57 protein-coding genes (2 of these 57 only partly in view) are annotated in these 55,639 nt (G+C 59.8%); 31 read left to right on the top strand and 26 right to left on the bottom strand.

Annotated features, from left to right (window positions below):
- From BTN45_RS15200 to BTN45_RS15180, 5 genes are all read left to right on the top strand, one after another.
- Positions 1 to 740, top strand: partial view of a sugar ABC transporter permease gene (locus tag BTN45_RS15200; RefSeq protein ID WP_022562661.1) — the 3' portion only. 121 nt of this gene lie to the left of the window's left edge; only the last 740 of its 861 coding nucleotides appear in the window; its start codon lies off the left edge, out of view; it ends in the stop codon at positions 738 to 740.
- On the top strand, positions 737 to 1,573 hold the full coding sequence (locus BTN45_RS15195; RefSeq protein ID WP_035210329.1) for a carbohydrate ABC transporter permease: 837 nt from the start codon (positions 737 to 739) through the stop codon (positions 1,571 to 1,573). The genes BTN45_RS15200 and BTN45_RS15195 overlap by 4 nt, the downstream gene beginning before the upstream one ends.
- A gap of 11 nt (positions 1,574 to 1,584) precedes the next feature.
- Positions 1,585 to 2,670, top strand: a complete 1,086-nt coding sequence (gene ugpC, locus BTN45_RS15190) for a sn-glycerol-3-phosphate ABC transporter ATP-binding protein UgpC (protein WP_207589858.1) — start codon at positions 1,585 to 1,587, stop codon at positions 2,668 to 2,670.
- Positions 2,671 to 2,715: 45 nt separating this feature from the next.
- Entirely contained in the window at positions 2,716 to 4,719 is a 2,004-nt protein-coding gene (locus BTN45_RS15185) for an aldo/keto reductase (RefSeq protein WP_207589856.1), read from the top strand.
- 317 nt (positions 4,720 to 5,036) lie between these two features.
- Entirely contained in the window at positions 5,037 to 6,269 is a 1,233-nt protein-coding gene (locus BTN45_RS15180) for a Xaa-Pro peptidase family protein (RefSeq protein ID WP_207589847.1), read from the top strand.
- A gap of 8 nt (positions 6,270 to 6,277) precedes the next feature.
- Here BTN45_RS15180 and BTN45_RS15175 read toward each other — a convergent pair whose 3' ends face one another.
- From BTN45_RS15175 to BTN45_RS15165, 3 genes are all read right to left on the bottom strand, one after another.
- Positions 6,278 to 6,595, bottom strand: coding sequence for a cupin domain-containing protein (locus tag BTN45_RS15175; protein WP_006700391.1), 318 nt, complete (start codon positions 6,593 to 6,595; stop codon positions 6,278 to 6,280).
- 37 nt (positions 6,596 to 6,632) lie between these two features.
- Entirely contained in the window at positions 6,633 to 7,370 is a 738-nt protein-coding gene (locus BTN45_RS15170; RefSeq protein ID WP_107339605.1) for a FadR/GntR family transcriptional regulator, read from the bottom strand.
- Between the two features lie 107 nt (positions 7,371 to 7,477).
- Positions 7,478 to 8,275 (bottom strand): NAD(P)-dependent oxidoreductase, encoded by a 798-nt coding sequence (locus BTN45_RS15165; RefSeq protein WP_006700392.1) that lies wholly within the window; start codon positions 8,273 to 8,275, stop codon positions 7,478 to 7,480.
- 137 nt (positions 8,276 to 8,412) lie between these two features.
- Here BTN45_RS15165 and kduI point away from each other — a divergent pair, with 137 nt between their 5' ends.
- The 8 genes from kduI to BTN45_RS15125 all read left to right on the top strand — a co-directional run bounded on the left by kduI (position 8,413) and on the right by BTN45_RS15125 (position 16,031).
- Entirely contained in the window at positions 8,413 to 9,237 is an 825-nt protein-coding gene (gene kduI, locus BTN45_RS15160; RefSeq protein WP_006700393.1) for a 5-dehydro-4-deoxy-D-glucuronate isomerase, read from the top strand.
- Complete coding sequence (gene kduD, locus BTN45_RS15155; protein WP_022562653.1) at positions 9,234 to 9,977, top strand: 2-dehydro-3-deoxy-D-gluconate 5-dehydrogenase KduD; 744 nt, start codon at positions 9,234 to 9,236, stop codon at positions 9,975 to 9,977. The genes kduI and kduD overlap by 4 nt, the downstream gene beginning before the upstream one ends.
- Positions 9,978 to 10,089: 112 nt before the next feature.
- The gene (kdgD, locus tag BTN45_RS15150) at positions 10,090 to 11,001 is read left to right on the top strand and encodes a 5-dehydro-4-deoxyglucarate dehydratase (protein WP_035210321.1); all 912 of its coding nucleotides are present in this window, start codon (positions 10,090 to 10,092) and stop codon (positions 10,999 to 11,001) included.
- 24 nt (positions 11,002 to 11,025) lie between these two features.
- Positions 11,026 to 12,162, top strand: coding sequence for a mandelate racemase/muconate lactonizing enzyme family protein (locus BTN45_RS15145; RefSeq protein WP_207589845.1), 1,137 nt, complete (start codon positions 11,026 to 11,028; stop codon positions 12,160 to 12,162).
- Positions 12,159 to 13,037 (top strand): amidohydrolase family protein, encoded by an 879-nt coding sequence (locus tag BTN45_RS15140; RefSeq protein WP_207589842.1) that lies wholly within the window; start codon positions 12,159 to 12,161, stop codon positions 13,035 to 13,037. The genes BTN45_RS15145 and BTN45_RS15140 overlap by 4 nt, the downstream gene beginning before the upstream one ends.
- 144 nt (positions 13,038 to 13,181) lie before the next feature.
- Positions 13,182 to 14,159, top strand: a complete 978-nt coding sequence (locus tag BTN45_RS15135) for a TRAP transporter substrate-binding protein (protein ID WP_004444981.1) — start codon at positions 13,182 to 13,184, stop codon at positions 14,157 to 14,159.
- Between the two features lie 70 nt (positions 14,160 to 14,229).
- The gene (locus BTN45_RS15130) at positions 14,230 to 14,751 is read left to right on the top strand and encodes a TRAP transporter small permease (RefSeq protein WP_022562649.1); all 522 of its coding nucleotides are present in this window, start codon (positions 14,230 to 14,232) and stop codon (positions 14,749 to 14,751) included.
- Complete coding sequence (locus tag BTN45_RS15125; protein WP_006700399.1) at positions 14,751 to 16,031, top strand: TRAP transporter large permease; 1,281 nt, start codon at positions 14,751 to 14,753, stop codon at positions 16,029 to 16,031. The genes BTN45_RS15130 and BTN45_RS15125 overlap by 1 nt, the downstream gene beginning before the upstream one ends.
- 29 nt (positions 16,032 to 16,060) lie before the next feature.
- On the opposite strand, the gene BTN45_RS15120 is transcribed toward BTN45_RS15125, so the two are convergent.
- Complete coding sequence (locus tag BTN45_RS15120) at positions 16,061 to 16,987, bottom strand: AraC family transcriptional regulator (RefSeq protein ID WP_004444978.1); 927 nt, start codon at positions 16,985 to 16,987, stop codon at positions 16,061 to 16,063.
- 212 nt (positions 16,988 to 17,199) lie between these two features.
- Here BTN45_RS15120 and BTN45_RS15115 point away from each other — a divergent pair, with 212 nt between their 5' ends.
- From BTN45_RS15115 to BTN45_RS15090, 6 genes are all read left to right on the top strand, one after another.
- Positions 17,200 to 18,081, top strand: coding sequence for a sugar ABC transporter permease (locus tag BTN45_RS15115; RefSeq protein WP_207589837.1), 882 nt, complete (start codon positions 17,200 to 17,202; stop codon positions 18,079 to 18,081).
- A 4-nt stretch (positions 18,082 to 18,085) separates the two neighbouring features.
- Positions 18,086 to 18,970 (top strand): carbohydrate ABC transporter permease, encoded by an 885-nt coding sequence (locus tag BTN45_RS15110; protein ID WP_004444975.1) that lies wholly within the window; start codon positions 18,086 to 18,088, stop codon positions 18,968 to 18,970.
- Positions 18,971 to 18,972: 2 nt separating this feature from the next.
- On the top strand, positions 18,973 to 20,073 hold the full coding sequence (gene ugpC / locus BTN45_RS15105; protein WP_100911167.1) for a sn-glycerol-3-phosphate ABC transporter ATP-binding protein UgpC: 1,101 nt from the start codon (positions 18,973 to 18,975) through the stop codon (positions 20,071 to 20,073).
- Between the two features lie 43 nt (positions 20,074 to 20,116).
- Entirely contained in the window at positions 20,117 to 21,385 is a 1,269-nt protein-coding gene (locus BTN45_RS15100; protein ID WP_207589836.1) for an ABC transporter substrate-binding protein, read from the top strand.
- Between the two features lie 114 nt (positions 21,386 to 21,499).
- Positions 21,500 to 23,053, top strand: a complete 1,554-nt coding sequence (locus BTN45_RS15095; RefSeq protein WP_207589835.1) for a glycoside hydrolase family 28 protein — start codon at positions 21,500 to 21,502, stop codon at positions 23,051 to 23,053.
- A gap of 8 nt (positions 23,054 to 23,061) precedes the next feature.
- On the top strand, positions 23,062 to 24,156 hold the full coding sequence (locus tag BTN45_RS15090) for a glycoside hydrolase family 88 protein (protein ID WP_207589834.1): 1,095 nt from the start codon (positions 23,062 to 23,064) through the stop codon (positions 24,154 to 24,156).
- Positions 24,157 to 24,260: 104 nt separating this feature from the next.
- Here the strand turns inward: BTN45_RS15090 and BTN45_RS15085 are convergent, their stop codons facing one another.
- A complete protein-coding gene (locus BTN45_RS15085; protein WP_207589826.1) occupies positions 24,261 to 24,497 on the bottom strand; it encodes an acyl carrier protein in 237 nt (78 codons plus the stop codon).
- A gap of 301 nt (positions 24,498 to 24,798) precedes the next feature.
- Here BTN45_RS15085 and BTN45_RS15080 point away from each other — a divergent pair, with 301 nt between their 5' ends.
- Entirely contained in the window at positions 24,799 to 25,896 is a 1,098-nt protein-coding gene (locus tag BTN45_RS15080; protein WP_207589824.1) for an acyltransferase, read from the top strand.
- 22 nt (positions 25,897 to 25,918) lie between these two features.
- On the opposite strand, the gene BTN45_RS15075 is transcribed toward BTN45_RS15080, so the two are convergent.
- From BTN45_RS15075 to BTN45_RS15015, 13 genes are all read right to left on the bottom strand, one after another.
- The gene (locus BTN45_RS15075) at positions 25,919 to 26,161 is read right to left on the bottom strand and encodes a hypothetical protein (RefSeq protein ID WP_006700407.1); all 243 of its coding nucleotides are present in this window, start codon (positions 26,159 to 26,161) and stop codon (positions 25,919 to 25,921) included.
- Between the two features lie 97 nt (positions 26,162 to 26,258).
- Positions 26,259 to 26,546 (bottom strand): hypothetical protein, encoded by a 288-nt coding sequence (locus BTN45_RS15070; protein WP_022562642.1) that lies wholly within the window; start codon positions 26,544 to 26,546, stop codon positions 26,259 to 26,261.
- A 551-nt stretch (positions 26,547 to 27,097) separates the two neighbouring features.
- Positions 27,098 to 27,235, bottom strand: a complete 138-nt coding sequence (locus BTN45_RS15065; RefSeq protein ID WP_004444959.1) for a hypothetical protein — start codon at positions 27,233 to 27,235, stop codon at positions 27,098 to 27,100.
- A gap of 43 nt (positions 27,236 to 27,278) precedes the next feature.
- On the bottom strand, positions 27,279 to 27,494 hold the full coding sequence (locus tag BTN45_RS15060) for a hypothetical protein (RefSeq protein ID WP_004444958.1): 216 nt from the start codon (positions 27,492 to 27,494) through the stop codon (positions 27,279 to 27,281).
- Positions 27,495 to 27,529: 35 nt separating this feature from the next.
- A complete protein-coding gene (gene rpsU, locus BTN45_RS15055) occupies positions 27,530 to 27,766 on the bottom strand; it encodes a 30S ribosomal protein S21 (RefSeq protein WP_006700627.1) in 237 nt (78 codons plus the stop codon).
- Between the two features lie 28 nt (positions 27,767 to 27,794).
- Positions 27,795 to 28,085, bottom strand: coding sequence for a cold-shock protein (locus tag BTN45_RS15050; protein ID WP_207589823.1), 291 nt, complete (start codon positions 28,083 to 28,085; stop codon positions 27,795 to 27,797).
- 110 nt (positions 28,086 to 28,195) lie between these two features.
- Positions 28,196 to 28,405, bottom strand: coding sequence for a cold-shock protein (locus tag BTN45_RS15045; RefSeq protein WP_003508146.1), 210 nt, complete (start codon positions 28,403 to 28,405; stop codon positions 28,196 to 28,198).
- A 261-nt stretch (positions 28,406 to 28,666) separates the two neighbouring features.
- Complete coding sequence (locus tag BTN45_RS15040) at positions 28,667 to 28,837, bottom strand: hypothetical protein (protein ID WP_022562637.1); 171 nt, start codon at positions 28,835 to 28,837, stop codon at positions 28,667 to 28,669.
- A gap of 322 nt (positions 28,838 to 29,159) precedes the next feature.
- A complete protein-coding gene (locus tag BTN45_RS15035; RefSeq protein ID WP_006700545.1) occupies positions 29,160 to 30,395 on the bottom strand; it encodes a Gfo/Idh/MocA family oxidoreductase in 1,236 nt (411 codons plus the stop codon).
- Between the two features lie 19 nt (positions 30,396 to 30,414).
- Positions 30,415 to 31,236 (bottom strand): sugar phosphate isomerase/epimerase family protein, encoded by an 822-nt coding sequence (locus BTN45_RS15030; protein WP_034496596.1) that lies wholly within the window; start codon positions 31,234 to 31,236, stop codon positions 30,415 to 30,417.
- Between the two features lie 23 nt (positions 31,237 to 31,259).
- Positions 31,260 to 32,423: a dihydrodipicolinate synthase family protein gene (locus BTN45_RS15025; RefSeq protein ID WP_207589822.1), complete on the bottom strand. Its 1,164-nt coding sequence runs from the start codon at positions 32,421 to 32,423 to the stop codon at positions 31,260 to 31,262.
- Positions 32,424 to 32,433: 10 nt separating this feature from the next.
- Positions 32,434 to 33,576 carry a Gfo/Idh/MocA family oxidoreductase gene (locus BTN45_RS15020; protein ID WP_034496593.1) on the bottom strand — a complete coding sequence of 381 codons (1,143 nt, stop codon included), beginning with the start codon at positions 33,574 to 33,576 and terminating at the stop codon, positions 32,434 to 32,436.
- Between the two features lie 247 nt (positions 33,577 to 33,823).
- Complete coding sequence (locus tag BTN45_RS15015; RefSeq protein WP_034496591.1) at positions 33,824 to 34,534, bottom strand: TetR/AcrR family transcriptional regulator; 711 nt, start codon at positions 34,532 to 34,534, stop codon at positions 33,824 to 33,826.
- A 117-nt stretch (positions 34,535 to 34,651) separates the two neighbouring features.
- Between BTN45_RS15015 and BTN45_RS15010 the strand changes: the two genes are divergently transcribed.
- The 4 genes from BTN45_RS15010 (at position 34,652) to ugpC (BTN45_RS14995) (ending at position 38,929) form a co-directional block, all read left to right on the top strand.
- Positions 34,652 to 35,941, top strand: coding sequence for an ABC transporter substrate-binding protein (locus tag BTN45_RS15010; RefSeq protein ID WP_004444937.1), 1,290 nt, complete (start codon positions 34,652 to 34,654; stop codon positions 35,939 to 35,941).
- Positions 35,942 to 35,947: 6 nt separating this feature from the next.
- Positions 35,948 to 36,901 carry a sugar ABC transporter permease gene (locus BTN45_RS15005; RefSeq protein ID WP_004444936.1) on the top strand — a complete coding sequence of 318 codons (954 nt, stop codon included), beginning with the start codon at positions 35,948 to 35,950 and terminating at the stop codon, positions 36,899 to 36,901.
- Complete coding sequence (locus tag BTN45_RS15000; RefSeq protein ID WP_004444935.1) at positions 36,894 to 37,769, top strand: carbohydrate ABC transporter permease; 876 nt, start codon at positions 36,894 to 36,896, stop codon at positions 37,767 to 37,769. Before BTN45_RS15005 ends, BTN45_RS15000 begins: the two co-directional genes overlap by 8 nt.
- A gap of 86 nt (positions 37,770 to 37,855) precedes the next feature.
- On the top strand, positions 37,856 to 38,929 hold the full coding sequence (gene ugpC, locus BTN45_RS14995) for a sn-glycerol-3-phosphate ABC transporter ATP-binding protein UgpC (RefSeq protein ID WP_207589821.1): 1,074 nt from the start codon (positions 37,856 to 37,858) through the stop codon (positions 38,927 to 38,929).
- Positions 38,930 to 39,092: 163 nt separating this feature from the next.
- On the opposite strand, the gene BTN45_RS14990 is transcribed toward ugpC (BTN45_RS14995), so the two are convergent.
- The 4 genes from BTN45_RS14990 to BTN45_RS14975 are packed head-to-tail and all read right to left on the bottom strand — an operon-like array spanning position 39,093 to position 43,825.
- Positions 39,093 to 39,881 carry a TIM barrel protein gene (locus tag BTN45_RS14990; RefSeq protein ID WP_207589819.1) on the bottom strand — a complete coding sequence of 263 codons (789 nt, stop codon included), beginning with the start codon at positions 39,879 to 39,881 and terminating at the stop codon, positions 39,093 to 39,095.
- On the bottom strand, positions 39,878 to 40,894 hold the full coding sequence (locus BTN45_RS14985; protein ID WP_207589817.1) for a hydroxyacid dehydrogenase: 1,017 nt from the start codon (positions 40,892 to 40,894) through the stop codon (positions 39,878 to 39,880). Before BTN45_RS14985 ends, BTN45_RS14990 begins: the two co-directional genes overlap by 4 nt.
- Positions 40,891 to 42,768, bottom strand: a complete 1,878-nt coding sequence (locus BTN45_RS14980) for a DUF2264 domain-containing protein (protein ID WP_207589815.1) — start codon at positions 42,766 to 42,768, stop codon at positions 40,891 to 40,893. The genes BTN45_RS14985 and BTN45_RS14980 overlap by 4 nt, the downstream gene beginning before the upstream one ends.
- A complete protein-coding gene (locus BTN45_RS14975) occupies positions 42,761 to 43,825 on the bottom strand; it encodes a LacI family DNA-binding transcriptional regulator (protein ID WP_004444930.1) in 1,065 nt (354 codons plus the stop codon). Before BTN45_RS14975 ends, BTN45_RS14980 begins: the two co-directional genes overlap by 8 nt.
- A gap of 112 nt (positions 43,826 to 43,937) precedes the next feature.
- Between BTN45_RS14975 and BTN45_RS14970 the strand changes: the two genes are divergently transcribed.
- The 7 genes from BTN45_RS14970 to BTN45_RS14940 all read left to right on the top strand — a co-directional run bounded on the left by BTN45_RS14970 (position 43,938) and on the right by BTN45_RS14940 (position 52,181).
- Entirely contained in the window at positions 43,938 to 45,230 is a 1,293-nt protein-coding gene (locus tag BTN45_RS14970) for an ABC transporter substrate-binding protein (protein ID WP_022562627.1), read from the top strand.
- 181 nt (positions 45,231 to 45,411) lie between these two features.
- Positions 45,412 to 46,341 (top strand): transcriptional regulator, encoded by a 930-nt coding sequence (locus BTN45_RS14965; RefSeq protein ID WP_004444928.1) that lies wholly within the window; start codon positions 45,412 to 45,414, stop codon positions 46,339 to 46,341.
- A 122-nt stretch (positions 46,342 to 46,463) separates the two neighbouring features.
- Complete coding sequence (locus BTN45_RS14960; RefSeq protein ID WP_006700548.1) at positions 46,464 to 47,975, top strand: alpha-N-arabinofuranosidase; 1,512 nt, start codon at positions 46,464 to 46,466, stop codon at positions 47,973 to 47,975.
- Between the two features lie 7 nt (positions 47,976 to 47,982).
- Complete coding sequence (locus tag BTN45_RS14955) at positions 47,983 to 49,056, top strand: ABC transporter ATP-binding protein (protein ID WP_112636331.1); 1,074 nt, start codon at positions 47,983 to 47,985, stop codon at positions 49,054 to 49,056.
- Positions 49,057 to 49,131: 75 nt separating this feature from the next.
- Positions 49,132 to 50,406, top strand: a complete 1,275-nt coding sequence (locus BTN45_RS14950; RefSeq protein ID WP_207589813.1) for an extracellular solute-binding protein — start codon at positions 49,132 to 49,134, stop codon at positions 50,404 to 50,406.
- A 66-nt stretch (positions 50,407 to 50,472) separates the two neighbouring features.
- On the top strand, positions 50,473 to 51,357 hold the full coding sequence (locus BTN45_RS14945; protein ID WP_207589806.1) for a sugar ABC transporter permease: 885 nt from the start codon (positions 50,473 to 50,475) through the stop codon (positions 51,355 to 51,357).
- Positions 51,354 to 52,181 (top strand): carbohydrate ABC transporter permease, encoded by an 828-nt coding sequence (locus BTN45_RS14940; RefSeq protein WP_004444918.1) that lies wholly within the window; start codon positions 51,354 to 51,356, stop codon positions 52,179 to 52,181. The genes BTN45_RS14945 and BTN45_RS14940 overlap by 4 nt, the downstream gene beginning before the upstream one ends.
- A 12-nt stretch (positions 52,182 to 52,193) precedes the next feature.
- On the opposite strand, the gene BTN45_RS14935 is transcribed toward BTN45_RS14940, so the two are convergent.
- The 4 genes from BTN45_RS14935 to BTN45_RS14920 all read right to left on the bottom strand — a co-directional run.
- The gene (locus BTN45_RS14935; protein WP_207589804.1) at positions 52,194 to 52,928 is read right to left on the bottom strand and encodes an ABC transporter ATP-binding protein; all 735 of its coding nucleotides are present in this window, start codon (positions 52,926 to 52,928) and stop codon (positions 52,194 to 52,196) included.
- Positions 52,925 to 53,794 carry an ABC transporter permease gene (locus BTN45_RS14930; RefSeq protein ID WP_207589802.1) on the bottom strand — a complete coding sequence of 290 codons (870 nt, stop codon included), beginning with the start codon at positions 53,792 to 53,794 and terminating at the stop codon, positions 52,925 to 52,927. The genes BTN45_RS14935 and BTN45_RS14930 overlap by 4 nt, the downstream gene beginning before the upstream one ends.
- Entirely contained in the window at positions 53,791 to 54,786 is a 996-nt protein-coding gene (locus BTN45_RS14925; protein WP_207589800.1) for an aliphatic sulfonate ABC transporter substrate-binding protein, read from the bottom strand. Before BTN45_RS14925 ends, BTN45_RS14930 begins: the two co-directional genes overlap by 4 nt.
- Positions 54,787 to 54,937: 151 nt before the next feature.
- On the bottom strand, positions 54,938 to 55,639 hold the 3' portion of the coding sequence (locus tag BTN45_RS14920; protein WP_022562620.1) for an LLM class flavin-dependent oxidoreductase. 624 nt of this gene lie beyond the right edge of the window; only the last 702 of its 1,326 coding nucleotides appear in the window; the start codon falls outside the window, past its right edge; its stop codon occupies positions 54,938 to 54,940.

Raw genomic sequence — 55,639 nt, 5'->3', positions numbered from 1 at the left:
ACCCGTGGCGGTTTGCACCGTCCATGAACTGGGGGCGGCTCGTCTCAGATCCGGCTTTTTATAACGCGCTCTACAATACGCTGATCATTCTGGTCATTCAGGTGCCGGTCATGATCGCGCTCGCCACCGTCATGGCGGTGCTCCTGAATTCGCCGTTGCTGAAAGCGCGGCCGCTTTATCGTTTTGCCTTCTTCGCGCCTGTCGTTGTCGGCGAGGTGGCCTATGCGGCGGTGTTCCGGCTGATGTTCAGCGCCGATTTTGGCATCATCAACAAGCTCATCACGTCAGTCGGCCTTGCGCCCATCTCTTGGTTCGACAATGCCAATGCGGCCATGGCGCTGGTCATCATCGCGGTGACATGGCGCTGGGCGGGGTATAACGCCATCATCATCCTCGCCGGGCTGCAATCGATCCCCGGCGATGTCTATGAGGCGGCGACGCTGGACAAGGTGAGCAAGCGCCAGCAGTTCTTTCATATCACGCTGCCGCTCCTCAAGCCCATCATCCTGTTCTGCGTTGTCCTGTCGGTCATCGGCACCATGCAGCTCTTTGCCGAACCCTTCCTCATCACCAACAGGGGCGGGCCGGGCGGCGGCACGGAAACGCTGGGACTCTTCCTTTATCGGCAGGGCTTCACCTCGCTCAATTTCGGGTACGCCTCGGCCATCGCCTACACCATGGCGGCGCTCGCCATCGCCATTTCGTTGCTTAATCTCTGGGTCGGGAGGGAGCCGAAATGAGATCGAAATCGAGATCGCTTTTCTGGCAAAAGATCGCGCTGCACGCGGTGCTGACGCCACTTGCCGTCATCTGGCTGTTTCCGCTGTGGATGATGTTCGTGTTCTCGACCATGCCGGATTACGGCATCTTCAGCCCCGATATCGTTCTGGTGCCGTCCACCAACTTCATCGAGAATTTCAACAACCTGCAGGCGGATACGAATTTCCTCAGGGCCATGTTCATCTCGATCACCGTCGCCTGCATCTACACCGTCCTTTCGGTCTTCCTGACGTCGATGGCGGGCTGGGCGCTGGCGCGTTACCGTTTTGCGGGACGCGGCGTGGTGATCGCCATCATTCTCGGCACCATCACCCTGCCGTTTGCAGTCGTCGTCATTCCGCAATTCATCATGGTGGCGCGGGAATTCAAGCTCGCCAATACCTGGGTGGCGCTGATCGTGCCGCCGCTCTTCAACTCGCTCGGCGTGCTGTTCATGCGGCAATCCTTCTCGATGATGCCGACGGAGCTTTTCGATGCCGCGCGGGTGGAAGGCGTCAAGGAATGGCAGATTTTTCTGCGCATTGCTTTGCCCTTGGCGCGGCCCACAATGGCGGCGCTCTCCATCATTCTCTTCCTGGCCTCGTGGAACAATTACCTCTGGCCGCTTCTCATCAATTCCCGCCCAGGAATGATGACCGCACCCGTGGCGCTTGGCACCCTTATCGGGCTCACCAAGGTGTCATGGGGCGGCATCATGGCCGGCGCGGTGCTGCTGACCGCACCCATTCTCGTGGTTTTCGTGGTCCTGCAGCGTCACTTCATCGCCGGCATTTCAGCCGGGGCAGTCAAGTAAGGGGAGGCCGCATGGCGGAACTTTCGCTCAAAAACGTGGTCAAGCGATACGGTGCGCTGGAGGTGATCCATGGTGCCAACCTTGAGGTGAAAGACGGGGAATTCGTCGTTTTTGTCGGCCCGTCCGGCTGCGGAAAATCCACGCTTCTCAGAATGATCGCGGGGCTGGAGGATATTTCCGGTGGCGATATCGTGATTGGCGGCAAGACGGTCAGTGATGCTGATCCGGCCGATCGTGGCATTGCCATGGTGTTCCAGTCCTATGCACTTTATCCGCATATGACGGTGGCCGAAAACCTCTCCTTCGGCCTCAGGATGAACGGCAACCCAAAGGCCGATACGGAAAAGCGGGTCAACCGCGCCGCCGAAATCCTGCAGATCAATGAACTGATGGATCGCCGGCCGAAACAGCTTTCCGGCGGCCAGCGGCAGCGTGTGGCCATCGGCCGAGCCATTGTGCGCGAGCCGCAGGTCTTCCTGTTCGACGAGCCTCTGTCCAACCTCGATGCGGAACTGCGGGTGCAGATGCGCGTCGAAATTTCGCGCCTGCACAAGCAACTCGGCACCACGATGATCTATGTGACGCATGACCAGACCGAGGCGATGACGCTGGCCGACAAGATCGTGGTCCTGCGGGCGGGCAATATCGAACAGGTGGGTGCGCCGCTCGATCTTTACGATGATCCCGCCAACCGCTTTGTCGCCGGCTTTGTCGGCTCGCCGAAAATGAATTTTCTCGACGCCACTGTCATCGGCGGCGGCGCCGACAGCGTCACGCTCGCTCTCGAGAGCGATCCTGCGGTGCGGCTGACTTTGCCGATCAAAGAGCGCGTCAACGAAGGCGCCAGGGTCTCGCTCGGCATCCGGCCGGAGCATTTTGCCGATGCGGGCGGGGGCGATGCCGATCTCACCGTGCATGTCGATGTCGCCGAGCATCTCGGCAATACCAGCTATGTCTATGCCCGAACCGAAGGCGGCGAGCAGCTCATCATCGAGCGGCCGGAATCGCGTGATGTCGGCAATCGCGACCGGCTGACGGTCGGCCTTTCCGCCCGCCGGGCTTTCCTTTTCGACAGCAAGGGCGAACGCCTGCGCTGAACCCTTTCCCAAGCACCCAAGACCGATACGAAAGACGAGGATTTCATGACCACCGAACAACCGATCCGCTGGGGCATCATCGGCCCGGGCACCATCGCCAGAACCTTTGCTGACGGTATCGCCCATTCCCGCACCGGCAGGCTGGAGGCCATCGCCACCCGCAATCCGGACAAGCCGGGCCTTGCCGAAGCCTTTGCCGGCGCGCGCATTGTCAAGGGTTACGACGCTCTGCTTGCCGATCCGGCTATCGACGCGGTCTATATCGCCACGCCCCATACGGGCCATGCCGAATGGGCGATCAAGGCAATTCGGGCCGGCAAGAACGTGCTGGTGGAAAAACCCATTGCGCTCTCGGCCTATGATGCCGACGCCATTTTCCACGAGGCAAAAAAGGCCGGCGTTTTCGCCGGTGAGGCCTATATGTATCGCCTGCATCCGCAGACGGCAAAGCTGCTTGAACTGGTGAAAGCCCGCGCGGTCGGCGATATCCGCATCATCCGCTCCAGCTTCGGTTTCAACATGGGCTCGTTCCGGGCCGATCACCGGCTGTTCGCCAATGAAACCGCAGGCGGCGGCATTCTCGATGTTGGCGGTTATCCGGTTTCCATGGTGCGGATGATCGCAGGCGCTGTGGATGGAAAGCCTTTTGCGGAGCCCGAAAAAGTGGCGGGTGCTGCCCATCTCGGCCAGTCGGGCGTTGATGAATGGGCCTCGGCCGTGCTGAAATTCGCAAACGGTATCGTCGCGGAAGTCTCGTGCTCGATCATGGCGGCGCAGGACAATGTGCTGCGCATCATCGGTTCCGACGGCCGGATCGAGGTCAGGGATTTCTGGTTTGCCGCTGGCCACAAGGGCGGCACCGGGCGGATCGATATCATCAGGGGCGACAGGGTCGAAACCATCGAGTTGCCGGAGGATCGCTGGCTTTATTCCTTCGAGGTCGATGCGGCCGGCGAGGCATTCCGGCAGGGCAAAAAGGAGTTCGATGCACCCGGCATGGGCTGGGCGGACAGCCTCGGCAACCTGCGCGTCATGGACCAGTGGCGGGCTTCCGTCGGGCTGGAATACAGCGTCGAAAAGGCGACGTCGCGCATCGCCAATATAGCCGGTGGTAAGGTTGTATCCGGAAATACGGTCCCGAAGCGGCAGATACCGGGCCTTGCCAAACCCGCTTCGGTAGTCGCGCTCGGTTTCGAATTCTTCCCCAATTTCGCGTCCGCATCCCTGACGCTCGATGCCTTTTACGAGGCCGGCGGCAATCTCTTCGATACGGCCTATGTCTATGGCGGCGGCAAAACGGAGGCGATTTTCGGCGACTGGCACACCAGCCGCAACGTGCCGCGCGAAGAGATCGTGTTGATCGGCAAGGGTGCGCATTCGCCGCTCTGCTATCCCGATATGATCGCCAAACAGCTAGATCAGTCGCTGGAGCGTCTGAAGACGGATTATGTCGATGCCTATTTCATGCATCGCGATAATCTCGACGTCCCGGTGGGCGAGTTCGTTGATGCCATGGATGCCGAGGTTCGGCGCGGGCGCATTCGCGGCATTTTCGGTGGCTCGAACTGGACGCGCGAACGCATGGATGAGGCCGCGGCTTACGCGCAGAAGAACGGCAAACAGGCCCCCGGCGCGCTTTCCAACAATTTCTCGCTTGCCGAAATGCTCGATCCCATCTGGGCAGGCTGCGTGGCGGCATCGGATGACGAATGGAAAGAATGGCTGAAATCCCGACAAATCCCCAATTTCGCCTGGTCCAGCCAGGGGCGCGGTTTTTTCACCGAGCGGGCAGGGCGAGACAAGCATGACGATGAGGAAATCGTCCGCGTCTGGTATTCCGACCGCAATTTCGTCCGTCGCGATCGGGCGATCGAGCTTGCGCAGAAACTCGGGCGCCACCCAATCCATATCGCTCTCGCTTATGTCATCGCCCAGCCTTTCCCGGTCATCCCGCTGATCGGGCCGCGCACGATTGCGGAGCTGGAGGACAGTCTTTCGGCGCTTGATATTGCGCTGACGGATGAGCAGGTGAAGTGGCTGGAGGCGTAAGAGTGGATTGAGGCTACGGATTTATCCGCCGCCTCTTTCGGATAGGGCAAGCCGTTGCGGCATATTTCTTCTCCCCGCCGGAGAGAAGGTGGCCTGAAGGGTCGGATGAGGGGGGAACGTTGCCGGATTTCGGAGAGCGAGCCCCCTCATCCCGCTGCCGCGGACTTCTCCCCGCCGGGGAGAAGAAACATGCGGGAAGCGCTCGCGCAACTGACGACTCTCAGGGTTGAGACATCATCTTCCACCTTCTTTCCTATCCCGGTGACTGCTAAAGCGTAGGTTCACAAACCTGCCGCCAAACAATCACCGGAGTTCCCATGAGCGATATCGACCGAGGCCGCGCCCAGCAGCTGATGCGGGAGGCGGAGATTGATGCGCTGGTACTGTTCCAGCCCGAGGCCTTTCGTTATGCGGTTGGTGCGCCTGCCGGTGTTGCGACCATGTGGGGCAAAGCGGGTTCCGCAATTGCGCTGGTGCCTGCCGATGCCGGGGCAGGGCTGGCCGCCGTCGTCAGTGATCATGCCGCGCCGATCATCAGGAGGGCGGCACCTGATATCGATCTGCGCTGCCATCGCATCTGGATCGATTTGGTCGATCTTTCGGGTGTGGAAACCATCGCGCAGGTGGACGATGCCTATCGCCGCAACAATTCTGGCGGGCCGCGGCCGGAGACATTTGATCGTACCGCCTGCTTCGGCCTGCTCTCCGATCTGCTGCGGGAGCGCGGACTGTCCGCGGCGCGCATCGGTGCCGACCTTGAATTCATGCCCGCCGCCGATTTTTTCGCCCTGCGTCAGGCGCTGCCCGAGGTGAACTGGGTTGATGGTTCGACGGTGCTGAAACGTCTGAGGGCGGTGAAATCCCAACGCGAGATCAAACTTCTCAGGCAGGCGTCAGCCGCCGCCCAGGCGGGGTTGGTCGAGATGGCAGCCGCCGTCCGACCGGGGGCAGCTCTTGGTCAACTCTCTACCGCCTGGAAATCCGGCGCGCAGGCATATGCCGCAAAATCCGGTTTTTCGTTGAGCGGGCATTGGGACTACATTTCGGTCGGCGCGGCTTTGTCGGATATGACGGCAGCGGTCGCGCCGGGTGCGCTGATCAAGGCCGATGTGGGCACGCTGGTGGACGGTTATTCTTCGGATGGCGCGCGGACTTTTTCATGGGGGCCGGTTTCGCCTTTGGCGGGCGATATCTTCAAGGCTCTGGAAGCGGCCTTCGCCCGCGGGCTGGACGCGCTCCGCCCGGGCAATACATTCGGTGCAGTGCACGCCGCCATGCTGGCCTCGATGCGCAAGGACGGCTTCGGTGAATATTATCGCGGCCACTTCGGCCACTCCGTTGGTGGCAGCGTGGGTATCGAGGAATGGCCGTTCTTTTCCCACGACAATCCGGAAGTCATCCTTCCCGGCATGGTCGTTGCGCTCGAAGCGCCGTTTTATGGGGAAGGCGTGGGTGCGTTGATGATCGAGGACCAGTTCCTCGTCACCGCGTCTGGCGCAGAGTGCATGAACAGCCTGCCACGCACCCTGCGGGATTTATCTGCGGACTGATCGCCGGATCAGAGGAAATCGTCGCGGCGCGGCGTGAAGCAGTCGATCAGTTCGCCCTCTTCCAGACACAGGCAGCCATGCTCGATATGGCCGGGAATGACGAGGCTATCGCCCTTCTTGAGGTCGTAGGCCTCGCCATCACGGTAAAAGCGGAAGCTGCCGCTGGCGACATAGGTCGATTGTACATGCGGATGGCTGTGCAGCTTGCCTTCCGCGCCGGTCTTGAAACGGAACGATACCACCATCAGTTCGGGCGCTTCGGAAAGCACGGTGCGTTCTACGCCATCGTCGGGCGAAACAGTGGGGAAGGTCGGAAGCTGCTGCATATCTTTCTCCTCAGTCAATGCGGTTCGGGCGGCAATCTCAGCGCGGTGCGCGCAACATCGCGCGGTATCGCATCTGGCTGCTTTTCAGGTGGTTGCGCATGGCGCTTCGCGCCGCCTCCTCGTCGCCGTCCTGTATCGCGATCAGTATCGCCTCGTGCTCTCCCACCAGACGGGCGAGATCAGCGGGCGAAAGCACGGTCTCGGAGCCGTTTTCGGCCACGGCGCGGCGGGGAATGACGGTCGGGCCAAGCACCTGCAGAAACTCGCTGAAGCGGGGATTGTTGGTCGCTTCGGCAACGGCCAGATGGAAGGCGAAATCGGCCTCGGCCGTCGGGCTGCCCTTGGCGGCGCTGGCGCGGAAGGCGTCGAAGGCCTCGATGATCTTTTCTTCCTGCGCCGGCGAACGGCGGATCGCAGCAAGGCCCGCGGCATCGCCTTCCACCGCGGTGCGCAGTTCCAGCATTTCGATCAGCGAGGAGACGCGGGCCAGATCGACATTATGGAAAGGCCGCCGTTCGACCGGGGCGGGCTCCAGTACGAAGACACCGGCGCCCTGACGCGGTTCGACGAGACCGTCTGAGCGCAGGGAGGCAATCGCCTCGCGCACAACGGTTCGGCTCACGCCGAATTCCTGTGTCATCTGCGCTTCCGATGGCAGGCGGTCGCCAGTCTTGTAACGGCCCTTGGCGATCTGGCTGCGGAGTTCCTCCGAAACCTTCACCACAAGCGTTTTGGCCTGTGGCGCTGCCGGTTCGGAGGTCGTCGTTCTTGTCATCTTCGTCGCCGTTCTAAAAATATCGGTTGCGTCTACCGTTCCTCGATACGTTATTCGCGGCCCGGCTTGCAATCCCACCGCCTGCCGGGAACGTTCCCTGCCGCTTTTCACGTCGCCTTGAAGATCGGGTTGTCGACGAAAACACCGCCCTGAAACCGCACCATGGCATCGCCGGGGTCGGGTTTCGGCGTTGTCTCGGCAATGTGCCGCCGGAAGGCCTCCGCATTGTCTTTGGGTTTCCATCCGAGAAAACCGAGATGCGAATTGTCCCACCAGCCGGCGTCATTGGCAGACGCGCCCCAGACAACGGGGCAGCCGAGGATCGGTGCGCGAAATACCGCTTCGATCAGCGATACGAAATCGTCGTGCGAGAACCAGGTGGACAACATGCGATAATTGGTGGGTTCCGGGGTGCAGGAACCGATGCGCACAAGCGCCGTCTCCTGCCCGAACTTCTCGAAATACATGCGGGCCAGGTTTTCGCCAAAACACTTGGAGACGCCGTAAAGCCCGTCCGGTCGGAAGGGGGCGTCGGGGCCAAGACGCTCCGTCTGGGGATAATAACCGATCGTGTGGTTGGAACTGGCAAAAACGATCCGCGGCTGTCCATGGGCGCGGGCGGCTTCATAGAGATTATAAAGCCCGATGATGTTGCCTTGAACGATCTGTTCGAACGGCTTTTCCACCGATATGCCGCCAAGGTGGATAATCCCGTCGCAACCGGCGACCATGGCATCAACGGCATTCGCGTCCGCCAGGTCGCACTGCACGCATTCCTCGTTCGGGCCTGCCGGGTCTAGCGGAGCAAGATCGGCGAGGCGCAATATCTCGGCCACCGGTGCGAGGCGTTCGCGCATGACGCGGCCCAGCTGGCCTGCCGCACCGGTAACAAGAAGCCGTTTCATCGCAATTCTCCATCAGCATTATACGTCATCGACGCAGTCAGATATGGCAGCGCCTCTTGACCTTGTCATACAGATCGTACAAAAAGCGGATAACATATATTATGTGCCATACGCAACAATCATGAAGGATGAGTTTGATGCTGACCGTCGAAACAAGGCAGGCCGTGAACCCGGAATATGCAAAAACGCTGGATACCGAAGGTCTCCGCCGGCATTTCCTCGCCAGCGACATGTTCCGTTCCGGTGAAATCAGGCTGATCTACACCCATTACGACCGCTTCGTGATGGGCGGCGCCGTGCCTGACGGAAAGCCGCTGACGCTCGACAAGGTGGAGGAAACCAGGACACCTTCCTTCCTCGATCGGCGTGAAATGGGCATCGTCAACATCGGTGAGGCGGGCACGGTCAGCGCCGGCGGCGAAACCTACACGCTGAACCGCGGTGACGTGCTTTATCTCGGTGCCGGCAGCGGCGCGGTGACCTTCGACGGCGCCGGGCGATTCTACATCACCTCGTGCCCGGCGCATCGCAGCCTACCGGCGAAGCTGGTGACGCTGGCGAACAGCAAGGAGGTCAAGCTTGGTGCAACCGAAACCTCCAACAAGCGCACCATCAACCAGTTCATCCATCCGCTGGTCATGGAAAGCTGCCAGCTGGTGCTGGGATATACGACACTGGAGGACGGCTCGGTCTGGAACACCATTCCCTCGCATATTCATGATCGCCGTATGGAGGCCTATCTCTATTTCGGCATGGATGAAAAGTCGCGCGTGCTGCACCTGATGGGCGAGCCGCAGGAGACCCGCCACCTGTTCATTTCAAATGAAGAAGGCGCGATTTCCCCGCCCTGGTCCATTCATTCCGGTGCGGGCATCGGCTCCTACACCTTCATCTGGGCCATGGCCGGCGACAATGTCGACTATACCGACATGGACTTCATTCAGCCGGGAGACTTGAAATGAGGAACCCCTTTTCGCTTCAGGGGCGCAAGGCGCTCGTCACCGGCGCGAATACGGGGCTCGGCCAGGCGATTGCGGTGGGGCTCGCCGCTGCCGGCGCGGACGTCGTCTGCGCCGCCCGTCGTGCGCCGGATGAAACGCTTGCCATCATCGCGAGGGACGGCGGCAAGGCCAGCGCATTGTCTATCGACTTTGCCGATCCGCTGGCGGCAAAAGACAGTTTTGCCGGTGCCGGTTTCGACATTCTCGTCAACAATGCCGGCATCATCCGCCGTGCCGATTCCGTTGAATTTTCCGAGCTGGACTGGGACGAGGTGATGGACGTCAACCTCAAGGCGCTGTTTTTCACCACACAGGCCTTTGCAAAGGAGCTGCTGGCGAACGGCCGCCCCGGCAAGGTCGTCAATATCGCCTCGCTCCTGTCGTTCCAGGGGGGCATTCGTGTGCCGTCCTATACGGCTGCAAAACATGGCGTCGCCGGTCTCACCAAGCTTCTGGCAAATGAGTGGGCGGCGAAGGGCATCAATGTGAATGCGATTGCGCCGGGTTACATCGAAACCAACAATACAGAGGCGCTGCGCGCCGATGCGGCCCGCAACAGGGCCATTCTCGAGCGCATTCCGGCTGGCCGCTGGGGTCATTCAGACGATATAGCCGGGGCGGCGGTTTTCCTTGCTTCGCCGGCGGCGGATTATGTGCATGGCGCCATTCTCAATGTCGATGGCGGCTGGCTGGCGCGCTGAGCCGCCCCCGCCTGTAAAATTCATCATATAACTTGTATGATGAATTGTTGACAAATATACGGCAAGTGGTTTAGGTGACTTTCAGTCATTGAACTTCAAAGGAATACCGATCATGAACCCTGAACAAATCAAAACGGCTCTCGGCTCCGGCCTTCTGTCTTTCCCGGTCACCCATTTCGATTCCGAGGGCCGTTTCGCTGCCGACAGCTACAGGGCCCATGTCGAATGGCTTGCCGGTTACAAGGCGCCGGTGCTGTTTGCCGCAGGCGGCACCGGCGAGTTCTTTTCGCTGAAGCCGGATGAGATTCCGACGATCGTTTCCGCCGCCAAGGAAGTCGCCGGCGAAACCGCCATCGTTTCCGGCTGCGGTTACGGCACTGAAATTGCGGTCGATATCGCCCGCTCCGTCGAAAAGGTCGGCGCCGATGGCATCCTGCTTCTGCCGCATTACCTCATCGATGCGCCGCAGGAAGGGCTTTACGCCCATATCAAGAAGGTGTGTCAGTCGGTCGACATCGGTGTCATGGTCTATAACCGTGACAACTCGGTTCTTCAGGCCGATACGCTGGCGCGGCTGTGCGACGAGTGCCCGAACCTTGTCGGCTTCAAGGACGGCACCGGCGATATCGGCCTCGTTCGCCAGATCACCGCCAAGATGGGGGACCGCCTGATGTATCTCGGCGGAATGCCAACCGCGGAACTGTTCGCCGAAGCCTATCTCGGCGCCGGTTTCACCACCTATTCCTCGGCCGTATTCAACTTCGTGCCCGGCCTTGCCAACGAGTTCTACGCGGCGCTGCGCGCCGGCGAGCGCGCCACCTGCGAGCGCATTCTTGTCGATTTCTTCTATCCGTTCATGGCGATCCGCAACCGCGCCAAGGGTTATGCCGTCTCCGCCATCAAGGCCGGTGTCCGCCTGCAGGGCTTCGATGCCGGTCCGGTGCGTGCGCCGCTGAAGGACCTGACCAATGAGGAAATCGGCATGCTCGAAGCCCTGATCGGCACGCACAAGCGCAAAGCCTGATCACGGCATAGCGGGAGGGGAGCCATGAAAATCACGGCAGTGCGCACGCACCTGCTTGAACACCGGCTGGACACGCCGTTCGAAAGCGCCTCCATGCGTTTCGACCGGCGGGCCCATGTTCTGGTGGAAATCGAATGCGACGACGGGACCGTCGGCTGGGGCGAATGCCTCGGCCCGGCGCGGCCGAACGCCGCCGTGGTCCAGGCCTATTCCGGCTGGCTCATCGGCCAGGACCCTCGCCAGACCGAAAAGATCTGGGCCGTGCTTTATAATGCCCTGCGCGATCAGGGCCAGCGCGGCCTCACTCTTACGGCCCTGTCCGGCATCGATATCGCGTTGTGGGACATCAAGGGCAAGCATTACGGTGCTTCCATCTCGATGCTGCTCGGCGGGCGCTGGCGCGAGAGCGTGCGCGCCTATGCCACTGGCAGCTTCAAGCGTGATGGTGTCGACCGCGTTTCAGACAATGCGTCCGAAATGGCGGAGCGCCGCGCTGACGGCTTCCACGCCTGCAAGATCAAGATCGGCTTCGGCATCGAGGAGGACCTCAGGGTCATAGCCGCGGTTCGAGAGGCGATCGGGCCTGACATGCGGCTGATGATCGATGCCAATCACGGTTATACGGTCACCGAAGCCGTCACGCTTGGCAACCGCGCCGCCGACTATGGCATCGACTGGTTCGAGGAGCCGGTGGTTCCCGAACAGCTCGATGCCTATCAGCGTGTACGGGCAGGGCAGCCGATCCCGGTTGCGGGCGGCGAGACTTGGCACGGGCGTCACGGTATGTGGCAGGCGCTTTCCGCCGATGCCGTGGACATTCTCCAGCCCGATCTCTGCGGATGCGGCGGTTTTTCAGAAACGCAGAAGATTGCCACGCTTGCCACGCTGCACGGCGTGCGCATCGTGCCGCATGTCTGGGGCACCGGCGTACAGATCGCCGCCGCGCTGCAATTCATGGCGGCGATGACGCCTGATCCGGTGCGGGTCAATCCCATCGAACCGATCATGGAATTTGACCGCACCCATAATCCGTTCCGTCAGGCGGTTCTCAGTGAACCTCTCGAAGCGGTGAACGGTATCGTCGCCATTCCCGATGGTCCCGGTCTCGGCATTGAGATCAACCGGGATGCGCTCGTTGAATTCAGGATGCCAGACCCATGAGTGAACTCGTCAGAAAGCTGAGCGGCACCGCGCCGAAACCCGCTTTCCCGAAAGGCGCGGTCGATACGCAGATGCACATGTATCTGCCCGGATATCCCGCCTTGCCGGGTGGCCCCGGCCTTCCGCCGGGCGCCCTGCCGGGACCGGAGGATTATCGTCGCCTCATGCAATGGCTCGGCATAGACCGGGTCATCATCACGCAGGGTAACGCCCATCAGCGAGACAATGGCAATACGCTGGCCTGTGTTGCCGAGATGGGCGAGGCGGCGCGCGCGGTCGTCATCATCGATGCTACCACGAGCGAAAAGGACATGGAGAAGCTTGCCGCCGCGGGTGCGGTCGGCGCGCGTATCATGGATCTGCCGGGTGGCGCGGTGAACCTTTCCCAACTGGAAGCGGTGGACGAGCGGGCGCATGCGGCCGACTGGATGGTGGCGGTACAGTTCGACGGAAACGGTCTTCTCGACCATCTGCCGCGTCTTCAGAAAATCCGCTCGCGCTGGGTGTTCGATCATCACGGCAAGTTCTTCAAGGGCCTCAAAACCGATGGGCCGGAAATGGCGGCGCTTCTGAAACTCATCGACGGCGGCAATCTGTGGTTCAAATTCGCCGGCGTTTATGAAAGCTCCCGCGAAAGCTGGCCGTACGAGGATGTCGCCGCCTTTTCGCGGGTGATCGCGGCGCATGCGCCGGAACGCATCGTCTGGGGCACCAACTGGCCGCATAATTCTGTACGCGAGACGGCTGCCTATCCTGATGATGCCCGCCTTGCGGAACTGACGCTTGGCTGGCTTCCGGATGAGGCGGCGCGTCATCGGGCGCTGGTCGAAAACCCCGAAGAGCTGTTCAAGCTGCCGCCATTCAAGGCGTCATAGGTCAATCCGGGATGGTTGGGGAAGGGAGGCCCCATCATCCTTTTCACATGAAAGGTCTTTGCATGCCGGCCCGGATGGGCGTGAAAAAATCGGCCCGACAAGCCTTGGAGGGGCTGGGCCGTTTCAACAATGGAGGAGGAAAGCATGAAAAAGATTGCAAGCATGATGTGCGTCGCGATGGGGATCGCGCTGTCCGGTGTTTCCGCCATGGCGCAGGAAATCACCCTGCGTTCTGCCGATATTCATCCGGACGGTTATCCCACGGTCGAAGCCGTGAAATATATGGGCGAGCTTCTGGCCGAGCGGACCAATGGCCGTATCAAGATACAGGTCATGAACAATTCCGTTCTTGGCGGCGAAAAGGACACCATCGAGCAGACCCGCTTCGGCGTCATCGACATGAACCGCGTCAATGCCGCGCCTTTCAACAATCTGGTCAAGGAAACCACCGTTCTTGGTCTGCCTTTCCTGTTCCGCTCGACGGAGCACATGCACAATACGGTCGACGGTCCGATTGGTGATGAGGTTCTGGCAGCCTTCGAACCGCACGGTCTCGTCGGTCTCGCCTTTTACGATTCCGGCGCCCGATCCTTCTACACCACCAAAAAGCCCATCGAAAAACTGGCGGATCTGAAGGGGCTCAAAATCCGCGTGCAGCAGTCGGACCTGTGGATTTCGATGATGCAGGCCTTCGGCGCCAACCCGACGCCGATGCCGATGGGCGAGGTCTATTCCTCACTGGAAACCGGTGTCGTCGACGGTGCCGAAAACAACTGGCCATCTTACGAATCCGCCCGTCACTACGAGGTGGCGAAGAACTACTCCCTGACGGAGCATTCTCTGAACCCGGAAATCCTCGTCATTTCGAAGATCTCCTGGGACAAGCTCTCCCCGGAAGACCAGAAGCTGCTGCGCCAGGCGGCCAAGGATTCGGTCGGCAAGATGCGCGAACTGTGGAGCGCCCGCGAAAAGGCATCGGAAGAAAAGGTCCGGGCCGGCGGGGTCAATGTCATCAAGGTCAACAAGGAGGAATTCGCCGCCGCGATGGGTCCGGTCTACGACAAGTTCGTCACCGATCCGAAGATGAAGGACCTTCTGGAACGGGTGAAAGCGGTCAAGTAACGCGAGGGAAACCGGCCTTGGAAACAGGGCCGGTTTTCTTTTGTCGCCGTTGATGCGGGAGGAACAGACAATGCGACACTTCATGCGGGCCATCCGCCCTTTTCTCGGCGCGCTCAGCCACGCGTCGCTTTATATTGCCGGTATCGGCATGATCGCCATGACGCTTATCGTCGGCTGGCAGGTCTTTGCGCGGTATATTCTCAACGATTCACCCAGCTGGTCTGAGCCGCTGTCGCTGCATCTCATGTCGTGGTTCATCATGCTTGGCGCCGCCGTCGGCGTGCGCGAGAGCGTGCATCTGGGGCTCGATATTCTGCGCTACATGATGCCGCCGCGCGTGCAGAAGGGCATGGACCTGACAAGCCTTGCGCTGATCTTCTTCTTCGGTGCCGGCATGGCCTGGTATGGCACCTCGCTTGCCATGGGGACATGGACGGCGACGATCCCGGTTCTCGGCTGGCCGGGCGGGACGGATTTCTTTCCGCTGATCGGCGGCGGTTTCCTTATCGCGCTGTTTGCTGCCGAACGTTTCGTCGATCTTTCCATCGGCGAGGAAATCGCTGCAGACGTGATCGTGCAGGAGGCTGCATAATGGCTTACACCATTCTCTTCGGGGTGTTCACCCTGCTGATGCTGATCGGAACGCCGATCGCGTTCTGCCTCGGCATCGCGTCCTTCGCCACGGTTCTTTATCTCGGCCTGCCGCCTATCGTGGTGTTCCAGCAGATGAATTCCGGCATGAATGTCTTCGCGATGATGGCGATACCGTTCTTCATCTTCGCCGGTGACCTGATGGTGCGCGGCGGCATCGCCCACCGCCTCATCCGCTTCGCGGCAGGCCTCGTGGGGCACCTGCGCGGCGGTCTTGGTCAGGTCAACATCGTGGCTTCGACACTGTTCGGCGGCATTTCCGGCTCGGCCGTGGCCGATGCCTCTGCGGTGGGCGGGCTGATGATCCCGCAGATGGCAAAACGCGGTTACGACAGGGATTACGCCGTCAATGTCACCGTCAACGCCGCCATCATTGCGCTGATGATCCCGCCCTCGCACAACATGATCCTCTATTCGATCGCGGCGGGCGGCAATGTTTCTGTGGCCGATCTCTTCACCGCCGGTATCATTCCGGGCCTGTTGCTTGCCGCAGCGCTGATGGTGACGGCCTATATCGTCGCCCGGCGCAAGGGCTATCCGTCCGAGCCGTTCCCCGGTTTCTCGAAGCTGATGTATTATCTGCTGGCGTCTTTCCCCGGCATCCTGCTGATCGGCATCATCTTCGGCGGCGTGCGTTCGGGCATCTTCACCGCGACGGAGAGTTCCTGCATCGCCGTGCTCTATGCCTTCCTCGTCGCCATGCTGGTCTATCGCGAACTCGACTGGGACGGCTTCGTGGAAGCGGTGATGGGTGCTGTCCGCACCACTGCCATGGTGCTGCTGGTCATCGGCACGGCGGCGTCCTTCGGCTGGCTGATGGCCTTTCTGCAGGTCCAGACGTTGATGATTGCCGCAATCAGCGCGATTTCGGACAACCCGATCATCGTGCTGCTTGTCATCAACATCATCCTGCTGCTGCTCGGCACCTTCATGGACATGGCGCCGATGGTCATCATTTCCACGCCGGTGCTTCTGCCTGTCGTAAAGGCCTTCGGCATCGACCCCGTGCATTTCGGCGTGGTGATGATCCTGAACGCCGGCATCGGTCTCAATACGCCGCCGGTCGGAACGGTGCTCTTCGTCGGCTGCGCGGTGGGCGGCATATCGATACGGGAGGCAATGCGGACGATCTGGCCGTTCTTCGGCGCCAGCATCGCAGTGCTGCTTGCTGTCACCTATATTCCGTCGCTATCCCTGTGGTTGCCGTCACTGTTCCGGTAATTCCAACGCTTTCAAACGAAAAGGCCCCGTTATGCCGGGGCCTTTTCCGTCTCGTCGGCAAGCAGCCTTTGCTGCTCATGCTCGTCAAATGCCATCAGGTTGCCGTGCCTGCTGCGGCGTATCCGGTTCATATGGTCACGCGGGCTTAATCCCAATGTCCGCTTGAACATGCGCGAGAAATAATAGGGGTCGCCATAACCCACCTCCGCCGCCGCTGCCGAGACCGAAAGTCCGGCCTCGAGAAAATGCATGGCACGTTCCATGCGTTTGAACTCCTGATATTTGCGCGGCGTCCGCCCCACCCGCTTCTGGAATTCCCGCAGGAAATAATCGCGATTATAGGGCGCCGCATCGGTGGCCCGCCCGGCAATGTCGGGGTCCAACGGATTGGCGGAAATCATCGTGATCGCCTTCATCACCGCAAGGTCGAGGCCTTCCGTACCCTCCGGCTGAAAACTCGGGCGGTCGACCCAGCCCAGAAACGCGTCATCGATGAAGGCGATCAGAAGCACCATGAAGAGATGATGTTGACCCAGAGTGACGGAGGAAGGAGGCGCGCTCTGCCGGTAGTGGCGCACCAGCGGTTCCAGAAGCGACCAGCGGCTCAGCCGCAGTTTCGGTTTCAGGTCCATCTGCGCGATCAGGTTGTGGCGGCCGTAAATATCGAGCGTGAAATGCTGCGCCACGCCGCGATAGGTGACTGCCTGCTCGTTCCACCCGACAAAGCGTTGCCCTCGGAAAATAAGCATGGCGTCACCGGGCTCCAGTACCCTTGCTTCGCCATCAACGAGATAGTGCCCGCGCCCCTCCAGGCAGATGATGAGATCGTCCACCGGATTGGATTTATCGATCTGCCAGGTGCGCGAATGCTCCATTTTGATCGTCGCGCGCGTCAGGTTGAGGTTGAGCGCCGCAGGCGGAACGGATGACAGAATGCCACCTTCGATTTCGTCCATCTTTTTCCTCGTCTTTGTTAATTCACCTTGGCGCTGAAATTTGGTTTTGTCACCGCATAAATTGCTTTTACGCGCCGTATCAATGAGGGAGGAGATCGGTCGCGGCGAGGAAATACGCTTTATTGCGCCTGCCGCTGGCCGTTCCGGGAGAATCACTTGTACGAAATTGTATTCTGTCAGTCGCGTTCCGCCGGGACGCGGGGAGGAGCATCATGAAATCTCAGCGCTTCCTGGGGCTGGGATATCTGACGCCTTACATCATCGGGCTTTTGGTCTTCACGGCCATTCCGTTCCTTGGCTCGCTCTATCTCAGTTTCACCCGTTATGACTTGATGAGCGATCCCAGCTGGGCAGGGTTTGCCAATTACGAGCGGCTGTTCACCCGCGACCGCACCTTCATGAAATCCCTGAACGTCACCCTGTTCTACGTGTTTCTGACGGTGCCGCTGAAGCTTGCCTTTGCGCTGTTCATCGCGGTAATACTCAATTACAAGTTGCAATTCATCAACTTTTTCCGCACCGCCTTTTACGTGCCGTCCATCCTCGGCGGCTCGATCGCGATTGCGGTTCTGTGGCGCTATATCTTCGCCAGCGAAGGCCTTGCCAATATGGCGCTTGCCGCCGTGGGACTGTCGCCGGTGGACTGGTTCGGAGATCCGGGCAATGCGCTGTTCACCATCACGCTGCTGCGCTGCTGGCAGTTCGGCTCGGCCATGGTGATCTTCCTTGCGGCCCTGCAATCCATCGACAAATCGCTTTACGAAGCAGCCGCCATCGATGGTGCCGGCAAGGTGAGGACCTTCTTCTTCATCACCCTGCCGCTTCTGACGCCGGTGATCTTTTTCAACCTCATCATGCAGATGGTGCAGGCATTCCAGGAGTTCAACGGCCCTTACATCATCACCCAGGGCGGGCCGCTGAAGTCCACCTATCTCCTGCCTCTTTATATCTACGACGAGGCCTTCAAGAAGTTCAACATGGGCTATGCCTCCGCAATCGCCTGGGTGCTCTTCACCATCATCACCGCGCTGACCCTCGTGGCCTTCTGGTCCTCGAAGAAGTGGGTCTATTACGCCGGCGACAAGCGGAACTGATGCCATGACCGATATCGCAACCCTAAACGACATGCAGGCGGCCCGCCGGGCGCGGCTCAGGCTGCTTTCCACCTCGGTCCGCTACGTGCTTCTCTTCGCTGTCGGACTCGTCATGCTCTATCCGCTGATCTGGCTGGTGGGCGCAAGCTTCAAGACCAATTCGGAAATCTTCTCCGGTGCCGGTTTCATCCCGGAAAACCCGACACTGGATGGCTATATCCGCGGCTGGGAAACCTCGACGCCCTACACCTTCGGCCGGTTCTTCTGGAACTCGTTCCTGATCATCCTGCCGAAGGTCATTGGCACGGCGATTTCCTGCACCATGGCGGCCTATGCCTTCGCCCGCTTCGATTTTCCGCTGAAGAAGATCCTGTTCGGCTCGGTCATCGCCATTCTGCTGCTGCCCAATGTCGTCACCCGCATTCCGCAATATATCCTGTTTCGGGATCTCGGCTGGCTGGACAGTTTCCTGCCGCTCTGGGTGCCCTCGGCTTTCGCCGGTGATGCCTTCTTTGTCTTCATGCTGGTGCAGTTCCTGCGCTCGCTGCCCTCGGACATGGAAGAGGCCGCCCGGGTGGACGGCGCCAACAGCCTGCAGACACTGGTCTACATCGTCGTACCGATGCTGGCGCCGGCGCTGATCTCGGTCTGCCTGTTCCAGTTCATGTGGACGATGAACGACTTTCTCGGGCCGCTGATCTACCTGTCCTCGGTCGACAAATATCCGGTGAGCCTGGCGCTCAAACTCTCCATCGACACCACCGAAGCCTTTGAATGGAACCGCATCCTGGCGATGTCGGTGCTGACGATCGCGCCTGCGCTGATCGTTTTCTTCGCGGCGCAACGGTATTTCATTGAAGGGATCTCGTCTGGCGGGGTCAAGGGCTGAAAATGGCAAGCGTTCAACTTAAAAATCTCGAAAAAGTCTATGGCGGCAGCTTCAAGGCGGTGCACGGCATCAATCTCGACGTCGAGGATGGCGAGTTCATGGTGTTCGTCGGCCCTTCGGGCTGCGCCAAATCCACGACGCTGCGCATGGTGGCGGGGCTGGAGGAAATCACCGGTGGTGAAATCCTGATCGGCGATCAGCGCGTCAACGATCTGCCGCCCGGCAAGCGCTCCATTGCCATGGTGTTCCAGAACTATGCGCTTTATCCGCATATGAAGGTGCGCGGCAATCTCGCCTTCGGCCTGAAGATCGCCGGTGTCGCCAAGCCGGAGATCGAGAAGGCCATCGACAATGTCGCGCGCATCCTGGAGATCGAGCCGCTGCTCGACCGTCTGCCGAAGCAGCTTTCCGGCGGGCAGGCGCAGCGTGTGGCGCTCGGCCGTGCGCTCATCAAGAAACCGGGTGTGTTTTTGTTCGATGAGCCGCTGTCCAATCTCGACGCCAAGCTTCGTGCTTCGATGCGGGTTCGCATTACCGATCTGCACCGCCAGTTGAAAGCGGAAGGCCTGTCATCGACTGTTATCTACGTCACCCATGACCAGACGGAGGCCATGACCATGGGTGACCGCATCTGCGTCATGCAGGCAGGTCGCATCATGCAGGTCGCGACGCCGAAGGAGCTTTACAACCATCCCGCCAATCTCTTCGTCGCCGGCTTCATCGGCACGCCGGAAATGAACCTCGTGGATGTGGCAATCGAGGGTACTGAATTCGTGATCGCCGGTCAGCGCCTGCCCATCGGCGCGCATCTGGAACAGCGACTATCGGCGAGACCCACGGACGCCGTCATCGGCATCCGTCCGCAGCATCTCTCATTGGCGGAGGCGACCGATGGTCCGGCGCTGCAGGCGAAACTCACCAATGCGGAATTCATGGGCCACGAGGTCTATCTGCACGCCGATCTCGGCGGCCAGAAGGTCGTCAGCGTCGTCGGCGCGGCGGAATTCGAGGTGCTCGGCCGCGATGGTCTTCTGCGCCTGAAGCCGGACCCGGAGAAGCTGCATATTTTCGACAAGGCCGATGGGCGCAACGTTTCGCTGTGAGGAGCGGACGGGCGTGCCTGATTTTTCGAGGAGGAGAAGAACAATGAAGATGATGACCAGAATGATGGTGATGCTTGCCGGTGCCGCTTATGTGGCGATGGCGACCGCACCTGCGGCAGGTGCCGCGGAACTGCGCATGTCATGGTGGGGCGGCGAGAGCCGCCATGTCGCCACCCAGAAAGCGATTGCCGCCTGTGGCGAGAAATACGGCCACACGATCAAGGGCGAGTTCACCGGTTTCGACGGTTATCTCGAAAAACTCACCACCCAGATGGCGGGCAAGACGGAAGCTGATATCGTTCAGGTCAACTGGCCGTGGCTGCCGCTGTTTTCCAAGAATGGCGAAGGTTTTGCCGATCTGCGCCAGCTGAAGCCGCTCGATCTTTCCCAATGGGCCGAGAGCGATCTGGAGGCGGGGTCGATGAACGGCGTGCTGCAGGGGCTTTCCGTTTCCACCACCGGCCGCGTCTTCTTCTTCAATGCCACGACCTTCGAAAAGGCGGGTGTCGAAATTCCGAAGACCTGGGATGAGTTCTTCGCGGCGACGAAGACCATCAAGGAAAAGCTCGGTAAGGACTATTATACCTTCAACGCCGTGAAGGAGACCGCCCAGCTTCTGGTGACGCTGGCCGTTGTGCAGAAAACCGGCAAGGATCTGGTCGATCCCAAGACCAACCGCGTGGCCTGGACGCCGGAGGAACTGGCCGAGGGCATTTCCTTTGTCGGCAAGCTGGTCGAAACCGGATCCATCCGCTCCCAGAAAGAGGAAGCGGCCGATGGCAATGTCAATCTTTATGAAAAGCCGTCCTGGTCTGAAGGCCGCATTGCCGGCTCCTATGAATGGGATTCGACCTATTCAAAATATGCCGATCCCCTGAAGCAGGGGCAGGTTCTGAAACCCGTGCCGATGCTGAAGCTTGCAGACGCGGTGACCGAGGGGGTCTATCGCAAGCCTTCAATGGTGTTCTCGATCTCTAAAAACTCGAAGAACCCGGAAGCAGCGGCGCAGATACTGAACTGCCTGCTGAACGAGCCTGAGGGTATCGACGCACTCGGCACCTCGCGTGGTTTGCCGGCATCCAAGGCTGCGGCTGCACGTCTGGGCGACAAGGGCGAGCCGGAAGTGCGAGCCGCCAATGCCATCGTCATGGCCGCATCCGGGCCGGTGGTATCGCCCTTCAACGAACATCCGGAAATCCGCTCGGCCTTCGTCGATACGCTGGAAGAATATGCCTATGGCCAGCTGACGGCGGAGGATGCGGCCGAGCAGATCGTCGATTCCACCAATGATGTTCTGGCGAAGTTCGATTGACGGCAATCGCCCGCCGCCGCGTCCGTGGCGGCGGGCTCACTGACCGGCTGCCGGAACATGCGAGGCATGTCCGCCAGGGCCTGGCCGGATAGGGACGAAAGACGGGAAATGAACATGAACGAACCCCTTATCATCGCGTCTTCAGCGCGAACGGCAGCGCTTTGCCTCGCCGCACCCGGCGCTCGCCATTTCCTTCCGGCGAGGACGGAGTGGCGTTTGTCGTCGACGGAAGGCGACGAGCGGCGCGGCGAAACTGCGGCGGTGGTGACGCTGCTGCATGATCTCTTCCCGGATACCTGCTATCTGTTCGAGGCCGAGGGGTTCGCAGCGCTGGAGTTCAGAACCAGCCCTTGCGCCGGGCTTGTGGAGGCTGCGGCGTTCTCCCTGGCGCCGGATGTCGCGCTCGATGATGAAGAGGGCGCGCGTGCCAATGCCGAGGCGCTGGAAAGGGCGGTGGCTGCGGTGCCGCATGGCGGCACATTGCAGCTTGCGGCCGGTCTCTGGACGTCCTTCCCTGTCCGCCTCAAAAGCAACATGACCTTCCATCTTGCCGAGGGAGCCGTGCTGCGCGCCCCTTCGAGCCGCAAAGGGTGGCCGATCCTGCCGGCACGCGATGATGCGGGCCATATCCTCGGAAGCTGGGAGGGCCTGCCGGATGCCTGTTTCGCCGCGCCGGTTCATGCCATCGGGACAGATAATCTCATCATCGAGGGCAGGGGCGTTCTCGATGGTTCGGGCGACAGGGGTGACTGGTGGAGCTGGCCAAAAGAAACTCGCGACGGCGCGCGGCGGCCGCGCGGCCTGCATCTCGTTTCCTGCCGCAAAATCCAGCTTCTCGGCTTTACGATAAAAAACGCCGCCTCATGGACAATCCATCCGCAGGGCTGCGAAGACTTGATCGCTGCCGGCCTCACCATCAACGCGCCGCATGACAGCCCGAACACTGATGGTTTCAATCCTGAAAGCTGCCGCAACGTCACGATATCGGGCGTTCGTTTTTCGGTCGGAGACGATTGCATCGCCGTAAAGGCAGGAAAGCGCGGCCCGGATGGCGAGGATGATCATCTCGCGGAAACCCGTGGCATTCGTGTGCGCCATTGTCTGATGGAGCGCGGCCATGGCGGGCTGGTGATCGGCTCGGAAATGTCCGGCGGCGTGCATGACGTATCTGTGGAGGATTGCGACATGGTCGGCACGGATCGCGGCCTGCGCCTCAAGACGCGGCGTGGACGGGGCGGCATCGTCAGCAATATCGCCATGCGCCGGGTGCTGCTGGACGGCGTGCAAACCGCGCTTTCCGCCAATGCACACTATCATTGCGATGCTGATGGACATGACGAACGGGTACAGTCGCGGCAGCCGGCGCCGATCGACAAGGGCACGCCATTCATCGATGGAATTACCGTGGAAGATGTCGAAATACGCAATCTCGCCCATGCTGCGGGCGTCTTTCTCGGCCTTCCCGAAGCACCCATCCGCAATGTCGCCATCCGCAATCTCACCATCGTCTCGCGCGATCCATCGGCCATCGCCGCACCTCCCATCATGGCTGACCGGGTTCGTCCCATGCGCCATGAGGCGATTGTTGTCGAGCAGACACATATAGTCTGCGACGATCCTGCCATGCTGAGCGACGCTTCCATTTCCACTGTTTCAGATCGCGATTGAGAAAATCCATGAAAGCCACTGAATATTTTGAGCAATTCTGCAGTCGTTATAGGCATTACAAGGGCGGCAGCTGGTGTTATGAGGATGGATGCATCTACCGCGGCCTGCAGCAGCTGTCCGAGGCCACCGGAGAGGCGCGCTGGAGCGACCATCTGCACCGGCTCGCCGATGTGCAGATAGCGACCGACGGCGCACTCGCCGGTTACGATCCGCAGGAATATAATATCGACCATATTCTTGCCGGCCGTATCCTCTTTCCCCTTTCGGAAGAAACGGGCGACCCACGGTATCTTGCTGCCTCGGAGCATCTGGCGGGGCAGCTACGCAGCCATCCACGCATCGCCTGCGGCAATTACTGGCACAAGAAACGCTATCCGCATCAGGTTTGGCTGGACGGTCTCTATATGGGTCTTCCGTTCCAGATTGAATATGCGCAGGCAACGGGGCGGCCCGAACTGATCGACGACGCGCTGAGGCAGTTTTCAACGGCACTTGCCCTGACGGCGGATACCGGCGGGCTCTATGTTCATGGCTACGATGAAAGCCGCACCCAGCGCTGGGCCGATCCGCAGACCGGCAAATCGCCGGCCGTCTGGGCCCGTGCGGTCGGCTGGCTGGCCATGGCTCTGGTGGATGCGCTCACGATCCTACCCGATGATGGCCGGACAAATGAATTGCGACAGAGCACACGGCGCCTCCTGGCTGAGATCGTCGCACGCCAGACAGGCACCGGTCTGTGGATGCAGGTTCTCGATAATTCGGATCTGGAGGGCAATTACGAGGAGACATCCGCCTCCGCAATGTTCTCCTATGCGCTGCTGCGTGCGGTCCGTCTTGGGCTGTTGCAGGGAGAGGCGGCGGGCGCGGCTTTGTCCGCAGGTCGTCGCGCGCTTTCGGCTCTGCTGGAGACCCGGCTTCTGGCGGGCGAAGACGGTGTCACTCGTCTTGCCGGCATCGTACACGTCGCTGGACTTGGTGGTTTCGAGGGCAATTATCGCGACGGCTCGCCGGAATATTATCTGACCGAGCCAGTGGTTAGCGATGACGCCAAGGGAGTGGGTCCCCTGATGATGGCCTTTGCCGAAAATCTCCTGCTGGTCTGATGTGCCACCACCTCGATGAGGAGGATAGTTAGAGCGGGACACCCCGGGATTTGGCCCGGTTGCGACGCTATCGGCGGATCAGGCCCGCCTCCGGCGCTTCACCGTCAAGCCGTGCTTTTTTCGATGAAGCGGATGGCGTCGCCGACGGTCAGGATCGTATTTGCGGCGGAATCCGGAATCTCCACCGCGAATTCCTCTTCGATCTCCATGACCACCTGAACTATTTCCAGAGAGTCTGCCCCGAGATCGTCGGCAAAACTGGCATCGTCCACGACGGCGGCAGGGTCTGCGCCAAGCTGGTCCACGATGATTTTTCTGATACGTTCGGCAATTGTGGGCATGAGAAGGCTCCGCGAGAGTGGTTGTCGCCGAACCTGCCCCATGGACATTGCCGGAACTTGTTCTTGCAAAATCACACATTTGCAGGAACAACACGGCTGTGCCACGGGGTCGAAACATCGATGACATCCGGACGTAGCACGCCTATCTCCGCTGCGAAAGGGTGCCGGCCTCGAGCCCATGTCCGGAAAAATTCGCGGCGACTGCAAGATTAAACGGTTTGTGACTGGAAGCGGAGAACCGGGACGCGGTAAAGCTGGTTTCCATTGAACAATTGCCGCTATCTCATTGAGCATCAACGCCATGGCCCCATCATCCCCGGAACGCTTCATCTTGCTTGACGGCATAAGGGGCGTGGCTGCGCTCTTTATCGTCCATCGCCATGCCGAGCAGTTTTTCGGCAGGGATCCGGCCTCGAGCTATCTTGCCGTTGATCTGTTTTTTGCTCTCAGCGGCTTCGTGCTCGCTCACGCCTATGGCGTCAGATTGCGTGACGGGGCTATCACGCCCGGCTTTTTCATGAAGGCGCGCTTCGCCCGGCTTTATCCGCTTTATGTGCTGGCACTGGCGTTGATGGTGGCCTATTTCATCTGCCTTTATTTGCTGGGTCTGCCGACGCCGATCGACGATCTGCATCGTCTCATCGATCCCGGTGAACTGGCCTTTGCGCTGGTGACGGGGCTTCTCTTTCTGCCGGCGCCTTTCACGTTGACCCTCAATGGCGCGCTGTTTCTCGTCAGCCCGGCGTGGTCGCTTTTCAACGAACTGGTGGTGAACGTGGTCTATGCCCGCTGGGGCGTGCGGGCGACGGTGAAACAGATCGCAGCCGTCATTGTTGCCAGCGCCATTGTACTGGTGGTGGCCGCCGCCGCGTCTGGAAAGCTGCATCTCGGTTTCCGTTGGCATGAAATGTATGCCGGCATGGGCCGGGTATTCTTTTCGTTTTTCGCCGGCGTGCTGGTTTACCGGTTCCGCAACCGTGTGCCGGAGCTGAAGCCCGTCCAGGCCGCGCTGTGTCTGGTGCTCGTCTGTGTTATCCTTGCCGTGCCCGTATCACGCGAAGTCCGGCCCTTCTTCGACCTCGCAATCGTCCTGCTCCTCTGGCCGCTGCTGCTGTTCGTGGCCAGCCGAACGGTGCCGGGCCCCATGGTGAGCGCACTGTCGGGGTTTCTTGGTACGGCGTCTTACGCCGTCTATGTCCTGCATATTCCGCTTCTGGCGTGGACGGAGTTTTTGGTCCCGTCCATCACGCAGCAGAATATCGCCCTGCCGGCCGGCGTCCTGTTTCTCATCGGCACGACGTGGATTTCATGGTGGCTGACGGTCCGTTACGATCAGCCCGTTCAGAAATGGGTGAAAAACCGTCTGCGGAAACGCGCAGAAACCCGCCAGCCCGTCTAGTCGAAACAAGCGGGCCTGAAATTCAGTAGTGGGCAAAGATAGGCGCGGTCAGCACAAAGGCGGCCACAAGGCTGATGATCGTCAGTTTCGCCGCTCGCATGCGGCGCATTCTGCGGCCGCTCCAGTCATACGTCATACTCTCTCTCCACGCAGACGCAAACTCGCCGGTATGAAACCCGCTGACGTCGAGGCCTGTCCCGGCCTTCAGCGCGCATGTTCCATCCGCCACCTTCGTGCCGCCTGATCCGCGCACGGAGGTATCCATTTCAGTGTTGCCTGATATACATCATTTGCCAAGCCGTTATTTTCATCGGTGATTTTGAAGGCCTGGTTTCCCTGTCGTCATGGATGGAAGAGCGCCGTTATCGGTAAAGAGGCGGCAGCCCCTGGATCGCGTAACGTGGCAACGGTTTCCATGATTTACTGCGTTCATGTTTATGAACGCCAAAAAGAAAGCGCATTTCCTTCGAAAGCTCGGCAGGGTCGGTCAGCCCGCCTTGAAACAGCTGGATCACCTTTCGGGCGGCATTGTTGTAAAGCATGACCTCCTCGTCCATGGTGTGCCGGTCATAACCGAGGTCTGCCAGCACCGACTGGAGCATCTTGAGGTCCTGTGACGAAATGATGCAATTTTCATATGCGGAAGACATCACGTCCTCCTTTCTATGGGGTTCACCAAAACTGTGGTGTCTCGCGTCGCTGCGGACGTCATGCGACGCCGCTTCCGTGCATCCGAGGGACAGGCCGTCCCATTAAAGCGTCGCGCCTTGGACATTCATGTCGTGTGGGTCCGTATCGTTCCTGCGGGTCAACGACATGGGCAGGACGAGGGCTTCAGCGGCCGTCGTAAAGCGGCGGTAACGCCCTTTTCAGTGATTGGAAGGGTGCGCCCATTAGGCGGAATAGGCAAGTTAATTCCGTCGCAGTCGGCGGCAGTCGTGCATATTTATCTTCGGCTGCTCACGGCAACAAAAAAGGCCGGGGCAATATTGCACCGACCTTCCTCATATCGCTCTCAACACCAGTGCCAGTACATCCGTGGTCAAAAGTCTGAAGCGACTAAAACAACTGCGAACGACGATTTCATTCGCGCTCACCAGCAGTTGCTATGAGAGATATATAGAAGAGCAATATGGCCAAAACAAGTCCGGTCTCCCAGACGAGAGATTTATCGTCGTGACCTGCGCGCCGACACCGTGCCCTACTTCTTCTTGCCATCCGCTGTCGTGGCGTTTGCGAACTTCACCTGCGAACCGGCTGGCGCCGCGGCGGGTGTTTTTGTCTTGTCCTTCTTCGGCTTGCGGATTTCCTTGTTACTGCGCAACTGACCCTTTGCCATGGTGTCGTCCTCCTGCGTTGACCGGGTGATGTAAAAGCGCCCGCTATCTGTTACCGGATCGTTTCTTTGCGGGCACCGGATCGGCGGCGACAACCGCCGCTTCCTGTGCCTCGCGAAGCTGGCGAAGGCGTTCCGTCTTGCGGGCGCGCTGGTCGGCTTCGGCGTTGATGATCTGCTTTGCCGCGCTGTCGGTCAATGATGCTTTGTCCTGAGCGGACAGTTTACCGGGCTTGAAAAAAACTTCTTTCGTGGCGGCCATGGCAGTCTCCTTCGCGGAAGTGCGGTGTAGGGCGTTTACCGGGTACGGGCGGCCTTTTTGGGCGCTGGCAGCAGCCCTTCGCGCTGCATCTTCTTTTTCTCCAGCTTGCGGTGGCGGCGTACGGCTTCGGCTTCTTCGCGAACACGCTTTTCCGACGGCTTTTCATAGGATTCGCGGGCGCGCATCTCGCGGAAAATGCCTTCACGCTGCATTCTCTTTTTCAGGACGCGAAGGGCCTGTTCAACATTGTTGTCTCTGACGAGTACCTGCAAGACTATCTCCTTTAAGCGGCCAATGCCGCTACTTTCTGATTTTGATCGTGTTCAGGTTGATCCAGCTTGATCCGGTTTCGCGTGGCGAGAGGCTTTCGCCTTTGCCTAGCCGCGAGGCCGTCGACATCGATGCATCTATCTCATCGAGTGCGACGCTGCGCTCAAAATTCTCGTGCTGGAAACGCACCCTGTAACGAACCGTTCCCTGGGCTTCGGGCATGACTGACACGATCCGGCCGGGACCACCGGGCTGTGCATTGCCAAGGACGCCGGACTTCAAAAAGACGGTGTCACCGCAATGATAGGAATTTTTACGCATGAGGACCTCCATGGCCCAAAAACAAAAGGCCGGGCTTTAACCCGACCTCTCACAGTCATCGGCAAGCGCAGCCAGTACATCCGTGGTCTGCGGTGCCAAAATGACGAATATCAAGCTGCCTGAAGGTTGTCGGCAGAGCTCTTTCCGGACCGACGGTCCTGGACGATCTCGTAGCTGATCTTCTGGCCGTCGTTCAGAGAACGCATGCCAGCGCGCTCGACAGCGGAAATGTGAACGAAAACGTCCGTGCCGCCATTGTCAGGCTGAATGAAGCCGAAGCCCTTGGTGGCGTTAAACCACTTTACAGTACCAGTGTTCATAACGATTTCCTTTCGTAGAATCGTTGTGGTTCCCGCGATACCTTGCGGGATAAGATCGATTATTTGAGAGGAAATCCGACGGGGAACAGTCTGTTCCAGAACGACGTCACAAGCAATGGTCGATAAGGCAAATATAAGCTCAATTTTCGATTTTGCAATGACCACTGTGAAGAAACAGGTATTTCGCGACCGTTCGGGGGCTAAGTTACTGTTAATGCGCCGAAATATAATAAATGTATGATATTTCGGCGCAAATGGTCATCAGCCGGCGCCAGGCGTGACGTCCTTGCTGTCGCCATCCGGCAGGCTTCCTGCGCCTGGTGTCTTTTCATGGTCGGTCAGGGAAGGTTTGGCGTGCGGACCTGCAGGAGGAATGTCGCTGGCCTTCGAAGCCCTGTTGTCGTCATTTTTCGTCTTTTGCTCTTGCGTCATGGCGTTCTCCTTCTGACAGGGAAACGCCGACGGCAGGACGAGGTTCCGTAACCGTGCAAGGGCGCGGGCGGGCGTGATCGGTCAGCGGCGGGAGCGCGGCTTCTTCTCTTCCCGATTCATGTCGCGCCCCACCCATTTGAAGAATACGACGAGGCTGACGCCGATGATGATGAGCGGAACGATGGATTGCAAACTGGACATGACTCACTCTTTCTTCCCCCGGCAATCAATTTACCGGTATGGAAGGAGTGCGTAATCTGCGGAATATCGCCCGTTCTTTTTGGTGGTTGCCCGTGGCGGATGGCACCACGGGCTGAGGCAGCTAGAGGGGCAGGGATTTCACCGGCTGGGAGCCGCCTTCCAGCGCACTTTTCAGTGCCGCCACGCCTGTCAGAACCGACATGGCGCCAGCGCGCGAACCAGCCCGCTGCCGCAGCCGGTCGTTGGAGCCGGGCTTGAAGATCATGTCGCGCATGCGGTTGTCGCCGCCATAATGGCCGCCCGGCTCATGCGGCACCCAGATGTGCTCGACGCCGCCACCGAAGCTCTTCACCAGCAGGATTTCATCGGCCGGCGGCTCCGTCCAGGGCTGCTTTTCATATTGGCGCATCTCGATGCGACCCTTGTGGCCGTTGAAGGCGATGTGGTGACCCTCTATCGGCATGTAGGTGTTGAGTGAATAGGAAACCTGCACGCCGCTGGCATAACGGATCGAAGCGCTCATGGTATCGGGAATGTCGATGTCCTCCCGGAAAACGCAGGCATCACGCATGTATCCGTCAATGCTTGACGGGTCCTCGTAGAGCGCATCGAGGAAAGGATCGGCGCCGAGGTCCATGAAATAATCACACTCATTCTTGTGCGGACAGGTGCGACAGCGCGTTCCGCGGAACGGGCCGTTCTTGCCATAATGCAGCAATTGCCCGAAGCCCTTCACCTCGACGGGATCGGAGTCGAGATACCAGTTAAGGAGGTCGAAATGGTGCGTGGCCTTGTGCACGAACAGGCTGCCGGAGTGTTCTGTGAAGGCGTGCCACCGGCGGAAATAATCCGCGCCGTGCTGGTTATCGAGATACCAGTGGAAATCCACCGAGGTAACGGTGCCGATGGCGCCTTCGTCGATCAGTTCCTTGATGCGGGCTGCGGTGGGAGAGAAGCGATAATTGAAGGAGACATCGACCCGGCGGCCGCTTTTGGCCTCGGCTGCGCGAATCCGGTCAATCTTTTCGGGGGTGGTGGTCATCGGCTTTTCGCTGATGACGTCTGCCCCGCCTTCCAGCGCGCGGATGATGATGTCGTCATGCGTATCGTCGGGCGTGCAGACGATCACCAGCTCCGGGCGCTGCTCTTCCATCATCCGGTCGAAATCGTCGTAAAGCGGTGCGCTCGATCCCATCATGGCGCGGGCGCGCTCGGCGCGCATCAGGTTCAGGTCGCAAATGCCGACGAGTTCGACATAGTCGCTCCAGCCGGCCAGCAATTCGCGGCCCCACATGGTGGTGCCACGATTGCCGGTGCCGACCAGCGCATAGCGTTTGCGTTTCACCCTTTCAGGCATTGTCTCTCTCCCGGATCTATCAACAAACAGTCTTGAAACGCTCGACCACGGTGGCGAGGACCTCGTCCACCGGGCGCGCCTGCCAGCGATGCGAAAAGATTTCCACTTCCTGCGGGCCGTGGAAGCCCGCAGCCTCGATCATGGCGCGAAATGCCTTGAGGTCAATCACACCATCTCCCATCATGCCGCGATCGTTGAGCGGGTCAGTGGTCGGCACCAGCCAGTCGCAGATGTGATGGGCGAGAATTTGGCCATTCCTGCCGGCCCGCGCCACCTGCTCCTCCAGTTCCGGGTCCCACCAGACATGATAGACATCGATGGCCACGCCGGTGCCGGCACCCAGCCGGTCACAGAGGTCGAGCGATTGTTTCAGCGTGTTGATGCAGGCGCGGTCCGCGGCATAGAAAGGATGCAGCGGTTCAATGGCGAGCGGCACGCCGGCAGCCCGCGCATAAGGAAGAAGTTCTGCCATGCCGTCCTCCACCATCTGCCGCGCACCTTTCAGATCGCGCGAACCGGTGGGCAGGCCGCCCACGACAAGCACAAGGCAGTCGGCCTTCATGGCGGCGGCCTCATCGACGGCGCGCTTATTGTCCTCGATGGCGAGACGTCGGCCTTCAGCGTCAGGAGCCGGGAAAAAACCGCCGCGGCAATGACCGGACAGGCGCAGGCCGTTCCGCTCAACGATGCGGGCGGCTTCCGCAAGGCCGATACCGTTCACCTGCTCGCGCCACGGTGAGATGGTGGTGATGCCATGGGCGAGGCAGGCATCCACGATGGCTCCGAAATTTGCGCCTTGCCGCACGGTCGCGAAATTGATGGAAAGGCCTTCAAGGCTCATCTTCTATCCTCCCTCGTTCTGCTTCAGCTGATACCCCGGACGGCGAGAAATGCCTTCATCCGGTGCGTCGCCAGGTCAGGTTCAGCCAGCACGTTGGCCTTGTCCGCCAGCCGGAAAAGCTCGGCGAAATGCTGCGTGGAACGGGTGCTTTCCTGGCCGCCGACCATGGTGAAATGATCCTGCAATCCGTTGAGATAGGCGAGGAACACCACGCCGGTCTTGTAGAAGCGGGTGGGCGCCTTGAAGATGTGGCGTGAAAGCGCCACCGTCGGCTCCAGAATATCGAAGAACTCATTGTCGGCACCGCGCATCAGGCTGGCCAGCGCCTTGGACGCAGCGGGAGCGATGGCGTCGAAAATGCCGAGCAGGGCGTCCGAATGACCCTTCTCGTCACCGGCGATCAATTCGGCATAATTGAAATCGTCGCCGGTATACATGCGCACGCCAGCGGGCAGGCGGCGGCGCATGGCAATTTCCTTTTCCTTGGAGAGAAGTGAAATCTTGATGCCGTCGATCTTGTCGGCATTCTCCTCGATCATGACAAGGCAGGTGTCCATGGCGGTCATATGGTCGCCCGAACCCCAGTAGCCCTCGAGCGCCGGGTCGAACATTTCGCCCAGCCAGTGGATCACCACTTTCTGCTCGGCGCGGGAAAGTACCCTGGTGTAGGTCTTGAGGTAATCATCGGGCGAACGGGCGGCGGCGGCGAGCGCGCGGCTGGCCATCAGGATAACGCGCCCGCCTTCTCCCTGAACAAAATCAAGCTGTTCGAGGTAAGAGTGGACAATCTGGTTCAGATCGTAACCGCTGCCGTTCAGATGATCGGTGCCCACCCCGCAGGCAATCAGCGCATCCTTGCGGCTGGCGGCTTCCTTGAGCGAACGGGAGATCAGCTCCTGGGCCTGCGGCCATGCCAGCCCCATGCCGCGCTGAGCCGTGTCCATCGCTTCCGCGACCCCGAGGCCGAGGTCCCAAAGGCGATGACGGAACCGCAAGGTCGCGTCCCAATCGATCGCGGGGGTCAGCCACGGGTCGTTGTCGGCAAGCGGATCGGCCACCACGTGGGCGGCTGCGAAAGCGACGCGGTTGAAATCGGCGGCACTTCGTTTTTCAACCGCGACCGGCGTGCCGGATAATCTGTAGACCTCGATGCTGCGGTCGTCCTTCGGAAGCTTGAGTTCACTCATGTCAGCCTCCTCAGGAAAGGGCGGGAACGTCGAGCCAGCGGCGTTCCTTCCATGATTTCAGCCCCAGCTCGGCAAGCTGCACGCCCTTCACGCCTTCCATCAGGCCATAAGGCCACGGGTCGTTATCGACGAGGTGGCGCACGAACATTTCCCACTGCGCCTTGAAGCCGTTGTCATAGACGACATTGTCAGGCACTTCCTGCCAGGTCTTGTAGAAGTCGATGGTCTGCGGCTGGTCGGGGTTCCATACCGGCTTCGGCGTGTTGGTGCGGTGCTGGGTGAAGCACTTCGTCAGGCCAGCGACGGCCGAGCCGTGGGTGCCGTCCACCTGGAAGGTGACGAGATCGTCACGGCGCACCCGTACCGCCCATGAAGAGTTGATGTGGGCGATAATTCCGCCCTCCAGTTCGAAGGTGGCGTAGGCGGCGTCGTCCGCATCCGCCTTATAGGCTTTGCCCTGTTCATCGAAACGCTCCGGAATGTGCGTCGCTCCGAGGCAGCTCACGGATTTCACCGGTCCGAACAGATTGTCGAGCACATAACGCCAGTGGCAAAGCATATCGAGAATGATGCCGCCGCCATCCTTCAGGCGGTAGTTCCATGAGGGGCGTTGCGCTGGCTGCCAGTCGCCCTCGAAGACCCAGTAACCGAACTCGCCCCGCACGGAGAGAATCTTGCCGAAGAAGCCGCTGTCGCGCAGCATGGCGAGCTTGCGAAGGCCGGGCAGGAACAGCTTGTCCTGCACCACGCCGTGCTTGATGCCCGCACTTTCGGCCAGGCGGGCAATCGCCAGCGCCTCATCCATCGTGTCCGAAATCGGTTTTTCGCAATAGACGTTCTTACCGGCCTTGATGGCTTTTTCCAAAAGGCTGCCACGCATCTGTGTCGTTCCAGCGTCGAAGAAAAGTGTGTCGTCAGGGTTGGCGAGAGCGGCATCAATATCGGTCGTCCAGCGCGCGACATTATGCTTTTTGGCGATTTCCTCGATCTTCGCGCCGTTGCGGCCGACGAGAATGGGATCGAGCATCACCCTTTCACCGTTCTTCAAAAGCACGCCGCCCTGATCGCGAATGGCGAGAACGGAGCGCACGAGATGCTGGTTGTAACCCATGCGGCCGGTGATGCCGTGCATGATGACGCCGATACGTTTCATGAATTTCCTCCCAAGGCGACCTTTTCCCGCAAGGCCGCTTCCGTCAAACATGGTAATTTGTAACCATTTGGTTATTTGTGATCGCGAAGAACACGATCTGTCAAGGTGTTTTTTGACAGGAGAAATTGATGAGGTTTGAAGGCTCGCCCTTGCAGTTATTCGCTGCGCCGCAAAAGAAAATGACGTGCTTCGCGGATGCGAATGGCGCGTCATCGCTGTAGTTAAACAGGAATCTGGTTTGGCTCGTTCAGACCCGCCGCACTGCAGCAAGCAACGTGTCGACGATGTGCTGGCCCCATCGCTCCAGCTCGGCAGGGTCTGTCAGGTCGCGCTGGAAGATCGTTGACAGGGTGAACCTGTTCGACAGGTAGAAGGCGCCGAGCGAAGCGATGGTCAGATAAACGTCGATCGGGTCGAGGCCGTCACGGAATTCGCCGGCGTCGCTGCCACGCCGCAGCACGTCCTCAAGCTCGGAAATGAAATTTGAGTGCATCGCTGTGATCGTCGGTGATTGCCTGAGATACCGGGCTTTATTGAGGTTTTCCGTGGCGAGGATGCTCAGGAATTCGGGGTGGTCGAGAAAGTAGTGCCAGGTGAAAAGCGCAAGTTCCCGCAAGCCCTCGGACGGGGCCTTACGGGCCAGATCAAGCCGTCTTTCAGTGTGGCGGATATGGCGGTAGGCGTCTTCCAGAACGGCGAGATAAAGCGCATCCTTGTCGCCGAAATAATGGTAGATCATCCTCTTGTTGGTCCCGGCGCGGCGGGCGACGACATCGATTCTGGCCCCCGCCAGCCCTTTGGCGGCCACCTCGCGGCGGGCAGCTTCAAGAATGGCGGCGCGGGTTCTTTCCGGGTTTCGCACCTGGGTCGTGGCCCGTTTGCGCTTTGGCGGCGGCGTTTTCTCCACGGCCGGATCGGGGCCCGGATCGGACGGCTGGTTCTTAGTCGTTTCTTCCATTTCGGCACCCGCTTGACAATGTTCGCGATCGGTGTTCCCATGTAACCAATTAGTTATAAAACGGCAAGTGTCGTTTGCGTTCATCATCAATTGGCAGTCAATAGGGAGGAGTTGCCAATGCCCGTGATGCTTCAGAGGAGAACTGTGCTTTCGGCAGGGCTTGCGGCCCTGTCGCTTGCAGCATTGGGAGGTGGTTCGGCGCAGGCGCAGGCTGCGCGCCTTCGCATGTTGTGGTGGGGGTCGCAGGAGCGTGCCGATCGCACCAACAAGGCGATAGCAGCCTACAAGCAGGTGAAGCCCGATCTCGACATCGCCGGGGAATTCGCCGGCTGGAGCGATTATTGGCCCCGCCTTGCAACGCAGGTGGCGGGCCGCAATGCGCCCGATCTGATCCAGATGGATTATCGTTACATCTTCGAATATGGCCGGCGCGGCGCGCTGGCGCCGCTGGATGATTACATCGGCAAGGGCTTGAAGATCGAGGATTTCGGCAAGATGAACATCGATTCCGGCAGGGTCGATGGCAAGCTTTACGGCATCAATCTGGGGGTCAATTCCAGCGCCGTCTTCTTTGACAGGGCGGCCTGGGAAAAATCCGGCGCGACACCGCCGGCCATCGGCCAGACTTGGGAGGAGTTTGCCGAAAATGCCGCCAAGCTCAGCAAGAACAAGCCGAAACCCGGTTATTACGCCACAGCCGATGCGAGCGGTGTGGAGCCGAGCTTTGAAAACTGGCTGCGCCAGAACGGCAAGTCACTCTACACGCAGGATGGCGGCATCGGCTTCGATCCGACCGACGCGACCAAGTGGTTCACGCTCTGGGCGGATCTGCGCAAGAGTGGTGCCTGCGTGCCCGCCGATGTGCAGGCGCTCGACCAGCTCAATATCGAAACCAACCCTTTGACGACGGGCAAAGCGGCAACCGCATTTGCCCATTCCAACCAGTTCGTCGGGTATCAGAAGCTCAACAAGGCCAAACTTGCCATCAGCTCCTATCCGAAGAGCACGAAGGACGGCCCCTCCGGCCACTACCTTAAACCTTCCATGCTCATCAGCGTCGCCAATGGCAGTGCCGGTATCGAACAGGCCGTCGGGTTTATCAATTTCCTCGTCGCCGAGCCGGAAGGCATCGATATTCTCGGCGTGGAGCGCGGCGTTCCGGCGTCGGAATCCATGCGCAACGCGCTGACCCCGAAACTCGATGAAGTCAGCAAGAGCATGGTGGAATATATCGCCGAAATTACACCCGGCGTCGGCGATCTGCCGCCGGCGCCACCTCCGGGTGCGGGCGAATTCGCCTTTGTCCTGAAACGCACGGCGGAAGAAGTCGGCTTCGGCAAGATCACCCCGGAAGAAGGCGGTGACCGCCTCGTCAAGGAATCCGAAACCGTTATCAAACGGAAGTGATGGTTTATGGCCTTTCGATCTGAAACTCTTGTGGGGGAGAGCCGTGGCGCGGCTCTCCCGAAACGGGGCGGCCTGAAGCGGATCTTCGACCGCAACATTCACGCCTACCTGTTTCTCCTGCCCTGGCTGATCGGCTTTTTCGGCCTCACGCTGGGCCCGGCGCTTGCGTCGCTTTATCTGTCCTTCACCAACTACGACCTGTTGCAGTCGCCGGACTGGGTGGGTGCGGCCAATTATGTGCGCATCGCCACGGCCGACCCGAAGTTTGCCGCCGCCATGCAGGTCACCTTCACCTATGTGCTGCTGTCGGTGCCGCTGAAGCTGATTTTCGCGCTGCTGGTGGCGCTCGCCTTCAACCGCGGCATCCGCGGCCTCACCCTCTATCGGGCGATTTTCTATCTGCCGTCCTTGTTGGGCTCCAGCGTCGCGATTGCCGTTCTCTGGCGTCAGCTTTTCGCCTCTGACGGTCTCGTCAACATGATACTCTGGCAGGCCTTTGGTTATGAAGGGCCGAGCTGGATTTCCAATCCGGATTATTCGATCTACACGCTGGTCATCCTGTCGGTCTGGCAGTTCGGTTCGCCGATGATCATTTTCCTCGCAGGTCTAAGGCAAATTCCGCAGGACATGTATGAGGCCGCCGAAATCGATGGCGCAAGCAAGGTGCGGCAGTTCTTCCGCATTACGCTGCCGCTTCTGACGCCCGTCATCTTCTTCAATGCCGTGATCCAGACGATCGACGCCTTCAAGGCCTTCACGCCCGCCTTCATCATTTCCGAAGGCACCGGCGGGCCGATCAATTCGACACTGTTCTACACGCTCTATCTTTACCAGGAAGCCTTTGGTTTCTTCCGCATGGGTTATGCCTCGGCGCTTGCCTGGATCCTGGTGATCATCATCTCGCTGTTCACGGCCTTCTCGTTCCTCAGCGCAAAATACTGGGTGCATTACGATGACTGACGCTGTTACCGCTCCCCGGCCGGGACAAGGCCCGCAACGCTCGCCGCTGAAATCGGTGATGCTCCATACGGCGCTGATCATCGCCTCCTTTGCGATGCTCTATCCGATCCTGTGGATGATTTCAGGCTCCTTCCGGCCGCAGGACGAGCTGTTCGGCTCCTCCTCGCTCATTCCCTCGGCGGTGGATGTCGGCGGTTATATCAGAGGCTGGACCGGGCTGCAGGTGAGCTTTGGGCAGTTCTTCTGGAACTCCTTCTTCATCTCGGTGCTGGCCACCATCGGCAACGTGGTCGGCTGCTCGCTCACGGCGTTCGCTTTTGCAAGGCTTCGCTTCGGCGGGCGCAATTTCTGGTTCGCGCTGATGCTCGGCACCTTGATGCTGCCCTATCACGTTGTGCTCATCCCGCAATATATCCTGTTTCTGGAAATGGGCTGGGTGAACACATCGCTGCCGCTGATCGTGCCGAAGTATCTCGCGACGGACGCCTTCTTCATCTTCCTGATGGTGCAGTTCTTCCGCGGTATTCCGCGTGAGCTGGATGAAGCGGCTGTCATGGATGGCTGCTCGCCCTTCCGTATCTACTGGAAGATCATGCTGCCCCTGTCGCTGCCGGTTCTGGCAACGGCCGCCATCTTTTCCTTCATCTGGACCTGGGACGATTTCTTCGGTCCGCTGATCTATCTGAACGACATCAACACCTACACCGTGCAGCTTGGTCTAAGGTCCTTCGTGGATTCCACCGGCAGCTCGGACTGGACCTCGCTTTTCGCCATGTCCAACCTGTCACTGGTGCCGGTCTTCCTGTTTTTCCTGTTCTTCCAGCGGCTGCTGATTGAAGGCATCGCGACGACGGGAATGAAACGCTGAACGGATACCGGATCGGGAACGTATTCTAAGACAATCAACACTGTCGCAGCCGTCCCGCATGCGGCGCGACAGTCGGGAGAAACAGCATGGCAAGCAGCATTACGCTCGAAAAAATCGTCAAGCGGTTCGGCGCTTTTCCGGTCATCCACGGCATCGATCTCAAGATCGAGCCGGGCGAATTCACCGTCTTCGTCGGCCCTTCGGGCTGTGGCAAATCCACACTTCTGCGCATGATCGCCGGGCTTGAGGAGATCTCCGAAGGCGATCTGCGTATCGACGGTGAGAGGGTCAACGAAACCGCTGCCTCCAAGCGCGGCATCGCCATGGTCTTCCAGTCCTATGCGCTCTATCCGCATATGAGTGTCTACAAGAACCTTGCCTTCGGGCTGGAAACCGCTGGCTACAAAAAACCGGAAGTCGAGGCGCGGGTGCAGAAGGCCGCCGATATCCTGCAGATCGGCCCGTTGTTGCAGCGCAAGCCGAAGGCACTTTCGGGCGGCCAGCGCCAGCGTGTCGCCATCGGTCGTGCCATCGTGCGCGAGCCAAAAATCTTCCTGTTCGACGAACCGCTCTCCAACCTCGATGCGGAACTGCGCGTGCAGATGCGCGTCGAAATTGCCAAGCTGCACCAGACGCTCGGCAGCACCATGATCTATGTGACGCATGACCAGGTGGAAGCCATGACCATGGCCGACAAGATCGTCGTGCTGCGCGACGGCCGCATCATGCAGGTTGGCCGCCCGCTCGATCTCTACAACAATCCCGCAAACCAGTTCGTCGCTGGGTTCATCGGCTCGCCGAAGATGAATTTCCTCTCCGCAAAAGTGGCTTCAGGCGACACCTCCAACCGCACCATCGAAGTGGGGGGACAGCGCATCGTGCTTGAAAAACCGGTCACTGCTCAGCAGGGGGAACCGCTCACCTTCGGTGTGCGCCCGGAACATGTGAACCCGCAGGCGCAATCCTCTCTCGGTGAAGCTTCCATCCAGCTCGTGGAACATCTCGGTGGCTCGACGGTGGTTTACACCAGCACCCCCGACGGCCAGCCAGCGACTGTGCTTCTCGATGGCCAACGCCAGATCCGCATCGGAGAAACGATTCCCTTTGCGTTCGATCTGGGCAAGACGCATCTGTTTGGGGCGGATGGACGGCGGATATGAGAACGGGTGGTGAGCTGTCTCACCACAGTGGCTGACGAAGTCCAGAAAGCTTTGCGTTCTTCATCCTCGGGCTTGTCCCGAGGATGAAGAACGTGTTTGTTCCACATGATCAGGTTCCCGGCACGAGGCCGGGGGTGACGCCGCGTGTGAGGTAAATCGTGCGCTAATCGGCCACTCCGCGGCCAGCGAGTATCTTGCCTAGTGTCAGCGCGTCTTCCGCAAACTGGCCGATGTCATCACCCCTGACGAATTCCAGCATCGCATAGGCGGGTTTCGTCCATTCGCCCTCAGGCAAAGCCTCGATGCACGCCCGCCAGTAGTCTGCGCGGTCGGCAAGCGGCAGGCGGCTGGCGTCGGCGAGCCAGGCGAAAACATGCAGATGGCAGATGCGTGGGCCGAGTGCGGATATTTCCGCGAGTGCCTCTTCCAGCGGCAGGCCCGGGGCGGGCTGCCAGTAGAAGAACAGGTTGGGCATCGGCAAATCCTGCGCCAGCTGCTGGGCGGAGGGGAGGGCGTCTGTCAGCGAATTGGGGTGGTATTCGAGACCGATTGTAATGCCGTAGTCTTCCGCTTGGTGAGCAATTGTCGCCAGCGCTTCCGTTGCCGCGCGGCGTTCCGCGGGTGTGTAATCGGCGGATGGACGTTTGCGTTGCCCCGGCCAGATACGGATATGGCGTGTGCCGAGCGCCCTTGCCGTTTCGAGCACACTGGTCACATCGTCAGGTGTGAAATCCGGCGCGAAGATATAGGAACCGTAGGACGAGACGGTGAGGCCCGCTTCTGCCGTTCGCGCCGCAACCTGCCGCGCATTTTCGAGGTCGCCCGGCGGGACATGGACATCCGCACCCCATTCGATTGCCCTGATGCCATTGCTGGCTGCAAGCTTAATGACGACCTGTGGCGTCAGGGAGCGGAAGGTGACGGAGCAGAGGCCGGGTTCGAAAGGTCTCACGCGATCAGGTCCAGATGTTCGGGCCGCACCTGCTGCTGCAAAGGCACTGCGCAGCAGAAGCGTTCGATTTCGGCAATCGCCATGTCGCCGAGCCTCGCCCGTTCGAGACCGGTGGCGCCGGCAATATGCGGCGTCAGGAAGACGTTCGGCAGGCTGTAAAAGGGTGAGTCCGGCGGCGGCACTTCGGGATCGGTCACGTCGACGACGGCTTCGATGCGTCCGGTTTTCAGTTCGGCCAGAAGCGCGTCTTCATCCACAAGTGCGCCGCGCGCCGTGTTGATCAGGGTTGCGCCGTCCTTCATGCGGGCAAGCGCTGCCGCGCCAATCATGTGCCGCGTGTGCGGCAGGGAGGGCGCATGCAGGGAAATAACGTCGCTCGCCGCCATCAGCTCCTCGAGCGAGGCAAGACGGACGCCGAGCTTTTCCGCTTCCGCAGCACCGAGAAGCGGGTCGAAAAGCATGAGATCGAGATCGAAGGGCTTCAATAGACCAATGACGCGACGTCCGATGCGTGACGCGCCGACGATGCCGACCGTGAGGCCGAGATTGCCGATGGCCTGCGCCTGCAATCGCTCGACCGGGGCTCGGTCGCGATGCTCCAGATAAAGACGTCGGAAACCGAAGGTGCGCTTGCCGGCCAGCAGGATCATCGCCAGCGAAAATTCTGCGACCGGCTGCGCATTCGCCTCTGCGGCGCTGCACACCGTAACGCCCCGATCGAACACCGCTTGCGACAGGAAATATTTTACCGTGCCGGCAGCATGGGAGATAAGCCTGAGGCGGGGCATCAGCGCCAGTTCCTGCGCGCCGATATCCGGACAGCCCCAGCCGGTCAGGAGGATATCCGTCTTCGCCAGCTGCTCTTTCACCGCAGGATCGTGGAAATCGCGGATTGTGCCTGTGTCGAGAATCTCGACCCTCTCTGACAACCTGTCGAGCGCCTGCGATGTCAGCACATGCTCGGTCCGTTCCGGGTCCATGGCTATGCTGAGACGCGGAATCGGGCTCGTCATTGCGGCTCTCCCCTGGCCGCCATGCTGCTGACCGGCACGCCCTCTCTCGCGAAGAGGCGATCAAGCGCCTCCAGGTCGGGAATGGCTGGAACCGAAGCCATTGCTTTCTCGCCTTCCGGGCCGCTCGCCCCGGCGAAGACCGCGCAAATCAGAACGCTCTCGCCGGCGGCGATCTGGCCGCGCAATTGCGGCACGGTGGTCTTGGCGTTGATGAGATTTGTATTGGGCAGCGCCTTCAGTGCCACGCCGTGCCGGTCTATGCTCGAACCGAGATCGATGATTGCCGATATGTCAGTGCCACAATCCGCTGTCGCCCGTCCGGCCTCTTCGCTCATGGCGTCGCGGTCGCCATCGTTGCGGTTGATCGCAAAGCCACCTTCCGTAACCCAAAGGGAGCGGGCAGAGGTGATCCGGTGCAGTCTGATATGCCAGTCGCCAGCCGCAACCAGCGTGGTTTCAACGGCGACATCGGCAAACGGCTTCCATGTCGCCCGCAGGCTTGCTCCCGCCAGCAGAACCTTTTCGTTGGTCTCGCGCACGCGGTAATGCAGTCCGTCCTCGGAAAAGGCCAGCATATTGTCGAAACCGTTGGTCTTGAAGCCACGCTCGTCCACTTCCACGCCGAAGCCGTAGCGGGAGGAATAGGCGAATTTTGCGTATTTTTCCGGCCCGCCGCGCATGGAGAGATTTTCCTGGCCGCTGGAGAGCGCCGTGACGTTGCCTTTCGTCCGCATCATCACCATGCCGGGGTGAACAAGCGGCTTAGGGCTTGCGGACGGTTCGGGCAGCCTTTCCTCCGCCAGCCAGAAGGGATGACTTTCCGGCAGGGCAAGCGGCAGGAAAGCCTTGAAAGCCCAATAGGGCGAACCTGCCGAATTATAACTTTCCGACATGGTGAGCTGCGGATAGGCGTAGCCGATGGAGAGCACGCCATCGCGATCGGCAATCGGCTTTTTGGCCCACCAGCGCAGATGCTGCAGATAAAGGCCCTTGATCTCGCCCCAGGGCAGCGCCTCCTCGTCGGCAAAGGCAAGGCCCGCCCAGAAACCGCCACAGGCAAAACGGTAGGTCATGGAGCGGCCGAAAGCCAGGGTTCCGCCATCCTCATCGAACCAGCTGGCAAAATCGCCAGCGAAAAGCCGTGCGCGCTGCCGGTAACGCTCGGCATAGGCGTCATCAGGCTTGCTGAGTTTCGCGTAAATCAGCCCGTAGAAATGCATGGCGAAGGCAATGTAGTGATCGATGCGGCGATAGTTGCCGTCGCGATACCAGCCGTCGGATATATAGAAATCGTCGAGCTCCTTCTGGAAGGTTTCGGTCAGGCTGCGATCGAATTCGATACCGAGATGATCCAGCGCCATGTCGACCATGATGCGAAAAAACTTCCAGTTATTATCGGCGTAACCGCGCTCACGGGCGGTCAGCAAATAGCGGCGCACATTGTCTTTCTGTGTATCGGACAGTGGTTCCCACAGATGCTGCGGCGCAAGCCGCAGTGCAAAACCGATTGCGGCGAGCTCCACCAGCCGCTGATCCTTCTGGCGCACATCGCCCCAGTATTCAGGATGGGAAGGATCGGTGCCGTTGGCTATGCCCCGGGCGAGAAGCGGCCAATGGTCGAAACGATCGCCACTCAGCGCAAGCGGTGCGATGCCCCAGAGCGGTCGGGCAAAGCCTTCCAGATCGGCAGCCGCCCGGTCGAAGTGCGCGGCCGCTCCGCTGAGCGTCACCCTTGCGCCACCCTGCGAGAAATAGGGAAGAAGCGGCGCAAAGCTATCATCCAGCGCCCGCCGGACATCGGCCCGGCTTTTGAGCGGATTGCCGTGCAGCGGATTAAATCGCGCCATATGGGGTCTGCTCATGGTATCATGCATCGCGTGTCGCCTTTCCCGTCTTTTTCGCCTTGCCGGCTGTCTGTCCTTCCACCAGCTGCACGCCAAGTTGCACCTGACGGGCATTGGCGGAAGGCTCGGTCAGGCGCCGCCGCAGCAGGTCAACCGCTTCGCGCGCAATCTCGCGGCGATCGACCCGGATCGTGCTGAGACGTGGGGTGGAAAGTTCGGCAAAGGGCAGGTCATCGAAACCGATGATGGAAAGATCGTCGGGAACGCCGAGGCCCAGCTCCTGCGCTGCCCCGAGTGCGCCAAGGGCAATTGCGTCATTCATACAGAAAATGCCTGTCAGTTCAGGGTTTTTGGCCAGCAGCTGGCGAACCGCGTCGCCCGCCTGCCCGAAGCCGCTATCTGCCGTCGAAAGCAGGAACTCCTCATAGGTCGTTCCTTTTTCCTCAAGGATCGTATGGCGGAAGCCGCGCATACGCTCCCTGATAGTGTGGCGATGATGCGGACCGATATAGGCGACCTTGCGATGGCCGAGTTCCAGAAGCCGCCGGGCCGCCAGCGCGCCGCCGTAAAAATTGGAAGGCGAAACGCAATCGAGCATCATGGAGGGGTCAGCACTGTTGACAAGAACAGGTTGCAGTACGCCCTGCGTGATGCGGTGGATGATCTCCTCCTCGGGATCGAGCCCGATGGCCAGGAGGCCGTCCACCTCACAGACCCGCTGGATCAGGGAATCGTCGATCTGCTTCTGGTGCAATAGCCTGATGTCGAGTTCGAAACCGTCCGTCTGGGCGAGGCTGCGCAGCACATCGAAAATATCGTGGTAAAAGGCGCCAATATCGCCCGTCGCCCTTTCCGCGGACATGAGCGCGAGGATTGTCTTGCCTTCCAGCTGCACGCCGGCCGACTGGTTGGTCGCCGGCCGCAAGGGGTAGCCGAGCTCCGCTGCAACTCCCAGAACCTTGGTCTGGATCGACGCGCTGATTCCTTTTTCCCCTGCGAGAACACGCGAGACTGTGCTGATGGAGACCCCGGCGCGCTGGGCGATATCCGACTGGCGCGGACGGCTGATGTCGGGCGTATCGTTCATATCGGCTCCTGCGCTTGCAAAAAAATCTATTATGATGCAAATATTGCAAACAGAGAAAATTTGCAAGAATTTAAGTGATATCAGAAAAATTTGCAAAACGCGGGAGGAGCAGATGCAAATGATTGATAGACGCGGGTTTTTGGTGACGGCGGCGCTGGCGAGCCTGGGTGCTGCGGCGGGCGGTTTTCGCGCGGCTGCGGCTGAAACCCGGCTTCGTTGCGTGTGGTGGGGATCTGCCGATCGCAGCAAGCGCACCAACGATGTGATCGCTCTTTACCAGAAGGCCAATCCGCAGACCGAGATCAGCGGGGAAATGATCGCCGGTTCCGATTACTGGACCAAGCTTGCGACATCGATGGCCGGGCGAAACGTCGCCGATATCTTCCAGCTTGAACCCTCCACCATCGCCGATTATTCGGGTCGAGGCGCCTGCATGGAGCTGGATCAGTTCGTCGGCAAGTCGCTTGATCTTTCCACCTTCGGCAAAAGCGAGATCGATCTCTGCCGTATCGACGGCAAGCTTTACGGCGTCGGCCTCGGGCTGAATTCCTTCTGCATGATGTATGACGCCGACACGCTGAAAGAAGCGGGTGTTTCCGTTCCACAGGATCAGATCACCTGGAAGGCGCTTGCTGAACTGGCGCGCGATTTCAAGAAGAACGGCCCGGCGAAGCGCAACTATTGGGCCGTACCCTATGGCGCGCGTTATCATTATGTCTTCGATGTCTGGCTGCGCCAGCGCGGCAAGCTTCTGTTTCAGGACGGCACCATCGGCTTCAACAAGGAAGATGCCAAGGAATGGTTCGCCTATTGGGAGGACCTGCGCGAGAACAAGCTTTGCGTTTCCGCCGATATCCAGACGCGTGACGACAATACCATCGAATCCAATGCGCTGACGCTTGGCAATTCGGCCATTGGTTTTGCCTATTCCAACCAGCTTGTCGGTTACCAGAAACTCAACAAGCAAACGCTGTCCATCGGCATGCTGCCGGGTGAGGGGCCGGGCAAGCCGACCGGGCATTATTATCGGCCGGGCCTCATCTGGTCCATCTCGTCCACTTCGACCAACGCGGAAGCGGCGGCGAAATTCATCAACTTCTTCGTCAACGATCTGGAAGCAGGCAAGGTACTCGGCGTCGAGCGCGGCGTGCCGCCCGCCAAGGTCGTGCGCGAGGCATTGTTGCCGACGCTCAACGAGACCGAGCGCAAGACGGTGGATTACATTGAGAGCCTGTCGGGCAAGCTCGATCCCTATCCGGAGCCCGCCCCGATCGGCGCCAATGAGTTCGACCGCGGCGTGATGCGCCCCATCGCCGATTCGCTCGCCTTCGGCCGCGCCACCGTGGATGAAGCAGCGCAAAATCTCGTCGACACCGGCACGCGGACCCTGCGCAAGCGCGGCTGACGACGAAAGGGCATCGCCGCGCGGTCTCGCAGCCGCGTGGCGATGCCTTTTTCATGAAGCGAGGGCGGTGAATCCCGCTTTCCGCCGTTTGGAAACGCCTGCATGGCAAACAGCACTGGACAAGTGCATGGCATTTAAGCCAGAAATTCTGATCTGGATCGATAAATCTGAAGATTAGAATATGGCGCCCAATTTCCTTCTCGTTGATGCTGAAAAAGAATTCGATGTGCTGAAAGCGGCCGCATCGCTGATCCGCGTGCAGATTTTGAAGCTCTTGCACGAGGCGAGCGGTCTCAATGTCAACGAAATTGCGCAGAGGCTGGATTTGCCCCAGTCCACCGTTTCCGCCGGCGTGGCCGTTCTGGAGGAGGCGGGGTTGCTGCGAACCGAGACGCGCAAGGCGCGCAAGGGCAGCCAGAAAATCTGCTTTGCCACCTGTGACGAACTCATCGTTTCCTTCCGAAAACCCGAAACCCCGGCGACCTCAAACTATATTGCCGTGGCGATGCCTCTCGGTCTTTACACGCAAAGTTCGGTAACGGCGCCCTGTGGCATCTGCTCGCCGGAGGGCATTATCGGGCTTCTGGATGTGCCCGATACGTTCATGGATCCGGACCGCATGAAGACGGCCTTGTTATGGCTGACATCGGGTTTCGTCGAGTATCAGTTCCCCAATAACGCCAAGATTCAGGGGCGGGAGGTCGAGGAAGTCGAGTTTTCCATGGAGGTCAGTTCAGAGGTTCCCGGAACCCACAGCAACTGGCCGTCGGACATCACCCTGTCCGTCAACGGCAGGGAAATCGGCGTCTGGACGTCGCCCGGCGATTTCGGAGACAAGCGGGGAACATTTACGCCGGACTGGTGGAAGCTGTCCGGTTCGCAATACGGTATGCTGAAAACATGGCGGATTACCGCCCAGGGAACCTTTGTGGATGGCACCCGGATTTCGGATGTGACGCTCGCGGATATCGATCTGACCAGCCACCGTTCCATCCGTCTGCGCATCGAGGTCAAGGCGGATGCGAAACATCCGGGCGGGCTGAACATATTTGGCCGCGGGTTCGGAAATTACGACCAGGACATCGTTTTACGCCTGCGAACGGCTGCCTGATCCAGCAAATTTAATAAGTATGATTTTCGCGGTTGACAGGCGCGGATTCCCTCGGCAACTATATTATCAAATGTGGTCTATACCATATTTCACGATATAAATGCGCATGGGAGGAGAGCCTTATGAAAGCGCGGGTTTCAGTCCACCGGGACTTCCGGATTGGGCGTATCGACGATCGTCTTTATTCCGCCTTCATCGAACATATGGGGCGCGCCATATACGGCGGCATCTACGAGCCGGGCCATCCTCAGGCGGATGAAAACGGCTTTCGCAAGGACGTTCTGAAATTCGTGCAGGACCTGAAGATCCCGGCCATCCGTTATCCGGGCGGCAACTTCGTTTCGGCCTATCGCTGGGAAGACGGCATTGGGCCGCGCGACCAGCGTCCCATCCGTCTCGATCTCGCCTGGCGCTCCAAGGAAACCAACCAGATCGGCATCAATGAATTCGCCGACTGGGCGCAGATGGCCGGCATCGAGATGATGCTCGCCGTCAATCTCGGCTCCCGTGGTCTGGACGACGCCCGCAACTTCCTCGAATACGTCAACTTCCCCGGCGGTACGACGCTCAGCGATCTGCGCCGCAGCCATGGCGCCGAAAAACCGCATGGCGTGAAAATGTGGTGCCTTGGCAACGAAATGGACGGTCCCTGGCAGATCGGTCACAAAACGGCGGTGGAGTACGGGCGTCTCGCCAACGAAACCGCCAAGGCCTTCAAGGGTTTCGACCCGACAATTGAAGCGATTGTCTGCGGCAGCTCCAATGACGGCATGCCCACTTATCCCGAATGGGAGCGGGAAGTGCTGGAGGAGTGCTATGAAAATGTGGATCACATCTCGCTGCACAAATATTTCGGCAACAACAGCCGCGACACGCTGAATTATTTCGGCAAGATCGAGGAAACCGGACGCTACATCCAGACGATTGCGGGCGTCATCGATTATGTGAAGGCGAAGAAGCGCGCCAAGAACGACGTCTCCATCTGCTTCGACGAATGGAACGTCTGGTATCACATCCGCGAAGAAGACGGCAAACGCATCAAGAGCTGGGACTGGCCAGAAGCGCCCGCACTTCTCGAAGAGACATACAATTTCGAGGACGCGCTGTTCGTGGCGGGTCTGCTCAACGAGTTCATCCGCCGTTCGGATCGGGTGCGCATCGCCTGCATCGCGCAGCTCGTCAATGTCATCGCGCCCATCCGTGCCGAGAAGAACGGCCCGGCATGGCGTCAGACGATCTATTATCCATACCAGTTCGCTTCGCTTTATGGCCGTGGCGTCGCGCTGAATGTCGCCGTTGATTGCCCGACCTATGACTGCAATGCGGCCGATGACGTCAAATATCTCGATGTCGCCGGTGTCTATGACGAGGCGGAAGGCATGGTGACATTGTTCGTGTTGAACCGGCACTTGACCGAGGCCGCCGACCTCGATGTCAGCCTCACCGGTTTCTCGTCGGCCACGCTCGATCTGCATCTGGCCATGGCGGGATATGATCTGCGTGTCGGTAATGGCCCGGATCAGCCGGATCGTGTCGTGCCGGTACCGGGCAGCGGTGTCGGCGTCGAAGACGGAGCGCTGAAGGGCTCCGTGCCGGCGCTGTCTTATCATGTGCTGCGTCTGAAGGTTCAGTGAGGCGGCCATGGGTGTCCGTCTCAACAATATTGCCAAGTCCTTCGGCTCCTTCGCGGCGATCCGGGATGTCTCGATGGACATCCCGACCGGCAGCTTCGCGGTCTTCGTCGGGCCTTCCGGCTGCGGAAAATCCACGCTGCTGCGGATGATTGCCGGTCTTGAAGAGACCAGCGGCGGACGCATAGCCATCGACGACCGTGATGTCACGGCCGTCGAGCCGGCGGATCGCGGCGTTGCGATGGTTTTCCAGAACTACGCCCTCTATCCGCATCTGACGGTGTTCGAGAACATGGCGTTCAGCCTGCGTCTTGCCCGCCGGCCGAAGGCGGAGGTGAATGAGAGGGTGGGCGAGGCGGCCCGCATTCTGCAGCTGGAAGATCATCTGCAGAAAAAACCGTCGCAGCTTTCCGGTGGACAGCGCCAGCGCGTCGCCATCGGCCGCGCCATCGTTCGACAGCCGAAGGTCTTCCTGTTCGATGAGCCGCTTTCGAACCTCGATGCGGAGTTGCGCGTGCAGATGCGGCTGGAGCTGACCCGGCTTCACCGCAAGCTGGGTGCCACAATGATCTATGTCACCCATGATCAGGTGGAGGCCATGACGCTCGCGGACAAGATCTTCGTGTTGAAGGGCGGCGTCGTGCAGCAGGCGGGCGCTCCGCTCACCCTCTATGACGATCCTGATAACCGGTTCGTCGCGGGCTTCATCGGCTCACCGGCGATGAACTTCCTGCAGGCGGACGTCGTCGGACAGCACGAAGGCGTCGTGACGCTTTCGCCCGATGGCGGGCATGGACATATCGAGGCGCGGCTCTCGCAACCCGTCTCCGCCGGGCAGCGTGTCGAGATCGGGATCCGGCCCGAGCATCTGATCATAACACAGGACGGTGCCTTGCCGGTCGTCGTCGAGGTCGCGGAAGAGCTGGGCGACGTCTCCTACCTCTATACCCGCACCAGGGCCGGCAGGGAAATCATCGTGCAGCGCCAGGGCTCGCGCGAGAGCCTGGATGGCCGTCCGGTTTCGCTCACCGCCGCGCCCGACCACATCATGGTTTTCGACAGCGACGGCAGAAGGTTGCGATAGGCGCGAGGAGGCGCCTGTCGATGCAGCAGACCATCCCCGATGGGGTGTTTTCAAAGAAAACGGGAGGAGTGAACGATGCGACTGATCAAGACATTGCTTGTTGGCACGGTTCTGGGTTTGACCGCCCTGCCGGCGCTGGCCAGACAGGATATCGTCTGGTGGGATTTCCTGTCCGGCGGTGACGGCGTGCGCATGAAGGCGCTGATCGATGCCTTCAACAAGGAACATCCTGATATTCAGGTGAAGGGAACGACGCTCGAATGGGGCGTGCCCTTCTATACCAAGGTGCGGACCGCTTCTGCCGTCGGCGAAGGACCTGACGTCATGACCTATCACCTGTCCCGTGCGCCGCTGGCGCTGCAGGAAAAGGTGCTGAGCGAGATTACCGACAAGGATCTTGAGGATGCGGGCCTGAAGAAGGACGATTTCTTCAGTGCGCCGCTCGATGCGGCCACCCATGACGGCAAGCTTTATGCCGTACCTTTCGATATTCACGCGCTGGTTCTCTATTACAATGCCGATCTTCTCAAAGGCTCGCCTTATATCGATGCCGAAGGCAAGCTGACCGGTATCAAGACGATAGACGACTTCGAGAAGGCGCTGGCCTGGGCCAAGGAAAAAGGCGTCGAAACGCCGGTCACGTATCAATCCGGCGGAGAAGCCGGTGTCTGGCGCGTCTTTTACACCTTGTTCTCGCAGCAGGGTGGTGAACTCGTCACCAATGGCGAGGTGCTGGCCGGCGACAATGCGGAGAAGGCCGCCAAGGCTATCGATACCATGTCGAAATGGCGCGAAAACGGCTGGGCGCCGGAGCAGGCGGAATATCCCGCTTCCGTCGCGCTCTTCTCCGCCGGAAAATCCGCCTTCCAGCTGAACGGCGTCTGGGAAGTGCCGACCTACAAGGACCTGGAAAAGAACAACAAGCTGGGCTTCAAATGGAGCGCGGTCGAGGTTCCGCCCTTCATGGGTAAACGCGCTACATGGGCGGATTCACACGCCTTTGCCATTCCCAACCAGGGTGACAAGACCGTTTCCGGCGAAAAACGCGCCGCGGTGATGAAGGTAATCGGCTGGATGGAAAAACACGCCATCAGCTGGGCCGATGCCGGCCATATCCCGGCCTATAAATCGATCACCGAGGGCAGCGATTACAAGGCGATGCAGCCGAACGCCACCTATGCGTCACTTGCGGAAGCAGCCGTGTTCGATCCGAAAACGACGATCACGGGTGTCGCTTCGCCTGCCTATGATGCCGCGCTCAACGTCATCGCTCCGGCCATTCAGGGCTTCATGAGCGGCAAGGATGCGGTGGAGCAGATCAAGGAAGAGCTGCAAAGCAAGCTGAAGTGACAGGAGCCGGCCCTCCGGTCTCTGGCCGGAGGGCGCCTGCAATGCGTGAAGTCCCGGAGACAGTCCATGGCTATGATTGAAAACCGGCGCAAGAAATCGCTGATCGCGCTGTCGATGGTGACGCCGTTCATCGTGGTCTTCGCCACCTTCTTCCTTTATCCGCTGATCGAGATGGTGCGCATGAGTTTCACCGATGCGCCCCTGATCGGTGATGGAAACTGGGTCGGGTTTGCAAACTACGCAAAGCTGCTGAGCGACCGCCTTTTTATCACGTCGCTGAAGAACAACGGTTATTTTGTGCTTCTGACCGTGGTCCCGACGACCGTCATCGCGCTGATGATCGCTCTTGCCGTCAGCCGCCTGTCGGGTGTCAAACAGACGGTTGCGATGAGCCTGTTTTTCTTGCCCTATGTCTTGCCTGTATCGGTCGTCACGGAAATCTGGACGTGGATGCTCGATCTTCAGTTCGGCGTTCTTCAGCCGGTAATTTCCCTGTTTGCCGGAAAACCGGTCGCGGTCTTCAAGAATCCCTATTGGGTCATGCCGATGGTCGCTGTCGTCACCATCTGGTGGACCAACGGTTTCAACGTATTGCTATTCATCGCGGGTCTTCGCAACATTCCCGCCGAGCTTTATGAGGCCGCCTCGCTCGATGGCGCAACGACGTGGCAACGCTTCTGGCGCGTGACCTGGCCGCTATTATGGCCCGTGACAGCCCTCGTGCTGACCCTTCAATTGATCCTGCAACTGAAGATATTCGACCAGATTTATCTCCTGAGCGGCGGCGGCCCTTTCAACTCAAGCTTTGTGATGCTTCTAAAGGTCTATCGTGAAGCCTTCCAGCTCAACAATGGCGGTTATGCCTCTGCCGTCGCGACCGTGCTGTTCCTGCTGATTGTCATCGTTTCCATTCTCCAGTTCCAGTTGCTGCGCATCCGGAGGAACTCATGAGCCTCACCCGAAGACTAGAAAACATCATCCTGACCGTGCTGACCTTCTCGGCGGCGCTGGTGTGGATATTTCCGCTCTACTGGACCTTCGTCACCTCCATTCGCTCGGATGAGAATGTTGCAGGGAACACCTTGCTGATACCCGACGAGTTCCGGCTGAGCGCCTATGTGAACGCCATCTTCAACACGCAGTTGATGAACTGGTATATCAACTCGGTCGGCACGGCGGCGATCGTTACCGTGTCGGTACTTCTTATCTCGATGCTGTGCGCCTATGCCCTCTCGCAGATACGGTTTCCGGGCCGACGCCTGCTCTATGGCATCGTGCTGGCGAGTTTCATGGTGCCGGCGCAGACGCTTGTCGTCACGCAGTTCATCCTGATGAAAAACCTTAACCTCATCAACACCTGGGCAGGCATCATCCTGCCGCAGCTCATCACGCCCATCGTCATCATCGTCTACAAGCAGTTCTTCGACAGCGTGCCGAAGGAGATGCGCGAGGCTGTGGTTCTGGATGGCGGCGGTGAGTATACGATCCTTTTCAAGGTCTACCTGCCGCTTAACTGGGGCATTACGACCGCCATGGCGATCGTGACATTCATCACGGTCTGGAACGCCTTCTTCTGGCCCTTCCTCGTCGTTACCTCGGAAAACATGATGACGATCCCGGTCGGCATCACCCAGGTCAATGACACATTCGGCGTTGCCTATGCACGGCTGATGGCCATTGCCATGCTTGCCGCGCTGCCGGTCATCATCGCCTATGTCATCTTCCAGCGGCGGGTAACGGAAGCCATCATGATCTCGTCCGGTGTGAAAGGGTGAGGGGGCGCACGATCAGATGACATGCGCCTTGTGCAGGGCCGTCAGCACGTCATTCTTGAGGGTTGCCAGCCGAGGTGAGCGCCGGTCACGGGGGCGTGGCACGTCCACCTCGATCTCCTCCTGTATGCGACCGTCATGGGCACCCATCATGTAAATCCGGTCGCCGAGATAGAGAGCCTCATCGATATCGTGGGTGACGAGAAGGAATGAGATGCCGCGCTGTTCGACAAGCTTCAGAACAAGGTCCTGAAGCTTCATCCGCGTGAAGGCATCGACCGCGCTGAAGGGTTCATCGAGCAGCAGGATACGCGGTTGCGTATAGAGCGCCCGAGCAATGGCGACACGCTGCGCCATGCCGCCGGAAAGCGCCTTTGGCAGCGCCGCGCCGTGGCCGCTGAGGCCGACGTCGTCGATCAGCCCTTCAACCCGCTGCACGTCGAATTTCTTGCCGGCCGCATAGCCGATATTTTCGGCAACCGTCAGCCAGGGCATCAGGCGGGGTTCCTGAAAGACGAAGGCGATCGGCGGCGTGTCCGTCGCACCGTCTTCTTGCGCCGTGTTGATCGTCACTGCGCCGGCAAATCGCCTGTCCAGACCTGCGGCGATGCGCAGCAGCGTGCTCTTTCCGCAGCCGCTTGGCCCGAGAAGAACCGCCGCTTCGCCATCGCCGAGCCCCAGATGAATGTCCTGAAGGACAACGGTATCGCCGAAGGCCTTTTCGCGCACGTCTACCTGAAGCAGGCTCATCGCAACCGCCCTCCTTCCTGCAGGGGATAGGTATCGCGCCAGCGCAGGCAGCGTTCCTCGACGATCTTGAACAGGCTGTCGGATATCTTGCCGAGCACCGCAAGGCAGATGATGGCGATCATCACCAGATCGGGACGCGACAGCTCCCGCCCGTCCGAAAGCATGTAGCCGATCCCTTCGGATGCGGCCAGAAGCTCGGCTGCCACGACGCTCAGCCAGGCGAGGGACAGCCCGTAACGCAGGCCGGTGAAAAGATGAGGCAGGGAGGCCGGGATAAAAATTCGCCAGACCAGTACGGGCAGGGGCTGGCGATACATTTCCCCCACTTCCACAAGTTTGCGATCCACATTGCGGATGCCGGAGAACAGGTTGAGATAGACCGGGAAAAACGCGCTCTTGGCGATCAGGACGATTTTAGAGGTTTCGCCGATGCCGAACCAGATCATCAGCAGCGGCACCCAGGCGAGGCTCGGAACCGCGCGCAGGGCCTGGAACGTGGGCTCCAGATAACGCTCGGCGGCAACGACCAGCCCAACCAGCGATCCAACGATGACCGCAAGCACCGAGCCGATGACGAAGCCGACGAAAACCCGGGCGGTGCTTGCGGCGACATTGGTCCAGAGAGGTCCTTCAGCAAGCCGCAAAAACGTATCGTAGAGTTCCGACGGCGGCGGCAGCACATAAGGACTCACCCAGCCCATGCGAACAAAAAGCTCGAGCAGCAGCAAAGACCCGACCGGCACGATCGCGCCGCGCAGGTCGAACCGCGTGAAGAAAGCCACCACCTTTTGCACAAGCGTCAATCGGGAAGGAGACTGTCTGGATGGCTGTCTCACGCGCTGAAATTCGCGCGGATGGGAATTCATGCGCCCAGCACCTTTTTCGCCGGAGCCGGGTCTATCAATGACGCAAGAACATTGTCGACATTGACGCCCGGACGCAGGACGTCGTCGCCAAGCAGCGGGGTAACGATACGGATCGAATTCAGCAGTTCTTCACCCGGGACGGGGTCGTTCCAGTCACGCTTGTTGATGGTAAGTTCCGTGATCTTGGGATCGTTGCCCGTGACCTTCGTGACGAAATCGATGAATTCGCCGTTATTATCGCGGATCCATTTCTGCGTCTGCACCCACACGCCAAGCAGACGCTCTACCGCGCGCGGGTGTTTTGCCAGGAACGCCTCCGATACGCTGAAGACACTGCCGTCGCGCCAGCTACGCTCATCGAAAATTGCCCTGTCGCCGGCAAGCTCGGCCTGGGAGGTGTGCGGATCGATACCGACCCAGGCATCCACCTGTCCCTGCTGCAGCGCATTGAATCCCTCCGGGTGCTGCAGGTTTACAACCTTGAGATCATCGACTGACAGCTTGTTTTGAGCAAGCGCGCGGACAAGGGTGAAATAGGGAGCCGTGCCCTTGGTGACGGCAATGGTCTTACCCTTGAGATCGGCCACCGTCTTTACCGGCGAATCCGGACGCACCTGAATGATGGACGAACCGCCCCAGCTTGCTACATAAATGACTTTCAGCGGCACGCCGTTGGCGCGGGCAAGAAAGGCCGAAAGCGCCGCGGAACCGGCGAAATCGGTCGAGCCGACCTTGAGGAACTCCAGCGAGTTGTTGCTGCCGCGCGATTGTACCCAGGTGATCTTGGTGCCGACATCCTTGAACGCTTCCTCAAGCCAGCCCTTGTTCTTTATCAGCAGGGTGTGGGACGAATAAAATCCCCAGTCCAGCTTCAGCTCTGCCGGAAATTCCGGCGTGCTCTGCGCCAGCGCACCGCGAGTTGCAAGCGGCGCGGCAAGTGCGCCGGCAATACCGAGCTTGAGGATATGGCGGCGGGAATGTTCGGCCTTCATTTAATTCACCTATTTTATGGATTTTATGTACATAAAGGCTAAAGGCAGGGGTTTTTGTGGTCAATACGCACCTCTGGAACCCCATGCCAAACTTTGAAAGCGGCGTGGAAAATCTCCCTAAATCCGGACGGATCGGCGCGACATCTCGTTATCAAGCGAAGAAGCGGTTGACCGGGCGGTGCAGTCCGAGATGATCGCGCAATGTCGGACCCTCGTAGTCCGTTCGGAACAGTCCGCGCTTTTGCAGTTCCGGCACGACCAGCGTGGTGAAATCGTCAAGGCCGGCGGGCAGGAAGGGGAAGGTGACGTTGAAGCCGTCCGAGCCTTCCTCATGCAGCCATTGTTCCATCTCGTCGGCGATGGTTTTCGGCGTGCCGACGAAGGCGAGCCCCGCATAGCCGCCCAGCCGCTGCGCGAGTTGACGCACGGTCAGCCCTTCGCTTCTGGCAAGTTCTATCACTCTCTCGCGGCTGGATTTGCTCGCATTCGTTTCCGGAATGTCGGGCAGCGGGGCGTCGGGATCGAAACCGGACACATCGTGACCCAGCGCGATCGACAGCGATGCTATCGCGCTTTCATAGTGGACGAGGCTGTCGAGCCTGGCGCGCTTGGCTTTTGCCTCCTCGACCGTATCGCCGACAAGAACGAACGCGCCAGGGAGAATGACGATGCCATCACGCGACCGTCCGGCGGCGACCGTCCTGTCCTTTACGTCCTTGTAAAAGGCCTTGCCGGCTGCAAGGGTGGGTGTGGCCGCAAAGACCACCTCAGCGGTTTCGGCGGCGAGCTGGCGTCCGGGTTCGGATGCGCCGGCCTGAACGATGACCGGCCAGCCCTGCACCGGGCGGGCGAT

Origin of the sequence: Rhizobium sp. ZX09 (assembly GCF_017357485.1) — a bacterium.
Lineage (GTDB): Bacteria > Pseudomonadota > Alphaproteobacteria > Rhizobiales > Rhizobiaceae > Agrobacterium > Agrobacterium pusense.
The sequence above is the reverse complement of the archived record's forward strand: the minus strand, read 5'-3'. Positions and strand labels throughout refer to the sequence as shown.

Excerpts from the sequence above, each read along its gene's own strand:
- BTN45_RS15070 (WP_022562642.1), bottom strand. The coding sequence starts at position 26,546 with ATGTCTTCCGCATATGAAAATTGCATCATTTCGTCACAGGACCTCAAG.
- BTN45_RS15050 (WP_207589823.1), bottom strand. The coding sequence starts at position 28,085 with ATGCGTAAAAATTCCTATCATTGCGGTGACACCGTCTTTTTGAAGTCC.
- BTN45_RS14930 (WP_207589802.1), bottom strand. The coding sequence starts at position 53,794 with ATGAATTCCCATCCGCGCGAATTTCAGCGCGTGAGACAGCCATCCAGA.
- BTN45_RS15195 (WP_035210329.1), top strand. The coding sequence starts at position 737 with ATGAGATCGAAATCGAGATCGCTTTTCTGGCAAAAGATCGCGCTGCAC.
- BTN45_RS15040 (WP_022562637.1), bottom strand. The coding sequence starts at position 28,837 with ATGACGCAAGAGCAAAAGACGAAAAATGACGACAACAGGGCTTCGAAG.
- BTN45_RS15025 (WP_207589822.1), bottom strand. The coding sequence starts at position 32,423 with ATGAGTGAACTCAAGCTTCCGAAGGACGACCGCAGCATCGAGGTCTAC.
- BTN45_RS15060 (WP_004444958.1), bottom strand. The coding sequence starts at position 27,494 with ATGGCCGCCACGAAAGAAGTTTTTTTCAAGCCCGGTAAACTGTCCGCT.
- BTN45_RS14925 (WP_207589800.1), bottom strand. The coding sequence starts at position 54,786 with ATGAAGGCCGAACATTCCCGCCGCCATATCCTCAAGCTCGGTATTGCC.
- BTN45_RS15110 (WP_004444975.1), top strand. The coding sequence starts at position 18,086 with ATGACCGATATCGCAACCCTAAACGACATGCAGGCGGCCCGCCGGGCG.
- BTN45_RS15005 (WP_004444936.1), top strand. The coding sequence starts at position 35,948 with ATGGCCTTTCGATCTGAAACTCTTGTGGGGGAGAGCCGTGGCGCGGCT.
- BTN45_RS15000 (WP_004444935.1), top strand. The coding sequence starts at position 36,894 with ATGACTGACGCTGTTACCGCTCCCCGGCCGGGACAAGGCCCGCAACGC.
- BTN45_RS15080 (WP_207589824.1), top strand. The coding sequence starts at position 24,799 with ATGGCCCCATCATCCCCGGAACGCTTCATCTTGCTTGACGGCATAAGG.
- BTN45_RS15065 (WP_004444959.1), bottom strand. The coding sequence starts at position 27,235 with ATGGCAAAGGGTCAGTTGCGCAGTAACAAGGAAATCCGCAAGCCGAAG.
- ugpC (WP_100911167.1), top strand. The coding sequence starts at position 18,973 with ATGGCAAGCGTTCAACTTAAAAATCTCGAAAAAGTCTATGGCGGCAGC.
- BTN45_RS14960 (WP_006700548.1), top strand. The coding sequence starts at position 46,464 with ATGAAAGCGCGGGTTTCAGTCCACCGGGACTTCCGGATTGGGCGTATC.
- BTN45_RS14940 (WP_004444918.1), top strand. The coding sequence starts at position 51,354 with ATGAGCCTCACCCGAAGACTAGAAAACATCATCCTGACCGTGCTGACC.
- BTN45_RS15175 (WP_006700391.1), bottom strand. The coding sequence starts at position 6,595 with ATGCAGCAGCTTCCGACCTTCCCCACTGTTTCGCCCGACGATGGCGTA.
- BTN45_RS15170 (WP_107339605.1), bottom strand. The coding sequence starts at position 7,370 with ATGACAAGAACGACGACCTCCGAACCGGCAGCGCCACAGGCCAAAACG.
- BTN45_RS15100 (WP_207589836.1), top strand. The coding sequence starts at position 20,117 with ATGAAGATGATGACCAGAATGATGGTGATGCTTGCCGGTGCCGCTTAT.
- BTN45_RS15035 (WP_006700545.1), bottom strand. The coding sequence starts at position 30,395 with ATGCCTGAAAGGGTGAAACGCAAACGCTATGCGCTGGTCGGCACCGGC.
- BTN45_RS15090 (WP_207589834.1), top strand. The coding sequence starts at position 23,062 with ATGAAAGCCACTGAATATTTTGAGCAATTCTGCAGTCGTTATAGGCAT.
- BTN45_RS15185 (WP_207589856.1), top strand. The coding sequence starts at position 2,716 with ATGACCACCGAACAACCGATCCGCTGGGGCATCATCGGCCCGGGCACC.
- BTN45_RS14945 (WP_207589806.1), top strand. The coding sequence starts at position 50,473 with ATGGCTATGATTGAAAACCGGCGCAAGAAATCGCTGATCGCGCTGTCG.
- BTN45_RS14980 (WP_207589815.1), bottom strand. The coding sequence starts at position 42,768 with ATGCATGATACCATGAGCAGACCCCATATGGCGCGATTTAATCCGCTG.
- BTN45_RS15130 (WP_022562649.1), top strand. The coding sequence starts at position 14,230 with ATGCGACACTTCATGCGGGCCATCCGCCCTTTTCTCGGCGCGCTCAGC.
- BTN45_RS15120 (WP_004444978.1), bottom strand. The coding sequence starts at position 16,987 with ATGGACGAAATCGAAGGTGGCATTCTGTCATCCGTTCCGCCTGCGGCG.
- BTN45_RS15140 (WP_207589842.1), top strand. The coding sequence starts at position 12,159 with ATGAGTGAACTCGTCAGAAAGCTGAGCGGCACCGCGCCGAAACCCGCT.
- BTN45_RS14950 (WP_207589813.1), top strand. The coding sequence starts at position 49,132 with ATGCGACTGATCAAGACATTGCTTGTTGGCACGGTTCTGGGTTTGACC.
- BTN45_RS15075 (WP_006700407.1), bottom strand. The coding sequence starts at position 26,161 with ATGGATACCTCCGTGCGCGGATCAGGCGGCACGAAGGTGGCGGATGGA.
- BTN45_RS15010 (WP_004444937.1), top strand. The coding sequence starts at position 34,652 with ATGCCCGTGATGCTTCAGAGGAGAACTGTGCTTTCGGCAGGGCTTGCG.
- BTN45_RS14985 (WP_207589817.1), bottom strand. The coding sequence starts at position 40,894 with ATGACGAGCCCGATTCCGCGTCTCAGCATAGCCATGGACCCGGAACGG.
- BTN45_RS15095 (WP_207589835.1), top strand. The coding sequence starts at position 21,500 with ATGAACGAACCCCTTATCATCGCGTCTTCAGCGCGAACGGCAGCGCTT.
- BTN45_RS15145 (WP_207589845.1), top strand. The coding sequence starts at position 11,026 with ATGAAAATCACGGCAGTGCGCACGCACCTGCTTGAACACCGGCTGGAC.
- BTN45_RS15045 (WP_003508146.1), bottom strand. The coding sequence starts at position 28,405 with ATGAACACTGGTACTGTAAAGTGGTTTAACGCCACCAAGGGCTTCGGC.
- BTN45_RS14935 (WP_207589804.1), bottom strand. The coding sequence starts at position 52,928 with ATGAGCCTGCTTCAGGTAGACGTGCGCGAAAAGGCCTTCGGCGATACC.
- BTN45_RS15135 (WP_004444981.1), top strand. The coding sequence starts at position 13,182 with ATGAAAAAGATTGCAAGCATGATGTGCGTCGCGATGGGGATCGCGCTG.
- ugpC (WP_207589821.1), top strand. The coding sequence starts at position 37,856 with ATGGCAAGCAGCATTACGCTCGAAAAAATCGTCAAGCGGTTCGGCGCT.
- BTN45_RS15125 (WP_006700399.1), top strand. The coding sequence starts at position 14,751 with ATGGCTTACACCATTCTCTTCGGGGTGTTCACCCTGCTGATGCTGATC.
- BTN45_RS15085 (WP_207589826.1), bottom strand. The coding sequence starts at position 24,497 with ATGCCCACAATTGCCGAACGTATCAGAAAAATCATCGTGGACCAGCTT.
- BTN45_RS15015 (WP_034496591.1), bottom strand. The coding sequence starts at position 34,534 with ATGGAAGAAACGACTAAGAACCAGCCGTCCGATCCGGGCCCCGATCCG.
- BTN45_RS14975 (WP_004444930.1), bottom strand. The coding sequence starts at position 43,825 with ATGAACGATACGCCCGACATCAGCCGTCCGCGCCAGTCGGATATCGCC.
- ugpC (WP_207589858.1), top strand. The coding sequence starts at position 1,585 with ATGGCGGAACTTTCGCTCAAAAACGTGGTCAAGCGATACGGTGCGCTG.
- BTN45_RS15165 (WP_006700392.1), bottom strand. The coding sequence starts at position 8,275 with ATGAAACGGCTTCTTGTTACCGGTGCGGCAGGCCAGCTGGGCCGCGTC.
- BTN45_RS14955 (WP_112636331.1), top strand. The coding sequence starts at position 47,983 with ATGGGTGTCCGTCTCAACAATATTGCCAAGTCCTTCGGCTCCTTCGCG.
- BTN45_RS15115 (WP_207589837.1), top strand. The coding sequence starts at position 17,200 with ATGAAATCTCAGCGCTTCCTGGGGCTGGGATATCTGACGCCTTACATC.
- BTN45_RS15180 (WP_207589847.1), top strand. The coding sequence starts at position 5,037 with ATGAGCGATATCGACCGAGGCCGCGCCCAGCAGCTGATGCGGGAGGCG.
- kduD (WP_022562653.1), top strand. The coding sequence starts at position 9,234 with ATGAGGAACCCCTTTTCGCTTCAGGGGCGCAAGGCGCTCGTCACCGGC.
- BTN45_RS15030 (WP_034496596.1), bottom strand. The coding sequence starts at position 31,236 with ATGAGCCTTGAAGGCCTTTCCATCAATTTCGCGACCGTGCGGCAAGGC.
- BTN45_RS14965 (WP_004444928.1), top strand. The coding sequence starts at position 45,412 with ATGGCGCCCAATTTCCTTCTCGTTGATGCTGAAAAAGAATTCGATGTG.
- kduI (WP_006700393.1), top strand. The coding sequence starts at position 8,413 with ATGCTGACCGTCGAAACAAGGCAGGCCGTGAACCCGGAATATGCAAAA.
- BTN45_RS14970 (WP_022562627.1), top strand. The coding sequence starts at position 43,938 with ATGCAAATGATTGATAGACGCGGGTTTTTGGTGACGGCGGCGCTGGCG.
- kdgD (WP_035210321.1), top strand. The coding sequence starts at position 10,090 with ATGAACCCTGAACAAATCAAAACGGCTCTCGGCTCCGGCCTTCTGTCT.
- BTN45_RS15020 (WP_034496593.1), bottom strand. The coding sequence starts at position 33,576 with ATGAAACGTATCGGCGTCATCATGCACGGCATCACCGGCCGCATGGGT.